General features: G+C 61.4%; 48 protein-coding genes and 1 tRNA gene (2 of these 49 cut by a window edge). 19 read left to right on the top strand and 30 right to left on the bottom strand.

The genetic code is table 11. The features are described 5' to 3' along the window. From BW995_RS08560 to BW995_RS08550, 3 genes are all read right to left on the bottom strand, one after another. On the bottom strand, positions 1 to 1,940 hold the 5' portion of the coding sequence (locus BW995_RS08560) for a DUF2075 domain-containing protein (protein WP_076399790.1). It extends 22 nt beyond the left edge of the window; only the first 1,940 of its 1,962 coding nucleotides appear in the window; the start codon lies at positions 1,938 to 1,940; its stop codon lies off the left edge, out of view. A 170-nt stretch (positions 1,941 to 2,110) separates the two neighbouring features. Then, positions 2,111 to 3,598: a M48 family metalloprotease gene (locus tag BW995_RS08555; RefSeq protein ID WP_084194693.1), complete on the bottom strand. Its 1,488-nt coding sequence runs from the start codon at positions 3,596 to 3,598 to the stop codon at positions 2,111 to 2,113. Between the two features lie 112 nt (positions 3,599 to 3,710). After that, positions 3,711 to 3,992, bottom strand: coding sequence for a hypothetical protein (locus BW995_RS08550; RefSeq protein ID WP_076399789.1), 282 nt, complete (start codon positions 3,990 to 3,992; stop codon positions 3,711 to 3,713). A 291-nt stretch (positions 3,993 to 4,283) separates the two neighbouring features. Here BW995_RS08550 and BW995_RS08545 point away from each other — a divergent pair, with 291 nt between their 5' ends. Further along, positions 4,284 to 6,014 (top strand): SulP family inorganic anion transporter, encoded by a 1,731-nt coding sequence (locus BW995_RS08545; RefSeq protein ID WP_076399788.1) that lies wholly within the window; start codon positions 4,284 to 4,286, stop codon positions 6,012 to 6,014. Between the two features lie 108 nt (positions 6,015 to 6,122). After that, on the top strand, positions 6,123 to 7,367 hold the full coding sequence (locus tag BW995_RS08540; RefSeq protein WP_076399787.1) for a GAF domain-containing sensor histidine kinase: 1,245 nt from the start codon (positions 6,123 to 6,125) through the stop codon (positions 7,365 to 7,367). Here the strand turns inward: BW995_RS08540 and BW995_RS08535 are convergent. The 4 genes from BW995_RS08535 to BW995_RS08520 all read right to left on the bottom strand — a co-directional run bounded on the left by BW995_RS08535 (position 7,327) and on the right by BW995_RS08520 (position 9,798). Continuing rightward, a complete protein-coding gene (locus tag BW995_RS08535; protein WP_076399786.1) occupies positions 7,327 to 7,965 on the bottom strand; it encodes a TetR/AcrR family transcriptional regulator in 639 nt (212 codons plus the stop codon). The two genes, BW995_RS08540 and BW995_RS08535, sit on opposite strands and share 41 nt — an antisense overlap. A gap of 7 nt (positions 7,966 to 7,972) precedes the next feature. Beyond that, positions 7,973 to 8,284, bottom strand: coding sequence for a hypothetical protein (locus BW995_RS08530; protein WP_076399785.1), 312 nt, complete (start codon positions 8,282 to 8,284; stop codon positions 7,973 to 7,975). A 119-nt stretch (positions 8,285 to 8,403) separates the two neighbouring features. Further along, complete coding sequence (locus BW995_RS08525; protein ID WP_076399784.1) at positions 8,404 to 8,691, bottom strand: hypothetical protein; 288 nt, start codon at positions 8,689 to 8,691, stop codon at positions 8,404 to 8,406. Positions 8,692 to 8,712: 21 nt separating this feature from the next. Beyond that, the gene (locus BW995_RS08520) at positions 8,713 to 9,798 is read right to left on the bottom strand and encodes a M23 family metallopeptidase (protein ID WP_084194691.1); all 1,086 of its coding nucleotides are present in this window, start codon (positions 9,796 to 9,798) and stop codon (positions 8,713 to 8,715) included. Between the two features lie 224 nt (positions 9,799 to 10,022). On the opposite strand from BW995_RS08520, the gene BW995_RS08515 reads away from it, so the two are divergent. The 7 genes from BW995_RS08515 to BW995_RS08485 all read left to right on the top strand — a co-directional run bounded on the left by BW995_RS08515 (position 10,023) and on the right by BW995_RS08485 (position 17,403). Further along, complete coding sequence (locus tag BW995_RS08515) at positions 10,023 to 10,601, top strand: YqaA family protein (protein WP_076399783.1); 579 nt, start codon at positions 10,023 to 10,025, stop codon at positions 10,599 to 10,601. A 143-nt stretch (positions 10,602 to 10,744) separates the two neighbouring features. Beyond that, complete coding sequence (locus BW995_RS08510) at positions 10,745 to 11,173, top strand: MaoC family dehydratase (RefSeq protein WP_076399782.1); 429 nt, start codon at positions 10,745 to 10,747, stop codon at positions 11,171 to 11,173. Between the two features lie 433 nt (positions 11,174 to 11,606). Then, entirely contained in the window at positions 11,607 to 12,545 is a 939-nt protein-coding gene (locus tag BW995_RS08505; RefSeq protein ID WP_084194690.1) for a LysR family transcriptional regulator, read from the top strand. Between the two features lie 113 nt (positions 12,546 to 12,658). After that, entirely contained in the window at positions 12,659 to 14,797 is a 2,139-nt protein-coding gene (locus BW995_RS08500; RefSeq protein WP_217696063.1) for an FUSC family protein, read from the top strand. Then, entirely contained in the window at positions 14,748 to 14,981 is a 234-nt protein-coding gene (locus BW995_RS21350) for a DUF1656 domain-containing protein (protein ID WP_407656306.1), read from the top strand. Before BW995_RS08500 ends, BW995_RS21350 begins: the two co-directional genes overlap by 50 nt. Then, positions 14,974 to 15,903 carry an efflux RND transporter periplasmic adaptor subunit gene (locus BW995_RS08490; protein ID WP_076399780.1) on the top strand — a complete coding sequence of 310 codons (930 nt, stop codon included), beginning with the start codon at positions 14,974 to 14,976 and terminating at the stop codon, positions 15,901 to 15,903. The genes BW995_RS21350 and BW995_RS08490 overlap by 8 nt, the downstream gene beginning before the upstream one ends. Positions 15,904 to 15,963: 60 nt before the next feature. Then, a complete protein-coding gene (locus BW995_RS08485) occupies positions 15,964 to 17,403 on the top strand; it encodes an efflux transporter outer membrane subunit (protein ID WP_217696062.1) in 1,440 nt (479 codons plus the stop codon). 121 nt (positions 17,404 to 17,524) lie between these two features. Here BW995_RS08485 and BW995_RS08480 read toward each other — a convergent pair whose 3' ends face one another. The 11 genes from BW995_RS08480 to BW995_RS08430 all read right to left on the bottom strand — a co-directional run bounded on the left by BW995_RS08480 (position 17,525) and on the right by BW995_RS08430 (position 29,448). Next, a complete protein-coding gene (locus tag BW995_RS08480; protein WP_076399778.1) occupies positions 17,525 to 18,919 on the bottom strand; it encodes a sensor histidine kinase in 1,395 nt (464 codons plus the stop codon). Next, entirely contained in the window at positions 18,906 to 19,574 is a 669-nt protein-coding gene (locus BW995_RS08475) for a response regulator transcription factor (RefSeq protein WP_076399777.1), read from the bottom strand. The genes BW995_RS08480 and BW995_RS08475 overlap by 14 nt, the downstream gene beginning before the upstream one ends. A 101-nt stretch (positions 19,575 to 19,675) precedes the next feature. Beyond that, positions 19,676 to 20,491 carry a heme ABC transporter ATP-binding protein gene (locus BW995_RS08470; RefSeq protein ID WP_076399776.1) on the bottom strand — a complete coding sequence of 272 codons (816 nt, stop codon included), beginning with the start codon at positions 20,489 to 20,491 and terminating at the stop codon, positions 19,676 to 19,678. Beyond that, positions 20,455 to 21,501, bottom strand: coding sequence for a FecCD family ABC transporter permease (locus BW995_RS08465; RefSeq protein WP_076399775.1), 1,047 nt, complete (start codon positions 21,499 to 21,501; stop codon positions 20,455 to 20,457). The genes BW995_RS08470 and BW995_RS08465 overlap by 37 nt, the downstream gene beginning before the upstream one ends. A gap of 30 nt (positions 21,502 to 21,531) precedes the next feature. Further along, on the bottom strand, positions 21,532 to 22,401 hold the full coding sequence (locus BW995_RS08460; protein ID WP_084194687.1) for a heme/hemin ABC transporter substrate-binding protein: 870 nt from the start codon (positions 22,399 to 22,401) through the stop codon (positions 21,532 to 21,534). 35 nt (positions 22,402 to 22,436) lie between these two features. Beyond that, positions 22,437 to 23,492: a hemin-degrading factor gene (locus BW995_RS08455; RefSeq protein WP_076399774.1), complete on the bottom strand. Its 1,056-nt coding sequence runs from the start codon at positions 23,490 to 23,492 to the stop codon at positions 22,437 to 22,439. A 122-nt stretch (positions 23,493 to 23,614) separates the two neighbouring features. Continuing rightward, positions 23,615 to 24,280 (bottom strand): response regulator transcription factor, encoded by a 666-nt coding sequence (locus BW995_RS08450; protein WP_076399773.1) that lies wholly within the window; start codon positions 24,278 to 24,280, stop codon positions 23,615 to 23,617. After that, entirely contained in the window at positions 24,277 to 25,695 is a 1,419-nt protein-coding gene (locus tag BW995_RS08445; protein WP_076399772.1) for a sensor histidine kinase, read from the bottom strand. The genes BW995_RS08450 and BW995_RS08445 overlap by 4 nt, the downstream gene beginning before the upstream one ends. A gap of 86 nt (positions 25,696 to 25,781) precedes the next feature. After that, the gene (locus tag BW995_RS08440; RefSeq protein ID WP_076399771.1) at positions 25,782 to 26,360 is read right to left on the bottom strand and encodes a pentapeptide repeat-containing protein; all 579 of its coding nucleotides are present in this window, start codon (positions 26,358 to 26,360) and stop codon (positions 25,782 to 25,784) included. A gap of 91 nt (positions 26,361 to 26,451) precedes the next feature. Beyond that, the gene (locus BW995_RS08435) at positions 26,452 to 28,311 is read right to left on the bottom strand and encodes a methanol/ethanol family PQQ-dependent dehydrogenase (RefSeq protein WP_076399770.1); all 1,860 of its coding nucleotides are present in this window, start codon (positions 28,309 to 28,311) and stop codon (positions 26,452 to 26,454) included. Between the two features lie 132 nt (positions 28,312 to 28,443). Then, a complete protein-coding gene (locus tag BW995_RS08430) occupies positions 28,444 to 29,448 on the bottom strand; it encodes a hypothetical protein (RefSeq protein ID WP_076399769.1) in 1,005 nt (334 codons plus the stop codon). 632 nt (positions 29,449 to 30,080) lie between these two features. On the opposite strand from BW995_RS08430, the gene BW995_RS08425 reads away from it, so the two are divergent. Continuing rightward, positions 30,081 to 30,959, top strand: a complete 879-nt coding sequence (locus BW995_RS08425) for a cell wall hydrolase (RefSeq protein ID WP_076399768.1) — start codon at positions 30,081 to 30,083, stop codon at positions 30,957 to 30,959. Between the two features lie 159 nt (positions 30,960 to 31,118). Here the strand turns inward: BW995_RS08425 and modC are convergent, their stop codons facing one another. From modC to modA, 3 genes are all read right to left on the bottom strand, one after another. Then, on the bottom strand, positions 31,119 to 32,213 hold the full coding sequence (gene modC, locus BW995_RS08420; RefSeq protein WP_076399767.1) for a molybdenum ABC transporter ATP-binding protein: 1,095 nt from the start codon (positions 32,211 to 32,213) through the stop codon (positions 31,119 to 31,121). An 11-nt stretch (positions 32,214 to 32,224) separates the two neighbouring features. Then, positions 32,225 to 32,911, bottom strand: coding sequence for a molybdate ABC transporter permease subunit (modB, locus tag BW995_RS08415; protein ID WP_076400398.1), 687 nt, complete (start codon positions 32,909 to 32,911; stop codon positions 32,225 to 32,227). Positions 32,912 to 33,037: 126 nt separating this feature from the next. Further along, positions 33,038 to 33,811: a molybdate ABC transporter substrate-binding protein gene (gene modA, locus BW995_RS08410; protein WP_076400397.1), complete on the bottom strand. Its 774-nt coding sequence runs from the start codon at positions 33,809 to 33,811 to the stop codon at positions 33,038 to 33,040. Between the two features lie 511 nt (positions 33,812 to 34,322). On the opposite strand from modA, the gene BW995_RS08405 reads away from it, so the two are divergent. Then, the gene (locus BW995_RS08405; protein ID WP_245821357.1) at positions 34,323 to 34,916 is read left to right on the top strand and encodes a LysE family translocator; all 594 of its coding nucleotides are present in this window, start codon (positions 34,323 to 34,325) and stop codon (positions 34,914 to 34,916) included. A gap of 590 nt (positions 34,917 to 35,506) precedes the next feature. Here BW995_RS08405 and BW995_RS08400 read toward each other — a convergent pair. The 5 genes from BW995_RS08400 to BW995_RS08380 form a co-directional block, all read right to left on the bottom strand. Continuing rightward, the gene (locus BW995_RS08400; RefSeq protein WP_076399765.1) at positions 35,507 to 36,529 is read right to left on the bottom strand and encodes an aspartate-semialdehyde dehydrogenase; all 1,023 of its coding nucleotides are present in this window, start codon (positions 36,527 to 36,529) and stop codon (positions 35,507 to 35,509) included. A gap of 346 nt (positions 36,530 to 36,875) precedes the next feature. After that, complete coding sequence (locus BW995_RS08395; RefSeq protein WP_076399764.1) at positions 36,876 to 37,580, bottom strand: response regulator transcription factor; 705 nt, start codon at positions 37,578 to 37,580, stop codon at positions 36,876 to 36,878. Positions 37,581 to 37,715: 135 nt separating this feature from the next. Continuing rightward, positions 37,716 to 38,792 carry an HD-GYP domain-containing protein gene (locus tag BW995_RS08390; RefSeq protein WP_076399763.1) on the bottom strand — a complete coding sequence of 359 codons (1,077 nt, stop codon included), beginning with the start codon at positions 38,790 to 38,792 and terminating at the stop codon, positions 37,716 to 37,718. A 512-nt stretch (positions 38,793 to 39,304) separates the two neighbouring features. Beyond that, positions 39,305 to 39,604 carry a hypothetical protein gene (locus BW995_RS08385; protein ID WP_076399762.1) on the bottom strand — a complete coding sequence of 100 codons (300 nt, stop codon included), beginning with the start codon at positions 39,602 to 39,604 and terminating at the stop codon, positions 39,305 to 39,307. Between the two features lie 286 nt (positions 39,605 to 39,890). Beyond that, positions 39,891 to 42,779: a sensor domain-containing protein gene (locus tag BW995_RS08380; RefSeq protein ID WP_076399761.1), complete on the bottom strand. Its 2,889-nt coding sequence runs from the start codon at positions 42,777 to 42,779 to the stop codon at positions 39,891 to 39,893. Positions 42,780 to 43,470: 691 nt separating this feature from the next. Here BW995_RS08380 and leuA point away from each other — a divergent pair. Beyond that, positions 43,471 to 45,177: a 2-isopropylmalate synthase gene (leuA, locus tag BW995_RS08375; RefSeq protein ID WP_076399760.1), complete on the top strand. Its 1,707-nt coding sequence runs from the start codon at positions 43,471 to 43,473 to the stop codon at positions 45,175 to 45,177. A 94-nt stretch (positions 45,178 to 45,271) separates the two neighbouring features. Here leuA and BW995_RS20770 read toward each other — a convergent pair whose 3' ends face one another. Beyond that, a complete protein-coding gene (locus BW995_RS20770) occupies positions 45,272 to 46,057 on the bottom strand; it encodes an alpha/beta hydrolase (RefSeq protein ID WP_175617027.1) in 786 nt (261 codons plus the stop codon). 478 nt (positions 46,058 to 46,535) lie between these two features. Between BW995_RS20770 and BW995_RS08365 the strand changes: the two genes are divergently transcribed. The 4 genes from BW995_RS08365 to BW995_RS08350 all read left to right on the top strand — a co-directional run bounded on the left by BW995_RS08365 (position 46,536) and on the right by BW995_RS08350 (position 49,184). Beyond that, positions 46,536 to 47,918, top strand: a complete 1,383-nt coding sequence (locus BW995_RS08365; RefSeq protein WP_076399758.1) for a hypothetical protein — start codon at positions 46,536 to 46,538, stop codon at positions 47,916 to 47,918. A gap of 75 nt (positions 47,919 to 47,993) precedes the next feature. Then, positions 47,994 to 48,070, top strand: a tRNA-Arg gene (locus BW995_RS08360). 364 nt (positions 48,071 to 48,434) lie between these two features. Beyond that, complete coding sequence (gene rcsF, locus BW995_RS08355; RefSeq protein WP_076399757.1) at positions 48,435 to 48,815, top strand: Rcs stress response system protein RcsF; 381 nt, start codon at positions 48,435 to 48,437, stop codon at positions 48,813 to 48,815. A gap of 186 nt (positions 48,816 to 49,001) precedes the next feature. Further along, positions 49,002 to 49,184 carry a hypothetical protein gene (locus tag BW995_RS08350; RefSeq protein WP_076399756.1) on the top strand — a complete coding sequence of 61 codons (183 nt, stop codon included), beginning with the start codon at positions 49,002 to 49,004 and terminating at the stop codon, positions 49,182 to 49,184. 269 nt (positions 49,185 to 49,453) lie between these two features. Here the strand turns inward: BW995_RS08350 and BW995_RS08345 are convergent, their stop codons facing one another. The 3 genes from BW995_RS08345 to BW995_RS08335 all read right to left on the bottom strand — a co-directional run bounded on the left by BW995_RS08345 (position 49,454) and on the right by BW995_RS08335 (position 53,880). Beyond that, positions 49,454 to 51,553: a cache domain-containing protein gene (locus tag BW995_RS08345; protein ID WP_076399755.1), complete on the bottom strand. Its 2,100-nt coding sequence runs from the start codon at positions 51,551 to 51,553 to the stop codon at positions 49,454 to 49,456. After that, the gene (locus tag BW995_RS08340; protein WP_076400396.1) at positions 51,553 to 52,899 is read right to left on the bottom strand and encodes a sigma-54-dependent transcriptional regulator; all 1,347 of its coding nucleotides are present in this window, start codon (positions 52,897 to 52,899) and stop codon (positions 51,553 to 51,555) included. Before BW995_RS08340 ends, BW995_RS08345 begins: the two co-directional genes overlap by 1 nt. A 78-nt stretch (positions 52,900 to 52,977) precedes the next feature. Next, positions 52,978 to 53,880 carry a LysR family transcriptional regulator ArgP gene (locus BW995_RS08335; protein WP_076399754.1) on the bottom strand — a complete coding sequence of 301 codons (903 nt, stop codon included), beginning with the start codon at positions 53,878 to 53,880 and terminating at the stop codon, positions 52,978 to 52,980. Between the two features lie 102 nt (positions 53,881 to 53,982). On the opposite strand from BW995_RS08335, the gene BW995_RS08330 reads away from it, so the two are divergent. The 3 genes from BW995_RS08330 to BW995_RS08320 all read left to right on the top strand — a co-directional run. After that, positions 53,983 to 54,594, top strand: coding sequence for a LysE/ArgO family amino acid transporter (locus BW995_RS08330; protein ID WP_245821355.1), 612 nt, complete (start codon positions 53,983 to 53,985; stop codon positions 54,592 to 54,594). A gap of 154 nt (positions 54,595 to 54,748) precedes the next feature. After that, a complete protein-coding gene (locus BW995_RS08325) occupies positions 54,749 to 57,202 on the top strand; it encodes a TonB-dependent receptor (protein WP_076399752.1) in 2,454 nt (817 codons plus the stop codon). A 127-nt stretch (positions 57,203 to 57,329) separates the two neighbouring features. Then, a protein-coding gene (locus tag BW995_RS08320; protein WP_076399751.1) for a DMT family transporter crosses the window boundary here: on the top strand, positions 57,330 to 57,671 show its start. The gene runs 546 nt beyond the window's last position; only the first 342 of its 888 coding nucleotides appear in the window; the start codon lies at positions 57,330 to 57,332; its stop codon lies beyond the right edge, outside the window.

The raw sequence follows: 57,671 nt of genomic DNA, 5'->3' as shown, positions 1-57,671 counted from the left end.
CCTGCCTCCAATAGCCGTTCATAAGTACCATCATAGGAGCAAGGTAAACGTGTCGGATCACGCTCATCCCCTTGCGGGACAAAAATCACCATACCCTGCCGTGCCCTGGTCAACAGCACACGATAGGCATTCAACAGATAACGGCGCCGATCTTCGGCTTGCACGTTCTGCCACTTTGTCCCAGAAAATTTGAACATCCCCCATTCGTCAGGCCGTGCACGTAAATCAGCATCCCAGGCCACACAGGCCCAATCCAACTCCAAACCTTGCACGTCAAATTCGCTCCCTACCTCTTCCAGGTAAAAGGAAGAGCGAACATCCGAACGGTCATTCAAAAACCAATACTCTGGAGTAATCGGTGTTTTAACGTGAATACCTTCCGGCCGCAGTCGAGCCGCACCGGATGATGCCAAAAGGCCATACCGCTCACTTCCACGCGCCTGAGCGCGCAGCCATTCTCGCGCCTGTTGCAGATCCCGCGTCACGTACAATGGATAGCGAGGTCGCAAAGCGCTATATGCCTCTTGTGCCTGCGAAAGTTGGACATTTAAAAGAGCACTCACGAAGCCATTCAAAGCCTCAGCCCGGAAAGATCGCATTGAGACTGATAAGTGTAGCTCTCCATGCTTACTTACGGCCGGATCTTCAAGCATGTCGCGAGCCTGGGCGTCTACAGTATAGTCTCGTTCGTTCAGCAGTGATGATGCATGAACGTCCCAATGGGGGAAATGGTCTCGAAGAGCCACCAACCACTCTCCCAGCCCAGCCTCACCGGTATTGATTTCTTGCCCACCCCCTATCAAGCATACAATCACGCACCAATCTTGATGGCGATCCATAACACTGATCAAAAATTCGGGCTCTGACTGATCAAAACCTGCAATACCTCGCTTTTGCTGCATAAACTTGGATGCCTGCTCGCGGGTCCATGCTCGTTGTGCTTCGTCGAAGACCACAACTTTTTCATGAGGCACTGATAAATCGCGTGCATAAGCGTCTCGGAAGTGGTGAATATTCTGAATAAAGGCATTTACCTGGCGAGCAGCATCTGATTTTTTCAATCCCTCTCGTGCTACTTGGTCGCGGACCAAAGCCTCTCGCAGCACGCTCACCAACGGGCCGTTCCCCGACAGGAAAACCGCATGCTCATCGGAATGCTCTGTTGCCCGGCGGGTAGCAATATTGAGTCCGGCCAGCGTCTTCCCGGCTCCCGGAACGCCAGTGATAAAACAAATTGCCTTTCGCCCACGTCGTTTGGCATCTGCAATAATGCCTGCAATACACGCATCCGTCAGGGCTAGGTTCTGTGCACCAGAGTCAGAGCGAGCAATATCGGTGACATTATGAGATTGATACAGAGCCTGAGCCGCTTCGATGATTGTTGGCGTTGGTAAATAGCCACTTCCAGCCCATCCTTCGCAGTCCAAAACTTGCAGCGGCAAAAGCGCGACACTCTCCTCAATAACGGAACGAAAGCCAGCCAACCCAACACAGACCGGACAGGCAACCGAGTCTGCCGCGAAATGGATCTCCCCCGATGATCTGTCGGTCCGAGTGGCAATCAAAATGGGGACAATGGCCGCCTGATGACTGCCTCTATGAAAATTCTTCAAATCCAGTGCGTAATCGTGGACCTGCTCGATTCCATAGCCACCAAAGGAATCTGCCCCAACCTTGAATTCTATAACAAAGATAATATTCTGGTACAAAATAACGCAATCTACACGTTTCCCCATTCGGGGAATAACGAACTCAAAATAAATTTCTCCATCGGAAAAATCCTGCATGGCCTCTTTAAGAAATTTTATCTGAAAATACCATGCATCACGCTGATTTTGTTCAAGAGAAAATGCATGAGCTTTGGTGAGAGCTCCAACAATTTCATCATCTGACTGCCGGCAAAATTTTACAAGAGAAGCTCGATAATATGAGGTTGCCATAAGAGATCCACATCAAATTTTCAGCATCATCGGTCATTTCTACCACACATGCACACCACATAGATGAGGAGAAGTGCCCCACAACAGGCTGTATATTCTGAATAGCCAGCCTTTAAATAATCAACACTACATAGAAAGCCTTATCGAAATGAATGAGAAGGCCAGCCCCCTCACCCCCGCGCCCCCTCCCGCGCCATAATCATTTTGACCACCTGCCCGGCCTTCACCGGATCGTTTTCCTGCAACTGGTTCAGCAAGCGGAACCAGTCGCGGTTCCAGCGGTCAAAGGGAAAGCTGCGGGCCAGACTGTCAACGGTTTCGCCGGGTCGGACATAGGTCACCACCAGCCGCAACGGCTGGATGGCGGCGGCTTCGGCGGTACTCAGGCGGCGGAAGCTGTAGGTGGTGCGGCGGAACGGCTCGGACAGGCGGGCGGTCAGCGCGGGCGGGGTCAGGAAGACCAGCCGGAACACCTCATTCTCATCCTTGCGGATCGCCAGCAAACGCACATCAACCACGGTATTCCCGGCCTTACCCCGGGTGGTGGCAGTGGCGGCTTCCTGGCCGTTGATGGTCAGGGCTTCGACCCCGGACAGGCCAGCATTGGCGGCCCACTCGCGCCCGAGATAGCTGGTCATCGAGGCCGCCCGTGTCTGGGCCATGTCAAAGACGATCACCGCCCCGTCGGGGTTTTGCGCCCGCACCGAGCGTTCTCCGTTCGTAATGCGGAATCCGTCCGGCACGGTGAATTCAAAGCGCAGCTCAGGATGGGTAAAGCGGGTGCCAACGACCATTCCCTGTTTCGGATCATCGCCGAACAACAGGTCATTGATCGCGTTCAGATAGGGTTCCCGGTTGACCAGCGGATCAACCTGCCGCACGCCGGATGCCAGCCGGGCGGCATCGCGCACCCGGTCCACCGTGCGCGGATGGGTGGCCATCATGTTGAAGTCATCGACCTTGCCATCGGGCAGCCCGGCCATCCGGCCATCGACCACACTGTAGCTGTGCAGCGAGTCGAGGAAAGTCACCATCTTGTCCACGTCATAGCCGGTGCGCTCCATATAACGGGCGCCCAGCGCATCGGCTTCGCTTTCCTGATCGCGTGAATAGCTTTGCAGCATGGTCTGCGCCCCTTGCGAGGCCATGCTGGCCAGTTCGTTGGAGCCGGTGGCAATCGCCAGCGCTGCCACTCCCAACTGGGCCAGCATTCCCTGCCCCTGCCGCTCGGCGGTGTGGCGGGCGGTGACGTGGCCGATTTCATGCCCCAGCACCCCGGCCAGCTCGGCCTCGGAGTTGCATAGCGCCAACAGTCCGCGCGTCACGGTGACCGGCCCGCCCGGCAAGGCAAAGGCGTTCACAATGGGAGAGTTGGCGATGGTAAAGCTGTAGGGCAGCGTGGGCATTTCCGAATGGGCTGCCAGCTTGCGCCCGATGCTGTCGACATAGGATTGCAGCTTGCGGTCTTCGTACACGCCGCCAAAGGATTTCACCAGTTTGGCGTGTTCCTGCTGCCCCAGCTTGATGTCATCGTTGATGTCGCCGCCCATACCGGCAAAAAACGACCGCCCGGTTGCCGGGCTTTGCGCGCAGCCACACAGGGCACCGGTGCAGGCCGCCGCACCGGCGGCCATGAAATGTCTGCGGGACAGGGCCATGGTCTTCTCCGTCTTTTCACCTGAGCCTCAGGGTGTTCTCACCCGTCGCGGTCAGGATAAGGCGGGATCGTGGCAGAAAAAAGCCGCCCGATGAGCCGGTGCGGGAGCAGCCTTACTGACAGCTGTAATAGGCCCGGTCCGGGGTGGCCATGGTGCATTGCCAGCGGGTTACCCCCAGAAAGCGGGCGTGGCGTTTGGTTTTGGCGCATTCCTGCTCGGCCATCGCCTGCAACTGGGCCGCCGAGGTCACATCGGGGTCATAGCAGATCACCGGCCGGTCAGGCCGGGATTCCCCCCACGTGGTCTGGGTTCCAGCTTCGCGGCGGCTGTCCACCCACGGAGCCCCGCCACATCCAGCCAGCAGGATCGCCTGCCCCAGCACGACAGCCAGCATCACCCGCCGCCCCCACCGGCCTGAACGGTCAGGGCGGCCAGAGGCAGAATGTTCGCAGGAAGAAAGATGCAGACCGGACACAGGCAGCCCCTTGGCGACAGAACAGCACAAAGACGCCCCCCTTTTACCCCCGCTGGCCGCCGATGGAAACAGCCAGCTTGCCACACGCCCGAGAAATACACGGCCATACCAATACCCCATCTCTGGGCACTGGCGTTCTGCCCCCCTGCTGGGTATGATCAATTACCGCCGATTCCGCTAAATCATATCTTCAGAACCGGATTGTTGCCCATGGACAAAACGTCTCCCAGCACAATCGACCAGAGTTCTCCCTCTGATCCCTTGGCACCACCCCCCTTTCGTCCTGCCCCCCTGCCATGGTGGGGCCTGTTCATTCCCAAACTGTTCACCGTCCTGCGCGAAGGCTATGGCGCAACGATGTTCCGCGGCGACCTGATCGCCGGGCTGACCGTTGCCGTGGTGGCCCTGCCGCTGTCGATGGCACTGGCCATCGCCTCGGGGACCACCCCCGACCGTGGGCTGATCACCGCCGTGATTGCCGGTTTCCTGATTTCGGCCCTTGGCGGCTCGCGGTTCCAGATTGGCGGACCGACCGGCGCCTTTGTGGTGATCGTCTACGATATCATCCACCGCCACGGATACGACGGACTGGTGATTGCCACCCTGATTGCCGGGGTGATGCTGATAGCATTCGGGCTGGCCCGGCTGGGAACTTATATCAAGTACATTCCCTATCCGGTGATCACCGGCTTTACCTCGGGGATTGCCCTGATCATCTTTTCCAGCCAGATCAATGACCTGTTCGGTCTGAAGATCAAGGATGCCCCGCCGGAATTCATCGACAAATGGCATGTGCTGTTGCAGGCCCTGCCCAACCTTGACCTGCCAACCACCGGCGTTGCCGCCTGTACCCTGGGCCTGATCCTGCTGGCCCGCCGCCTGCGTCCGACCTGGCCTGCCTTCCTGATCGGGGTGACCGGGGGGGCTGTTGCGGTGTGGGCCTTTCAGTTGCCGGTCGAAACCATTGGCAGCCGCTTTGGTGGCATCCCGCAGACCCTGCCCGCGCCCCATCTGCCTGCGGTATCGCTGGAAAAAATCCGCGCCCTGCTCCCCGAAGCCCTGACCATTGCCTTGCTGGCGGGCATCGAAAGCCTGCTGTCGGCGGTGGTGGCCGATGGCATGACCGGCCGCAAGCACCGCTCCAACTGCGAGCTGGTTGGTCAGGGCATTGCCAACGTCGCCGCCGGAATGATGGGCGGCTTTTGCGCCACCGGGGCCATCGCCCGCACCGCCACCAACATCCGCTCGGGGGCCCACTCGCCGGTGGCCGGGATGATCCATGCGCTGGCGCTGCTGGCCTTCATTCTGGTGGCGGCTCCGCTGGCGTCATACCTGCCGCTGGCCAGTCTGGCGGCAACGCTGGTGGTGGTGGCGTGGAACATGAGCGAATACCAGCATTTCCGCCACCTGTTGCACTCCCCGCCCGGCGATCGGCTGATGCTGCTGACCACCTTTGGCCTGACCGTTCTGGTCGATCTGACAGTGGCGATTCAGGTTGGGGTGGTGATGGCCGCCATTCTGTTCATGCACCGCATGGCCCATGCCGTCGAAGCCGAAAGCGGCATCAAGCTGATTGCCGAAGACGTCAACGAGTTCGCCGACACCGAGCGCACCGCCTATGAGCCAAGCGCCCCGACCACCGGGCGCAATCAAGCCGCAACGGTGGTTTACACCATCAACGGGCCGTTCTTTTTCGGCGTTGCCTCCAAGGTTGGCGACGTGCTGGAGCAGATCGGCAAACCGCCCAAGGTGTTCATCATCGACATGCACAACGTGCCGGTGATTGACGCCACCGCCACCCACGCCCTGCAAGCCGCCATTGCCACCTGCCACCAGCATGGCACCATTGTCCAGTTGCGCGGCGTCCGCCCCATGCCACGGACTGTTTTGCAGGACATGGGACTGGTTGACGGAACAGACGTGCAATTTGTCGATGCCTGATCTTTGCCCGGATGTCAGGCTTTCCCTTGCCGGAGCAGGCCACCGGCGCTAGATGAAGGCGACGGCTTTGGTTCGCCGCCTTTCCTCTCTTCCGAGGTATCAGTGTACATGCCCGCAGCCCCTCTTCCGCTCAACGAAGCCGCCCGCCTTGCCGCCCTGCGCCGCTATGGCATCCTCGACAGCGAAAGCAGTCCGGCCTTTGACGCCCTGACCCGACTGGCTGCCCGCCTGTTTGATGTCCCGGTCGCCGTGGTCTCGCTGGTCGATGAAGACCGCCAGTGGTTCAAGGCGCGGGTCGGCATGGATGCCTGCCAGACTCCGCGCGATCATGCCTTTTGTGCCTGGGCGCTGCTGGAACCGGATATTCTGGAAGTCCTCGACCCGCTCGGCGATCCGCGCTTTGCCGACAACCCGCTGGTCACCGGTGACATGCGGGTGCGCTATTATGCCGGTGCGCCGCTGATCAATCCCGACGGGTTGGTGATGGGAACCCTGTGCCTGTTTGATACCAGACGGCGCCCGGCCCTGAGCGAACAACAGCGGGAAACCCTGCGGACGCTGGCCGATGCGGTGATGGGGGAACTGAATCAGCATGCCGCCCGCCTGCAAAGCGACCTCGCCCTGTCGGCGGCGCGCGATCTCAATACGCTGGCGCGCGAACGCCTGAGCGGGCTGGCCGAGTCCTTCAACACCCCGCTGACCGCCCTGCTCGGCTATGGACAACTGCTGTACAGTGCCACCCATACCGGCAGCAGCGACCCCAAACTGGAAACGCTTGGCCGCTATGCCGATGCCATCCAGAGCGCCGGAAAGTCGCTGCTGGAACTGGTCAACACCACCCTCGAAGCCATGCGTGCCCACCATGGGTCGATTGACCAGAACAACGCTGGCTCGGTCGCCAACCTGCACAGCCTGCTCGATGAGGTCCACACCCTGACCGCTCCGCTGGCCGAACAGCGCGGCATGACGATGCGCCTCAGCCTGACCTCGCCGCTGTGGGTCAAGGGCGACCCCATCCGCCTGAAACAGATGGTGCTGGCGCTGGTCGCCAATGCCCTGAAACACGCCGGACGCGGGGTGATCGACCTCAATGCCCATCCGTCCGACGACGGGCGCACCATCACCCTGACCGTCAGCGATCAGGGACCGGGTCTGCCGCCTGCGATGGCCAGTCTGCTCGACCCGGCACCGTTGACTGACCCGGCCTTGCTGGCACATCGGGGCGGGCTGACGGTGGTGCGCACCATGGCGGCCATGCAGGGCTTTGGACTGGCCGTCACCTCGACACCCGGCATTGGCTGCATGGTCCAGATCAACGCCCGTCGCCACCAGCCGGAGCTGGTGAGCGCCTGACGGCATCGAGGGCGGCCATCAGGCTGCCCTCGATGTGGCGATATGCCCGTGCACAAAACGCGGCATGGCCGTCCCCCAGTCGCAAAAAATCGGCGATCAGCACGTCGGTCAGGCCATGGAGCTGGGTCCAGACCATCAGGGCCAGAAAGCCAACCTGCCCTTCATCGTCGATCCCCTGCGCGCGGGCCCGCTGCCTCACCTCGGCCAGCAGGGGGGCAAAAGCCTCTGCCGAAATCGCATACAGAACGGCATTGGCCGGATTGCGGGCGGCACTGGACTGATGGATCAGCCGGAACAGGTTCGGGTGATCCAGAGCAAAGCCGGTATAGGCCGCACACAGCCCCTCCAGACCACGGCCCGCCTGCCCGGCAGCCAGACAGCGATCGCGCAGCAGGGCATAGCCTTCGGCCATCACCGCCAGTTCCAGCGCCTGCCGGTCAGCGAAGTGGTGATAGGGCGCAGCCTCGGAAATGCCCAGAGAGCGCGCCAGCTTGCGGATACTGAGGTCCGCAGGCGGGTGATCGGCCAGAAATTCCACTGCGGCTGCAATCAGCGCCTGCCGCAGGTCTCCGTGATGATATTTGCCCTTGCCGCTCATCCGTCCCTCACCCGAATGCCGGAACAGGACGACGGAGATCGGGGTCATTGTGCAAGAAGCTGATCGTCAGCCGCGCGGCGACATCCTCGCTCCCCTGCCCGTGCAGCTCTGGCGGATCATGGATCACGATCCCGGCCTGGTGCAGCGCCTCGATCAGCGCGGGCAGATTCTGCGCAGGGACTTCAAAGGCAATCATCGCCAGCATGTTGGAGTAAAGCTGATGGTTGCTGATCCAGCCTCCGGCGTCACTGATGGCGCTGGTAACGTCAAACAGGGCCAGCGTGTGCTGGCGGCGGGTGACTCCGTCCAGACGAATCATGGCAAGGCTTCCTTTGGTCACGCATCACGGAAGGCACAGGCCCGTTGCTGACAGCCTGCTCCTCCGTGGTATCTTATCAGTGATAAGATTGCAACCCCCACCAGCCTTCTGCCAATGCGTTAACGGATGGGGAAATATCCCCGGCCCCGCATGCAGGCGTCCACAATGGCCTTGTTGCGGCTGGCGGTCTGGCGGCGGTCATATTCGGCAAGACCGGACGACGAGCCGCTGCGGCTGTCATCCCAACGAACGCCGGTCTGCTGGTCAGCCAGACGGCGGCATTCGTTCCAGTCCTTTTCAATTTCGGCATCCGAAGCGCCTTTGCGGGTCCAGTCGGGTTTGGCCGCACAGGCACCAAGGCCAACCAGCACGGCGAGGGACAGAACCGACAGTTTCAGGCTGTTCATGGGCAGGAATCCAGAGTTGCGTTACGGTTTGGCTGGCGCGATCACCAGCGGAACATCAAGGGTTTGCACCGTACCATCTTTTGCCTGCGTCAGGGATACGGCAGCGCGATAGGAACCGCTGGGCCAGTGATCTCCGGCCGGGCGGGCCCCGGCAAAGCCAAACCACTGGGCCTGATCTTTTTCCAGCGTCACATACTGGTCCAGCACGGTAGCGCCATCCGGCGCGGTGATCCCGAAATGGACCTGATCGTCCTTGCGGGGGGCGAGAATTTCCGCCCACAGCACCAAAGCCGGAGCATCTGCTGTCGGCATCTGACGATAGTCACCGTCACGGGCGGCGGTCAGGTCCGGGCGACTGCTGGCGATCCCGGCATGATAAAATCCGCTCGGCTGATAGGGCAGAGCCGCCAGTGCCTCGGCATTCCACAGCGGGGCCGCGGTGGTGCTGCAAGCGGTCTGGCCGTCGGTCCCACTGAATGGATCCATCGAGCGGCCCTGATAGCGCACAACGAAATGCAGGTGGGGAAATTCCGACTCGCCCGACATGCCAACCAGCCCCAGCGGTTGCCCGGCTTTGACCTTTTCGCCAGTGCGGACACGCAGGCTGTCCTGACGCAGGTGGCAATATTGCGTTTCCCAGCCATTGCCATGATCAATCACCACCCCATTGCCACAGTCCTGCCCCTGGAGGGCTTCGACAGGCTGGCGGCGGGTTCCCAGATCATTCATGCCGTCGCGGGTTGCCTTGACGGTGCCTGCCGCCGCCGCCAGAACGGCAGTGCGGGCGGCAACGCTCATGTCGCGCACGGCGATGTCGGTTCCGTCATGGTCATTGCTGGCCCGCGGGCCACAACGATAATCCTGATCAACAGCGGGCGCCGGATCATGATCGGTGGTTCGTGCCAGCACACACCCGCCTTCGGCCAGCACGCAGGCCAGCGGCAGGCGCAGGACAGGGGCCTTGGGCTGAGAGGTGCTGGTGAACGCCACAGGATACAGCTGCGCAGAAGACACCGCAGGATCAGCGGCATCAACCGGCGAAACCGCGCTGGCGACCAGAACCATCAACAGCGCGTACCGCCAGTGATATCGGGTGAGACGGAACATGATCTGCGATCCCTTTGCAAGGATGATGCGGCCCCTTTTCTGTCACAAGTATAAACCCGCCACGGACCCCCAGCATCTTTTTCCTGGCAATGCTGACCGCTCTTTTTGTGCGCTTGCACATTGCCGTTCCGGTTGCTGACTGTTACATCGGAGGTCATTTTACAGTGCCCCCGCACAGACCGTGGTGATGGTGCGGGCACCGTTCCAGACACAACAGGGCCCCCATGCTGCGCAAAACCTATGACTGGATGATGGAAAAAGCCGCTCACCGGCATGCAATCTGGTGGCTGGCCTTTATTTCCTTTATTGAAAGCTCGTTTTTTCCCATTCCCCCCGACGTGATGCTGATCCCGCTGATTCTGGCCGCGCCAACGCGCTGGTTCCGGATTGCGATGATCTGCACCCTGTCATCGGTGATCGGCGGCTTTCTGGGCTATGCCATCGGGTACTACCTGATGGACAGCGTGGGAATGGCGATTCTGGGGATGCTGCACCTTGAAAGCAAATTCGAGGCCCTGCGTCCGCTGGTCGATGAATACGGGGTGTGGGTGATCATCGTCAAGGGAGCCACCCCGATCCCCTACAAGCTGATCACCATCACCGCCGGGGCGTTCCATTTCGACCTGCTGAAGTTCTCGTTTGCCAGCGTCATCGCACGCGGGATGCGCTTCATGCTGATTGCGGTCCTGCTGTGGAAGTTCGGCCCGCCGATCCGGGTGTTCGTCGAAACCCGCCTGAAACTGGTGATGACGGGGCTTGTCGTTCTGGGGATTGCCGGGGTGGCGGTGCTGAAGTTCCTGTAAGGCAACCATCTTCATAACCCTGTCTCTTGCAGGGGCTCCCCGCTCGCCCCTATACTGCAGCGCGAAACCAGCCGCTCACCCCCGGTGGTGCCGTCTGGTCCTGTCAGCCCTTTGGGATCTTTGGGAGCCTTTGCATGAGCCAGATGGAAAACCCGGTGGTGAATTTCTACGAAGACATCGCCGTTGGTCAGACCGCCACCTTTGGCAAGACCGTCACCGAAGCAGACATCCTGATGTTTTCCGGCGTGTCGGGGGACACCAACCCGGTGCATCTGAATCAGGAATACGCTGAAACCACCATGTTCAAGGGCCGTATCGCCCATGGCATGCTGTCGGCTGGTCTGATTTCGGCGGTGTTTGGCACCAAGTTGCCGGGGCCCGGCTGCATTTATGTCGGCCAGTCGCTGAAGTTCAAGGCGCCGGTGCGCATTGGCGACACCGTGATTGCCAAGGTCGAATGCACCGCCAAGGTGGACGAAAAGAAGTTCATCACCTTCCGCACCACCTGCTATGTCGGTGACAAGGCGGTGGTCGATGGCGAAGCCACCCTGATGGTGCCGTCGAAGGGCTGAGAACGGCAGCGGAACAGTGGTTCCGGTTTTGCGCAAAACCACTGGGACTAAAGCATTTTCAAGTTGACTGTCTACGGTCAACGGCTCGGAAAATGCGGCCCTAAAAGGGGAGAGCGTTTTCGCTCGGTGTGAAAACGCTCTAAACAAAAGCCCTTGCTGTTAACGCGGTAACACGACAATTGGGGAACAAGGGCGTGGAGCGCAGCTCCACACCTCGCTGGGGCCTTAAGGCCCCAGACCCCATTTCTTTGATTATAAAAGAAAAAAACCGGTTCCCACTTTTCGCACAATGCTCTAGGTGATTCAGGCGGCAGCCTGCACGCCTTGCATAACTGTCCTGTACTATGAGGGACAGCATATTTGCCTGTTAATGCTTTATGAAACAATTCACCTGAAATACGATTGCGTTTTGGTTAATGATTTGAGGAGCAGCATGGTGCGCCCCGATCTCAACTTGTTACTGGCACTGGATGCGTTGCTGGATGAAGGGAGCGTTATTGGCGCTGCGCGTCGGATGAATCTCAGTCCCCCAGCGATGAGCCGTACCTTGAGTCGCATCCGGGACGCGCTTGGTGATCCGGTGTTTGTCCAGGTTGGCCGCAAGCTCATGCCTACCCCCAAGGCACTTGCACTGCGCGAGCAGGTGCGCATGGTAGTCGAGCGTGCGACACAGGTTTTTGAAACCGGTACCCCAATCGACCTGACGTCGCTGGACAGACGTTTTAATGTCCGGGCCACCGATGAATTCGTGAGCATCCATTTGGGGCATCTGTTGGCAGCCATGGCCACAGAAATGCCACGCGCCATGTTGCGTTTCTCGCCAGAGGAAGATGACGTTGACGAGGAGGCGCTGCGCAATGGCCGCATTGACCTGTTTATCAGCGCGTCACGTAAGCTTGGGCCGGAAATTCGCGTGCAATCTCTGTTCACCACAACGTTCGTGGGTGTTGCCCGGGCGCATCACCCTGTTTTTGATGATGAGATCACACCTGAACGCCTCACTCGCTGGGAGCACATCAACGTGTCGCGGCGCGGAAAGGCGGTCGGGCCGATCGATGCTGCCCTGGAGGCGCACGGGCTGCGCCGGCATGTCGCCCTGGTAGTGCCCAATCCCTATACGGCCTTGTTTGCGTTACAGGACTCAGACTTGCTGTTGCCGTTGCCCAGGCATCTTGCCAGAAGTGCCCTTGCTGCGGGTTTGGGCATTCGTCTGTTTGAGCTTCCGACTCCTCTTGAAACAGTGCTCCTGACGCAGGCCTGGCACCCGCGTCTGGATGGCGATCCGGCTCATCAATGGTTGCGCAATACGATCCATGCTCTCTGCAGCACGGATGAGGCACAGATACTCAGAGCCACAAACACCATGAAATAGCGCATGTCAATACGTGCGTCTGACGCACTTATTGAAGTGCAACAAATTCACTTTTTGGAATGATTGGATGTGCCTACAGTGATGCCTGTCAATCACTGCAGGAGGGGGCTATCGTGCGTTCTACGAACGTGCCTGCAACATCCCCAGGGGTCTTTTCCTACCGCTTTTCCCAATACCGGGGATGGTTTGCGCATGGACTGTCATATCTCGACCTGACAACACCACGCATGACCCATGTCGTGCGGTCCATTCTTGCGGCCTGGCTAGCGCTTGCTGTTGCTTATGCACTGGACCTGCACGCACCGTATTCGGCAGCCTCCAGCGTGCTGCTGGTCATCAGTCCGGTACAGGGTGCCGTAATCGGCAAAGGAATCTGGCGGGTACTGGGAACCCTGACCGGCATGTTGGCGGCTTTTGTTTTGATGAGTGCTTTTGGGCAGATGCCCTGGCTGTTTCTGCTGGGATTTGGCTTGTGGCTGGGTATCTGTGTGGCGGGGATGACGCTCTTGCGCCATTTCAGGGCCTATGGCGCAACTCTTGCCGGATACACTGTGGGATTGGCCGCCTATGGTGCCATGCAACATCCAGAACGCACGTTCGATCAAGTTATGGGACGCGGTGCCTCCGTGCTGGTCGGGGTGGTGTGTCTGGCGGTGGTGTCGGCTCTCTTCAGCACTCGCAGTGTCCATAGCCGTCTGACGATGCAGCTTAACCGACTGGCAGCGACAACCGCAGGCATTCTCTCGACACACCACCAGGCTATTCACGGCGATTCGGTGGCTGGCGGCAAACCTCTTGATATCGACAGGCGCAACCTCATTACCGAAGTGTATGGGCTGGACGATTTGTTGGCGGCAGGGAAAGCCGAGTCCGCTGACATCGCCCGACGTGCCGGTGCCGTACGGCAGACGATGGTGTCGTTGTTTTCCGCATTGGTTGGCGGGACGCCTGTCATGGGGGAGAACAGGGCAAGCCTCCGTGTACTGAAGTCTCTGCAGCCAGCCTGGGAACAGGCGTTACAGGAAGCCAGTCTGGCATTGGCCAAAGGATCGGATCACGATGCATTGGCGCAGGCTGTTCAGGCAGTATCCGGTTTGCGCGTCCGGCTGATGGAGATGCTTTCTGCGACATCGCCTGACGATGCTCTGGAGCACTCTGCAGTGATGATTGCGGGTGACCGCCTGATTGAACAGCTTGACGATTACATGGAAGCGTTAAAGGGCATCGAACGCTTTCATCATCCCCGACCGGGAGGACCGCAAGTTTCCGTACCGTTTCATCGTGATGCGTCCGCCGCAGTTCAGAACGGGCTGCGAGCGTCCATGACCGTCGTCTTTGGCGGCGCGTTCTGGATGGCAACCGGATGGTCGTATGGGGCCATGATGCTGGCCGGCCTGGCCGCTGCCTCTGCGCTGTTGTCTACCGCCCCCAATCCTGTGCTCGGCGCCGTTGAATTCATCAAGGGAACGGTCATTGCCGTTATCATGGCCTTTCTCTGTTCTTTTGTTGTGCTGCCACATGTCTCTGGACTGCCATTGCTGTTGCTGGTCCTCGGTCTGTTCTGGTTGCCGGCAATTTACGCCACGACGATGCCTCGGTATGCCCTGGCCAGTGTTGCCTATCTCGTTGCATTCACCTCATTGGCCGCCCCGGACAATCCGATGCGCTACGATTTTGTGTCCTTCTCCAACAGTTCGGCGGCCTGGATACTGGCGACGTTTTTCACGCTGCTCGGGTTCAAAATTATCCTGCCGCGCAACGTGTCACGTGACGTGGCACGGTTGAGCCAGACGATCCGGGACGAGGCTCTTGCTACCTTCAGGAAAGCACCGATGAGGGCAAGCGTGTGGCGATGGCGCCAACAGCATCGTACAGCGCAGCTTGGCGCCTTGCTCAAGACTCAACCTCAAGCGATGGATCAGGCCATATCCAGCGCGTTGGCCAGTATTCATCTGGGCCGGGAAGTCCTGCGCGTGCACACATGGTTGCGGCGGACTCCCGCAGACTCTGACGTGCATCGTGTTCTTGCTGAGGCTTTCCGCAAAATGAGTCTGCGCGCAAACCAACCTCGTCTGGCTGCAAGGCATGCTCGCCGTGCTGCACAGTATTTGTCGCAAACTCCCACCAGAAATGGGGCCACGACGGCGGATAAAGAACACTTAATGACTGTATTTCTTGATATTGCCGGGCTTTTGGAAAGCAATGCTGATTACTTCTCGAAACGATCTGGAGGCCACACAAATGATCAGTGAATTCTCGTTGGTCGGCATCTATCTGCCACCATTACTTGTATATGCGTGTTTCACTCTGCCGATTTACGCAGGCATTCGCTTCATGATCGCGCATAGCGGCGTATTACGGTGGGTTTGGCACCCCGGCCTGTTCGAATTCGCCATTTCTATCTGTCTCGTCTCGATGTTGGTCCTCCATGCCTAAAATTTCACTCTCGATAAAACCCGTCCTTCGGGTGGGGCTGACACTCATTGTCGTGAGTGCCGCCGGATCGCTTGCAAGTGCGCTGTGGCATGCCTATGTCCTGGCCCCCTGGACGCGTGATGGCCGCGTGAGCGCGCAGATTGTCCGTATGGCACCAGAGGTGTCCGGCAGCGTGGTCGACGTGGCGGTATCAGACGGTCAGTACGTGACGCAGGGTGAGATCCTCTATCGCATCGATCCTGCCAGCTTCACCCTGGCATTGGCCCAGGCTGAAGCACGACTGGCAGCAGCCTCGGCTTCGTTGTCCCAGAAAGTCGAGGATGCAAAGCGACGTCAGGGCATGGAAAATCTGGTGCCTGCCGAAGAAATTCACCGCGCGAACCGGGCAGTAGCGACGGCACAGGCTGAACAGCGCAGTGCGCAGCTTGATGTGGACAAGGCCAAACTTGACCTGACCCGTACCGTATTGCGCGCCCCTGTGTCTGGCTATGTCACCCGCCTGCGATTGAGCAAAGGAGATTATGCCGCAATTGGGCAGCCCAATGTCGCCCTGGTTGACGCAAACAGTTTCTGGATTACTGGTTATTTCGAGGAAACAAAATTGCATGGCATCCAGTCTGGTGCAGCTGCACAGATCCGCTTGATGGCGTTTGACAAGATCATTCCTGGCCGGGTCGTCAACATCGGGCGGGGTATCGCCGATGCCAACCAGCAGACCGATTCCCAAGGCTTGCCAAGTGTGGAGCCGAGCTTTGCCTGGGTTCGGCTGGCGCAGCGTATTCCGGTGCGTGTGGCGTTCGAGCAGCTTCCGCATGACATCGTGCTGGTGGCAGGCATGACGGGCAGTATCACGGTGACGACACCGGGAGATGAGCCACGGCCACAGGGCTGGCTCCTCTCACTACTGCAGCGCTGGATATAAGGGAGGAGAGACATGCACGCATTGCCGAATCATACCCGGCCGCGGTATGGCCGCGTCCTCATGATGGTCTCACTCCTGGTCGGATTGCCGGGCTGTACGACAGCAGGGCCCGACTATCAACGACCAGAGGTGCAGGTTCCTGCACACTGGATTGAGGGCGAAGAAAGCATCAGCAACGGAGACCAGGACGGTCTTCGTACATGGTGGCAATCATTCCATGACCCAATGCTTGATCGCCTGGTCGAGCAGACCTTGATGCAAAATCAGGATCTTGAGATCGCTCTGGCGCGGTTGCGACAGGCACGTGCGGAGCGCGTGCAAACCGCTTCTTCTTCCGGCCCCATGATTTCAGCAGATGGTACAGGGGAAACTCTGCACAGCAGCAAGGCACTAACGTCCCAATCCGGTGGGAAGTCCCACACCTGGCATCTGGGGTTTGATGCCAGTTGGGAACTGGATCTGTTTGGCGGTACGCGTCGGGCACTTGAAGCCGACGACGCGGGTATGGAGGCGCTTGCCGAGGATCATCGGGCGTTGCAAGTGAGCCTGATTGCCGAGCTGGTTTCCAGCTATGCCGAGCTGCGTGCTGCTCAGACCCGTCTGGGTATCGCACACGACAACATTCGCGTGCTCGGTGATGCAGAACGACTGAGCGAACAGACACACAGGAGCGGTTTGGGTTCCCTGGCTGATGTTTTGCAGGCACGTGCCGAACGTGAAGCGGCTGAAGCGAAACCGTTGGTGATGGAAGCGGATATTGCCCGTCTCAGCCATACCATTGGCGTTCTGGCAGGTGGCTTCCCGGGAGATTGGCACGATGCCTTGGGCAAGGTATCGCCGATGGTGCCGATGCGTGGAGACTTGCCGCTTTCCATGCCTTCTGACGTGATTCGCCAACGCCCGGATCTGCGGGCGGACGAACGACGCCTTGCCGCAGCCAGCGCCCGGATCGGTGTTGCTGAAGCGGAACGCTTTCCCAGGTTTCGTATCCCGTTGGGCATAGGTACCACGGCCAATGCCATTCAGCACCTCTTTTCCGCTGCCAGCCTGGCATGGTCGGCTGCTATGCAGGGCGGTCAATCGCTCTATGATGGAGGACGTGTAGATGCGCAAGTCGCTGCGGCACAGGCTAACGCTGATGCAGCAAGACTGGTATACGAACGAGATGTGCGGCTCGCCCTTCGTGATGTGGAGGACGCCTTGACGGTATGGACGCGTGAACGCCAACGCCAGATTTCACTGAACAGGGCGGTGATCACCAGTCAACAAGCTCTGGAGCATTCGACCAGGCTCTATGAACGGGGATTATCTGCATACTTGCCAGTGCTCCTCGCCCAACGCACGCTCAATCAGGCGCGTGATGAGCTTGCTCTTAGTCGATTGGAAGAAACTCGCGGTCTCATTGCCCTTTACAAGTCCCTTGGCGCGGGCTGGCAGGATGCTCCTCAGAATCAGGAGGGCGATCAATCCGGCGACTTCCAGATGTCAGCGTCTCAATGATTGCATGTCCGTAAAAAAGGGGCATCGTTGCGGAGGAGACACCGGCAGCCTGCTCTTGTTCCTCAATTGGTGCGTCCCGTGGTGTGGCATGGGATTGCGCACAAAAACGGACCCGTGTTCTCTATGCCGCCCCGCGCAGCCGCAACAGCACGGTCAGACCGGCGACAGGCTCGCTGTCAGGGAGGGTAAACACCAGCCCCCCCCGATGCAGTTCAGCCACCGCCTTGACCAGCGGCAACCCCAGCCCGTCGCCGGGGCGGTCGTGAGCATTGTTCAGGCGACGGAAGCGTTGCAGGGCCACCGCCCGCTCGGTCGGGGCAATGCCGGGACCATGGTCGCGCACGCCGATCAGGGTGTTGCCGCCATCGCGGCGGGCCACCAGCTCGATGGGCTGGCCGGGGGCATATTTCAGCGCATTGTCCAGCAGGTTGGACAGGGCCTGAAACAGCAGAGCCTGATCGCCGTACAGCAGACAGGACGCGGGGGCATCGACCCGCAACACGCACTGTTGCTGTTCGGCCAGTGGCTGGTAATAGTCGGCGACCTCCTGCAACAACCGACCGGCATCCAGCGCGGTGGCATGATGCTGGCAGCGGCCGGTTTCGATTTCTCCCAGCCGCAGGATGGCGCGGGATAGCTGGTAAATGCGCCCGACCTCCTCGACCGCCGACAGCAGTTCGTCATGGACGCCACCCGTGGTTTGGTCAGCCAGCGAGACCAGCCGGGTTTGCAGACGGGTCAGGGGCGTGCGCAGCTCGTGGGCGATGTGGCCCGAGGTGCTGCGGACCTCCTCCACCAGCCGGTCGATGCGGTCAAGGGCGTGATTGACCTCGCTGCCCAGCCGGGCGAATTCGTCGTGCTGCGGTCCGGTCGGAACACGGGCATCGCGGCAGCCGCCGGAATAGCGGGCCAGCGCGCGGTTGATGGCATCGACCCGCCGCAAGGTCAGACTGCTGAAGCGCAGGCCAATCAGCAAGGCGGCCAGCAGAACAGCAAACAGGGCCGACCCGGCGGCCAGCGGGATCATCCGCACCTTGTCCAGCATCGGGCGGATGTCATAGGCACTGATGTACTGCCCACCATCCTGCAATCGCACCCGCATTCCCAGCAGATCAGCAGTGTTGGTGTGCAGCGACAGCGGCGGCGATGGACAATCGCTGGCAGAGCACGGTGGCAGTTGCGGTTTCAGGGCAGAATAAAGCTGTTCATCCCCGACCAGCAGCAGGCCGCTGGCATCAACCAGAAAGGATTCCCGTTCCTTGCGCGGGTCAAAATGCTCGCGGTGGCGCAACAACTGCAACACCTTGTCGACACGCTCCAGATTGGTCGTCTGCACCTTGGTCTTGATGTCGCTGAGGATGATTTCGGTAACGTGGGCCCGCAACAGATGTTCGATCAGATAGCGACTGAGCAGCACCGAAGCCAGCGCCACCAGCAGGAAAGCCAGCACGATCAGCCCGGTCTGACGAAAGCTGCTGGTGCCCAGCAGGGCGCGAACCGTATTACCCAAGGGCATAGCCCACCGCCCGGATGGTGCGCAGCAGCGGGCGATCATAGTCCTTGTCGATCTTGGTGCGCAGCTTCGACATGTGGACGTCGATCAGGTTGGTTTGCGGATCAAAGGTATAGCCCCAGATTTTTTCCAACAACATGCTGCGGGTGACGGTCTGGCCCTTGTGCTGCAACAACAGATGCAGCAAACGGTATTCCTTGTCGGTCAGGTCAATCTGCTGTCCGGCACGGGTGACGGAGCGGGTGCGGGGGTCAAGGCACAGGTCTGCCACACACAGCAGACTGTCGGCCGGGCTGGCGCGCCGGTTGCGCTTGGCGAGGATTTCCAGCCGCACCAGCAGTTCCGAAAAATGGAACGGCTTGCCGAGGTAGTCTTCGGCCCCGGCGCGCAAACCGTCCACCCGCTCTTCCGGGCCATCGACGGCAGACAGGATCATCACCGGCGGATGCGGCTTGCCATGCAACTGGTTCAGAACGTCAAGGCCACTCATCTGCGGCAGCATCCGGTCGAGAACCACCACGTCAAAGGCTTCGTCTTCAATGGTCTGCAAGGCGCACTCGCCGGTTTCTACCAGGCGACAGGCATGCCCGCAGGCGCGCAATTTGCAGCCAAGCCAATGGCGGACCCGTTCATCGTCTTCGACCACCAGCACCCGCATGTTTACTGTCCTTTCGTATGACGTCCGGCTGTCAGAGACTCCCGTTCTGGGAAGCGTTGATGATAGTGATTATCAATATCATTAATTTGTCGCAAGGCCGATCAGGTCGCCGGACAGGGCAAAAACGACGATCTGGCAGAATGAGGGGAGGGAAAGCGGTGGAAAAAAATCCCGTATGCATCCTTAAGAAGTGAGGTCGGTATCCCGTCCAGTGACTCCTGCCAGGCGACTCCGTTTTGATGCAGCAAAATGGCGCGGTCGCAATACCACGAGGCCAGATTGATATCGTGCAGGACAGCGATGGTGATCGCCTGATGCTGGCGGGTCCAGTCGCGGGCGGCATTCAACAAAAGATGCTGATGACCGGGATCAAGGCTGGCGGTCGGCTCGTCCAGCAGCAGGATCGGGGCTTCCGGGCCATGATGAGGGGCCAGTTGCGCCAGCGCACGGGCAAACTGGACCCGCTGCTTCTCGCCACCGGACAGGGTTGGATACAGGCGACCACGCAGGGCAGCGGCATCGGCCTGTTCCAGACAGCGGGCGATGTCTGCCGGGCGCGGGTGCGGCAGGTGGCTCTGGCCGAGACCAACCACTTCCTCGACAGTAAAGGCAAAACCGAGCGGGGAGTGTTGCAGCATCACCGCCCGCCGACGGGCCAGCGCGGCGGGTCGCCAGTGCGACAGCGGTTGCCCGTCCAGCAGAACCTGCCCGCTGGCCGGGGGCTTTTCCCCCGACAGAACCGCCAGCAGGGTCGATTTGCCAGCACCGTTGGGGCCGAGGATGGCGGTCATTTCGCCGGGACGGAAGGTCAGCGAGGCATCGCGCAGGATGTCCCGCTGACCAATGCGCAGGACAAGCGAGGTGGTGGTCAGCATGGCCCTTACACTCCACTGGTTGGGGTGCGGCGTAACAGCCACAAGAAGAACGGCGCACCGATCAGGCTGAGCAACAGGCCAATCGGCACTTCGGCAGGCAGGGCAATGGTGCGGGCCAGACTGTCGGCCACCACCAGCACGATGGCCCCCAGCACCATGCTGGCGGTCATCACCCGCTGATGCGACGGCCCCAGAACCATGCGGACGATATGCGGCACCACCAGCCCCAGAAAGCCGATCAAGCCAGAGACAGCCACCGCCGCCCCCACCGCCAGCGCACACAGCACGATCACCCGGATACTGAGGGCGGTGGGTGAAATGCCCAGCGCAAAGGCATCGCGTTCCCCCAGCACAAACACGTCCAGCTTGCGGGCCTGCGACAGCAGGGCGACACAGGCAATGACCATCAGCCCGCCCGCAGGCAGCACGGTCTCCCAACTGGCACTGCCCAGACTGCCGAGGGTCCAGAAGGTCAGTTGCCGCAGCTGCAGGTCGTTCCCCAGATAGCTGAACAGGCCAATCCCGGCCCCGGCGAGAGCGTTGATGGCAATCCCGGCCAGCAACATGGTGCCGACCGACAAAATGCCCTGACGGCGGGACAGCAGGAACACGCACACCGTCGCCAGCAAGCCCCCGGCAAAGGCGGCCAGCGGCAAGGCAATCGACAGGCGCAACAGGTCACCGGCCAGCACGATCACCGCCGCCGCCGCCAGTGCAGCCCCGCTGGACACCCCGATCAATCCCGGATCGGCCAGCGGATTTCTGAACAGCCCCTGCAAGGCGGTTCCGGCCAGAGCCAGCGAGGACCCGACCAGCACCGCCAGCGCAATGCGCGGCAGGCGCAGGCTCCACAGGATAAAGCGATCCCGCTCGGGTAACGGTTCACCGATGCCGAACAGCCAGTCGCCCAGCTGCGACAGAATTCCGGCGGGAGCAATGGTGACCGCGCCACTGGCGGTGGCCAGCAGCGCGGTCAGGCACAACACCACCATCCCCGCCCCCAGACAGGACGATAACGGCAGGCGGCGGGTCAGCAACGTCTCATGCGCCATGGCGCGGTCCTTTGCAGGCAAAGCGACAGGTCAGGCGGTGGCGATCATCTGCACCGCTTGCGGCGTCCGTGGCCCCAGCCCGAGCAACAGCGAGCCTTCGACCACCGCCACCCGCCGTTGTTGTGCCGCAGGGGTCCGGGCGATCTGCGGCAGGGCCAGCAGGGCCTCAAGCCCCCCGGCCTGCTGCACGGACGAGGCACTGACCACCAGCACTGCCGGAGCCATCGCCAGGGCGGCTTCGGCGGACAGGGCGCGGTAATCCTGCACGTCGCGCAGGGCATTGATACCGCCTGCCAGATGGATCAGGGTATCGGCCACCGTCCCGCCGCCAGCGGCCATCGGCCCGCCCTGTCCGGCATGGACCAGACACAGAACCGATTGCCCGCGCAGGCCGTGGGAGGTGCTGGCCTGCTGTTCCAGCGGGGTCAGTTGCTGACGCAACTGCTCGCCAAGCCGCTGACCGGCGTCCTGCAAGCCGAGAGAGCGGGCAATGAGTTGCACCTTGTCGAGCAACCCCGGCAGGGTGGGCACTTCGGGGACCAGTGTCACCGTCACCCCGGCGGCGGCCATCTGGTCCAGAACGGTGGCCGGGCCGCTGCCGTCCTGCGCCAGAATCAGGTCAGGCGACAATGACAGCAGCCCTTCTGCTGCCAGCGTCCGCATATAGCCCACATGCGGCAGGCCATCGACCTGTTGCGGATAGCGGCTGGTGGTATCAACCGCCACCACCTGCGCCCCGCCACCGAGGGCATAAACGATTTCGGTGACAGGGGCACCAATGCTGATCACCCGCCGGGGGTGGGCCGCCGCCTGCCCCCGACGGGGCAGCGTGAACAGGGAAGCCGCACCGGTCAGGGTCAGGGACAGCAGGGTGCGGCGGGTCATCGGGACAAAGGTCATGCGACGGACTCGTTATTTTTATCTGGGCCGGGAGATCAGGCGGCAGCAGCCGTTTTTGGGGACGGCAGGCTGGAGGCCAGCGCCGTCCATTCCGGTCGTTCCGACGCGCTGGGGTCGCGCTGGGCGCACAGGATGGCACAGTTCTCACCCTGACGGTCGTACAGCTCGACAGTGGTGATGGTGGTGCCATGCATCGGCTTGCGGACCACCCAGGCGCTGGTGATGTCCGACCGCTTGGCGTGCAGGGTGAACGACGGGTCCATGATGTTGATCCAGCCCTTGTGATCGACAATCTTGCTGACCGGGCCGGTGTGAATCTGGATGCAACCGGGGTTGCCGACAAAAATCATGATCGGCAGGGCGCTGTCAGCGGCCTGCGGCAACAGCAGGTCAAGGGCATCGCTGGTGACTTCGCGCGCCCACGGCTCGCCGACCAGCCGCATCGCCTGAATGCGGCTGACACCGCTGTCTTTCAGCATGTCGTGGAAGTGATGCACATCCTTCAGCGCCGCCCAGCGGGCACGCAGGCCATCGACATCAACATCGGCATCAGCGCGCAGCAGCGGAGCCTGTGCCGGGGCCAGCACAGCCAGTTCGGGGCTTTGATCGGCGGCGGTGAAGTCACGGATAAAGGCGTCCCACGCGTCGCCGTTGGTGTTGGCGGTGCGATAGATCTTGTGGACGGCGTTGCCGTACAGGTCAAAAATCTGGATGCCGGTGCGCGGGCCGCGGCTGCTGGTGGTGGTGACCACAAAGGTGTGCTGCCAGTGGGCAAAGAAGATGCGCAGATCGACCATGCCGTTCAGCACCAGGCCGGTGCTTTGCATGATGCTCATCTTGCCGAACGAGCCGACCTTTTCATGGACGATGGCATCGTTGCGGGTGATGATTTTCACTTCACCCAGATCTTCGAGGCGCGGCAGGGCGCTGATCCAGTCGATATCGAGGCGGGTTGCGCCGTTGCCGATGCCGGCGGCAACCAGTTGCGCTTCGGTGGCCCCGGCGTCGGCGGCCAGATCACGGGCATAACCCTGAGCGGTACCGGCGGCGATGTCGGCCCACAGGGGGGCGAGCGACGAAGAAAGAGACATGCTGGCTCCTTGAATACAGGGATAAGGGGGGAGACGTCTGGTGATGATAGTAAGAGTCGATTGCAACTAGTCTCAAGGCAGCCTCCATTAAGATTGCTTCAGAGTATCTCCGGCGGGCCGGGTTACGACAGACGGTGTTCCAGACGGAATCCCACGCCCCGGATGGTTTCGATCCGCGGGGCATTCGGGCCAGTCAGTTTGCGCCGCAGATAACCGACATAGACATCAACGGTGTTTTCCGTCACCTCGGCATTCAGGCCCCAGACCTCATTCAGAACAGCGGTACGACTGACCGCCCGGTTCTGCTGGCGAACCAGAAAGGCCAGCAGGGCGAATTCACGGGCACTGAGCGCCAGCGGAACCCCCTGCAAGGCGGCCTGATGGGCGGCCAGATCAAGGCTGAGCGCCCCACAGCACAGCGAGTCTCCGCCGCCGCGCCGGTGCAGGGCGCGCAGGCGGGCCAGCAGTTCCTGAAAGTGAAAGGGCTTGGTCAGGTAATCGTCACCGCCCGCATCCAGCCCGTCCACCCGTTGCTGGGGCGTATCGCGGGCCGACAGGATCAGGATCGGCACGCCGCTGCCCTGCTGGCGCATCAGGCGGCAAACATCCAGCCCGTCCACATCGGGCAGGCCCAGATCAAGGATCAGGGTGTCATAGCTGCGATGGGCCATCTGTTCGAGGGCATCGCCGCCTCGGGCCACCCAGTCAACCTGATGCCCGGCGGCACTCAGGCCGCGTTGCAGAAAGCGGGCAATGCCGGTGTCGTCTTCGATCAGCAACAGGTTCATGCGATGGCCTCCGGTGCCGGGACGGGGAGGAAAAAGGTAACGGTGGTGCCAGCCTGCGGGGCGCTGGTGATGGCAATCGAGCCGCCGTGCTGTTCGACAATCCAGCGGGCTACCGCCAGACCCAGCCCGCTGCCGCCGCGCTGGCGTCCGGCAGGAGCCTGGAAAAAGCGGTCGAACAGGCGGGGTAAGTCAGCCTGGGCAATGCCTTCGCCGTGGTCGGTGATGGCGACGCTCACCCGCTCGCCCTGCGGCACAACCGACAGGATCACGTCCTGTCCGGGGCGCGAGAACTTCACCGCGTTGTCGATCAGGGTCAGCAGCGCCTGTTTCAGCCAACTGGCATCGCCCATCACCCACACCGGACGCGGCGGCAGGGTGCTGGTCAGACGGACATCATTGGCGCGCGCCAGCCCGTTGACGTCCGACAGCGCGGTGCTGGTCAGGCTGCACAGGTCCAGCGGCTGGCATTCAAGGGCGATCTGGCCATCGCCTGATCGCGCCACCGCCAGCAGATCGTCAATGCGGCGGTGCAGGCTGCCGGCGTTGGCCTGAATGGCCGCCAGAGCGGCACGATAGCCGCTGTCTTCCACGCCGCCGATGGTCAGCATCACTTCGGCTTCGCCCTGAATGGTGGTCAGCGGGGTGCGCAATTCGTGGCTGACGTCGGCAAAGAACCGCTTGCGGCAATCATCCACCCGTTGCAGTTCATCGTTGGCCTGTTGCAGCGAGGCAGTGCGGCGGGCCACTTCGGCTTCCAGATGCTCGCGGCGGCGGATCACCAGTCGGGCGACGGCGGTGGCCGCCACCGTATGGGCCAGCACGCCGCCGATCCCCAGCAGCACCAGATGGTGGCGGGTGGTGTCCATCTGGCGGTGAACCTCGTCAATTTCCCCGTGCTCGTCATCAGCCGCCTGTTGTAAACGGGTGGCGAGACTGTCGGCATAGGGGTGACGGGCCTGTTGCTCGAACTCCTGCAAGGCGGCCTGCGGTGAAGAGGCCGGTGAGGAACTGGCCGCCAGCGCAAGGGCGCGAATATCCTCGCGCCAGCGGGCGATTTCGGCCAGCTCGTCCCGCTCGCTGTTTTCTTCGTCGCGATTGTCGGCCACCAGCGCCACCTCGGCGGAGGTGACGGCGGTCAGGGCGTCAAGCTGCTGTTCCAGATCCCGCTGCCAGTCGGCAACGTTCGAGGGATGCTCAAGGGCCAGGGCGCGGATGTGGTCGGCCACCGCCCGGTTCAGACGCGAAGCCAGATGGCCGAACAGCTCCAGTTGGCGCTGGGAATAGCTGGCCCGTTGCAGCAGATAGGCGGCGTGATCCAGTGCGGCCCAACTGGCAAGCCCCACCGCAGCGGTAAAGGCCACCAGCCCGATCACGGCGCTGGCAGCCTGAAACCGTCGGATGATGTCTCGCCTCATGACCTGACTCCTGTCGGGGAGGGTGCAGTGCGACAGGATAGGCAGGCAGAAGGAAAGACCCTATACGACTTTGGGTGTAAAGGGGTTTACCAGTCGGTCGGGCAGCCGATGCAACCGTCCATCACCGCGTCCTGAAAGATGGCGTAACGGATCACCGTGCCTTCGAACAGCGCGTTGGACAGGTTGGTCTGCGACAGCTTGGCTTCCTGCAGGTCGGTGCTGATAAAGGTGGCACCGGTAAAGTTGCTCTTGTCGGCGCGCACCATTTCCATGTTGCTGGCGTTCAGGTTGGCGTTGCGCAGGTCGGCGCCGCTGATGCGGGCGAATTCCAGATCGGCCCCGCGCAGGTCGGCACCCACCATCGATACCCCTTGCAGAAAAGCCTTTTGCAGTCGGGCTGCCTGCAAGTCGGCGCCGTCGAGATTGGCTCCGCGCAGGTTGACCAGTCGCAGATCGGCGCGCGCCAGTTTCGCCCCGCGCAAGTCCATGCCGCTGAGGTCCCGGCCCGACAGGTCGGCATGGCGCAGATCAACACCGGGGCAGGACGATTTGGGCGCCAGCACACAGCCGTTGATCTCGCGCGGCGGATCCTCTTCGGCCTGCGCCGCATGGGAGGCCGCAGCAAGCCCCAGCAGCAACAGGGCTGTTGTAAAAAGACGGGTCATGAAAGGGGCTCCTGTAACGGGAAAACGCTCACCCAGCCGCAGCGGATCAGGCTGCGGCTGGGGCCTGGGGAGGGAGAAGCGCCGGGGTCGATCAGTCTTCCATCAACCGGAAGACCCAGAACGAGCCGCCTTGTGTGACACGACGGGTCAATTCCGCCATGTCGCCACCCCACAGAGGCACCGCGCCGCCATAGCCCGAGGCGATGCCCACATACTGCTTGCCGTCCATTTCCCAGGTGATCGGCTGGGACACCACGCCGGACCCGGTCTGGAACGACCATTCTTCCTTGCCGCTTTTGGCGTTAAAGGCCTTCACAAAACCGTCGCTGGTGCCGGTGAACACCAGATTCCCGGCGGTGGCCAGCGTCCCGGCCCACAGCGGCATGGTTTCCTTGTGCTCCCACACCACTTTCCCGGTCGCCGGGTCCATGGCGCGCAGGATGCCCACATGGTCATCAAACAGCCGCTTGATGCCAAAGCCCATCCCCAGATAGGCCGCGCCCTTTTTGTAGACCGGGCGTTCGGACCAGTAATCTTCCGCCCAGTGGTTGGCCGGGATGTAGAACAGGCCGGTTTCCGGGCTGTAGGACATCGGGTTCCAGTTCTTGCCGCCAAGGAACGGCGGCGACACCCGGACAGCCGGGCCCTTGTCCTGACCTTCCGGCGGCGGCGGCGGACGCTGACCGGCGACTTCGATCGGGCGGCCGGTCTTCAGGTCAATGCCCTTGGCCCAGGTGATCCCATCGACAAACGGGAAGGCATTCAGCAGGGCGTTGGGCTTGTTGGGGTCCTTGCCGCGCTCGGCCAGTTTGGCGGTATCGGTGACATAGAAGAAGCCGTTGCGGTCGGCGTGTGCCCCGGCCTTGACCGTCTTGCCGCTGGCGTCCTTGTAGTCGAACAGGATGATTTCGTTGTTGCCCGAAAAGTCCCAGGTGTCGTTCGGGGTGTGCTGATAGAACCCGACCAGTTCACCGGTGGTCGGATCAACATAGGCCTGACCGGAGGTAAACAGGCTGTCGCCCGGCGTGCGGGCCCAGCCGTTCCACGGTGCCGGGTTGCCTGCCCCGATGACGATGGTGTTGCTGGCGACATCGAACGACGAGCTTTGCCACGGAGCACCACCGCCGTGATTCCACGCTTCGACCAGTTGCCCGTCCGGGGTGCGCGGCCACGACGGGGCCTTGGCATCACCGGTGATGGTGCTGTCCTTGCCGTTCAGGCGGCCCATGTGGCCTTCGACCATCGGGCGCATCCAGATTTCTTCGCCGGTGTCCGGGTCGCGGGCATACAGCTTGCCCACCACCCCGAACTCGTCGCCCGAAGTGCCGTGGATCAGCATCATCCGGCCGGTCTTCTGATCCTTGATGATCGTCGGCGCACCGGTCATGGTATAGCCCGACTTGTGATCGTCGAACTTGACCTTCCATTCGACCTTGCCGGTATCCTTGTTCAGCGCCACGATCGACGCATCCAGCAGGCCGAAATAGACCTTGTTGCCATAAATCGCCGGGCCACGGTTGACCACGTCACAGCAGGGGCGAATGTCTTCGGGCAGGCGGGCCTGATAGTCCCACAGCCGCTTGCCGGTACGGGCATCAAGGGCAAACATGCGCGAGTACGAGGCGGTGACGTAAATCACCCCGTCATGGATCAACGCCTGCGTTTCCTGCCCGCGCTGACGTTCATCCCCGAACGAGAACGACCACGCCGGAACCAGTTTTTTCACCGTCTTGTCGCTGATCTGGGTCAGCGGGCTGAACCGCTGGGCCTTGACCCCCATCCCGTACATCAGAACGTTTTCCGGCGTCTGGTCGTCTTTGACAATGTCGTCCCAGGTCACGTCCTTCGCCAGCGCCGTGGCCGAGCAGGCCGCCGTCAGGGCAAGGGTGGCAACCGCGGCGGCAAGCCGGGTCCTGAGGGGGCGAAACGCAGGATTGAGCAGTGTTTTCATCGACGTTTCCTTGGGCATGTGGCCGGTTGTTGTTGTGGGCCGACTATGCGGGGCAACGTCTGAGAAAATCCTGAGACCTCTCTGATAGGTCTCTTAGAAACAGCTAGGACTTTAGTTGAATGGGGGGCTGCCCTAATACCCGCCCGGCTGGCGCGGTCGCAACATATGCACCGTCCCTGCTGAAGCCGGTTGGGGGGCTGGTTGAGCAGCAGCCGGGGCACCCGTTGTCTGGACCGCCACGCCGGGCGGCGGCGTCACCGGGCGAAAGCGTGGCGGTGGAGCCATGTGCGGAGCCTGTTGTGGTGGGTAACTGGGGGGCTCTTCGGCCTGCTGGCGGGTTTCTGCCGACGGGCTGCGCACGCCGGGTTCGGCGGCATCAATCGTTGCCGGACCTGACCCGTGGAAATATTCAACAAACAGGGCCTCGCCCAGAATGTCGCGCGCCTGCTGATCGGCTTCGGCCTCGCTTCCCAGCGCCTCCAGCGTGGCGGCGTGGGTCTCGACGGCGATTTCAGCAGTCAACAGCCGTTCACGGCTGGGGTCGTTCGACAGGCGGGTGCGCTCTTCCTTCAGCATGAACAGGTACAGGCGGAACAGGCGGAAGGCCTTTTCCCGCGCCAGCCGCAAACGGCGCTCGGCATCATCACCACGCAGACGCTCGGCCAGCACCTGCTGTTGCAGGCTGTCGTTTTCTGCCGACAGGCGTTCGCGCTCCTGCTCCAGCCCGGCCAACTGGTCAAAGACCACGTTAAACTGTTCGCGCAAGGATCGCAGCTCGGCCCGCAAGCCTTCGATGGCCCGCCGCGCCTGTTCGTCCTTCGGGTCTTCGCCACGGGAAATCTGATAGCGGCGATAGCTGATCACATAAGGCGCAATCGACTCATGCTGCATCGGATGGCCGGGTGAAATGCCACACGGCCCGGTCAACTGGGCGACATGGTCAGCCTGCCGCAGCAGGCCACGCAGCGTCTGGGGAATGATCGACAGCAAGGCGTTGTCGGGCAGGCCCTTGCAGATGGCAACCCAGCGCTGCAAAACATCGACATTGCGCGGGTCGTCAAGCCGATGCCCCATGCGGATGGAGGTCAGCAAGCGCTGAAGAAAGACTACCGAAGGATCCGTGCGGCTGTCTGTCATACCCTGACTGGTCCAATGCCCATCTGTTGCGGCGTCATTTGATCACGTCGTTCAAAGACCGTTGTACCTGAGTCCGCCGCCCCGGTACAGAGGCGATGAACAGGCAGCCTATGGGGGGCGACGCGGGCCACGATGCTGGATCGAATCGTTGCTCACAGGCGCAGAAACCCCATAAACGGGGATCAATACATGTCTTCAGATAGACGATTCACTATAGTGGGAAGAAAATAATTTATCATTACAAAGCATGCCGTTAAACCGTTTTCATCAGGTGGCAGGTGATTTTTCTGCCGGCCGGAAGCAACAAAGTACTTGCGCTTGGGCGCAGGATGCGCAAATCAAGGAGCAACGAAATGCGCTGCGCGAGCCTTGGTGTGTAAAGGCGACCGGATCGTAAGTGGTGGCGTGATGCGCCCCTTGCGATCCTCTCACAGACCGAAAGTGGCTGTGGGTTAAGGGCAGCACAAAGGGTGCGATCGAGGGAAATCCACCCTGTTCAGTCTCAAGGTCTGTTTCTGGTCCAGAGCCTCGTTTGTATACGGGGTGTGCGGTTATTGCCGATAGACGCTTGGGTTGGCTCATAGACGACGTTGATTACAACGACGAAACAAACGATGACAGGAGGCCGCCCGATGAGGACGCTCCATGCCGCCGCGCTGTTCGCCGCTGTCACCGCGACAAGTGCGGTTCCCGCCGCGTTCACCCCCGCCCATGCCGGAGCAGGCATCGAAGGTGCTACAGCCACGGCAGGCGCCGCCCGCGCAGCCACCGGCGGGGAACAGGCAACAGATCAGATCATCAAGGTCCGCTGGTCGCCGGATGGCACCGGGCACCTTGAGGCTCCTGCGCGCGAAAAGACCGAACCGGCTCCACAAAGCCTGAATAACGACGAAGACAGCGACGACGATAACGGCGACGACAGCCAGAAAACGCGCGCCAACCGGGAAAAGGCCGCGCCCTCTCCGCTGGCAGACAAGGGCCTGACCGCCGAGGTGACCATCCCCGACGACCTGTCCATGACGCTGGACGGCATCCCCGGTGGTCAAAAGGCCCTGCTGTGCCTTGCGATGAACGACTATTTTGAAGCCCGGGGCGAGACGCTGGAAGGCCGGATGGCCGTTGCCAAAGTGGTGATGAACCGGACCAGGGACAGCCGTTTCCCCCGCACCGTCTGCGGGGTGGTAACGGAGAAAAAGGCCGCCGTGGCTGGTGGCCCCAAATCCTGCCAGTTCTCGTGGCATTGTGATGGCCAGTCCGATGTTCCGGCCAACGATGACGCCTGGCGGGACTCCCTGCTGCTGGCCGCCGCAGTCCTGTTTGGCGGCGATGCGATCGACGACCCGACCCACGGGTCCCTGTGGTTCCACATGGCAAGCCTGAAACCGCAGTGGGATGGCACCATCGTCCGCACCCGCCAGATTGGCGGCCATGTCTTTTACCATGACGGTGAACATCTACAGATGGCCGCCGTCAGCCCGAAGCCGGACGTGACGGTTCCGAGCGGCGACTAGAGCATTGTGCGAAAAGTGGGTACCGGTTTTCGCAAAAAACAATGCGACAGAATAAAAGGTTAGAGCAGCGTGCCTGCGTCCGGTTTACCGCACGCTGCTCTAAATTATTACGCAAAAAGCGGGCCTCTCCGGCAAAGTCGGCGAGGCCCGCTTTTTGCCTTATGGCCGCTCGCCCACCGCACCGCGGGCAATCGAGACCCCCTTGACCATCGCATACACCGTCCGCCCCTGCTCGATGCCCAGTTCGGCAACGGCCCGGCGGGTCACCCGGCTCATCATCGGCGCCCCCTGACAGTCAAGGTGGACATCGACATAGGGGCCTTCGGCGTCCACCAGACTGCTGATGGTGCCGCGATAGACATTCTGGACCGACAACCCGATCGGACGTTCCGCCGCCAGCGACACGTCGCGCGCCAGAACGCGAACACGCACCGCCGTCCCTTCGGCCAGATCAAGGCGTGGCACCAGCAACGGCCCGGCTCTGGTCATCAGACGGCTGAGGGTATACCGCTCTTCGTGGGCCACCACCGTCCCCTGCAACACCGCACCGGGCTCATGGCGCCCGGTCAAGTGGCGCAGATCGGGGCGGTTCAGCAAGTCTTCGACCGTGCCCACCGCCGCCGAACGCCCTTGCTCCATCAGGACCAGCAGATCGGCCAGCCGCAGGATTTCGTCCATCGAGTGCGTCACATACAGGATGGGAATGTCAAACTCGCGCGGCAGACGGGCAATGAAGGGCAACACCTCGTCCTTGCGGTTGCTGTCCAGTGCCGCCAGCGGCTCGTCCATCAACAGCAGGTGTGGGCTGGTCAGCAACGCCCGCCCAATGGCCACCCGCTGCTTTTCCCCCCCGGACAGCTTTGCCGGGCGGCGATCCAGCAAATGACGGATTCCCAGCAGCTCAATCACCGCATCCAACGGGATGGAGCGTTCCGCCGCCGGTGTCAGCCCCATGCCATAGCGCAGGTTTCCCATCACCGTCAGGTGGGGGAACAGCCGCCCGTCCTGAAAGACATAGCCAATCCGGCGGCGTTCCATCGGCAGCACCACCCCGGCGGAGATATCCACCACCGGACGGCCATGGATCATGATCTTGCCGCCATCCGGCACCGTCAGACCGGCCACCATGTTGATGACACTGGTCTTGCCGGACCCGGATGGTCCAAACAGGGCGGTAATGCCCGCCGCAGCCGACGAAAAGGCGCATTCGATCTGAAAAGACCCCTGAGTGCGGGTCACATCGACAGTCAGCATGATGTGCTTCCTTATCCCGCCAGACGTTTCTGGATGCGCCGGGCCATCACTTCACTCGCCAGCAACGCCAGCATGGCCAGAATCACCGAAATGACGCACAGCCGGAACGCCTGATCGGCACCTCCCGGAATCTGGGTAAAGGTATAAAGGGCCAACGGCAGGGTCCGCGTTTCACCGGGAATGTTCGAGACAAAGGTGATGGTGGCTCCGAATTCGGACAACGAGCGGGCAAAGGCCAGAATCACCCCGGTCAGCACCCCCGGAGCCACCAGCGGCAGGGTGATGGTAAAGAACACCCGCAACGGCGATGCGCCCAGCGTCCGGGCCGCCTGTTCCAGTCCCCGGTCCACCTGCTCCATCGACAGCCGCATGGCGCGCACCATCAACGGAAACGACATCACCGCCGCCGCCAGCGCCGCCCCTTGCCAGGTAAAGGCAAAGGTAAAGCCGAACAGGTCATTGGTCAGCTTGCCAATCACCCCCCGACGGCCAAAGGCCACCAGCAGGCCATAGCCGACTACCACCGGCGGCAAGACCAGCGGCAGATGCAGCAGCCCATCCAGCACGGTTTTCCCCGGAAAATGGAACCGGGCCAGCAGCCATGCAAAGAACACCCCGAACGGCAGGCTGACGCCGACGGCAATGGACGACACCTTCAGGCTCAACACCAGTGCCGCCACTTCATAATCACTGAGCATCAGTCCATCCACTGCCTCAGCTCTCCCCTTTTTCTGGCATCCTCACGAACGACAAGGCACCGTGCGGTCACAAAGGGCCGCACGGTGCCTTGATCTCAGTCCCGGAGCACGTTCCCCCGAATCACCTTATTTCGTGCTGAAACCGTACTTGGCAAAAATTTCTTTTGCCACCGGCGAAGAGGTCATGAAGCTGTAAAACGCCTTGGCATCGGCATCGGCCCCTTTGACCAGCGCCGCCGGATAGACGATCTTTTCATAGCTTTCCTGCGGGAAGGTGGCGACGGTCTTCACCCCCTTGCTCACTGCCGCATCGGTGGAATAGACGATCCCCAACGGCGCTTCGCCACGCTCAACCAGCGCCAGAGCACCACGCACGTCACTGGCGCGCGCCAGCTTCGGCTCGGCCACCGCCCACAGCCCCAGCGAGGTCAGCGCGCCCTTGGCATACTGGCCGACCGGCACATGGTCCGGGTCGCCAACCGACAGACGGCCATCGCCCAGCAGGCCCGCCAGGTCCATGTCCTTGGAGATGGTCACCTTGGCCTTGGAATCGCTGGGGGCGATCATCACCAGTTCGTTGCCCAGCAGGTCAACCATGCTGCCCGGTTCCAGCAGCTTCTTGTCATCCAGATACTTGGCCCATTTGGTGTTGGCCGACAGGAACACCGACGCCGGAGCGCCCTGCTCAATCTGTTGGGCCAGCGTCGAAGACGAGGCATAGGAGGCGATAACCTCTTTGCCCGAAGCCGCCTTGTAGGCGGCCATGATGTCGTTCAGGGCGTCGGTGGCCGACGCCGCCGCAAAAACAGTGGTCGCCGCATGGGCCTGCGACAACGGCAGTGCCGCCACCGCCAGCAGGGCCACGGCACCGGACAGAGCCGCCCGACGGGTCACAGCCATCGCTGTACGCAGGGTTTCAGACGACCGAAGAACGGCAGGTGTGATCAGACGTGAAAAAAGATGACGCATTACAAACTCCCCCTCTGCATCATGACACGATCTTTCGGGCCCTCCCCTGGCCGCGTCAGCGCGGCGCACGGTCAGCCCGACCCCTTTGGATGGGATTTCCCCCTTGGGCATCCGGGTAGGCCATACGGATACACAAGGGGGAAAGCACGTCGTTATAGCCCAGTGAAAATGGTATTCATCTGGATATAACGAATGACACGGTAGCAGCCTGCCGCACCCTTGCAAACCCCAAAAAATAGTCATTCTCAAAAACTGCCCAATAAATAGACAAGCACCTTCTGCAAGCACCCGCCCCGCCCGAACCATCGCATTGCTTTTGCGAAAACCGGTTCCCACTTTTCATGCAATGCTTTAAACCATCGACGCCAAGGCGTGACACTGACGCGCCATCAGGACGCCAACAGCAGGAGCCGTTGCCATTCTGTATCTCCTTAAAGGGCTGGTGGTCGGCTTTCTCATTGCCGCCCCGGTTGGTCCGGTCGGCCTGCTGTGCATCCGCCGGGCGCTCGCCGATGGCCGGGGGGCGGCGTTCATCGCCGGACTGGGGGCTGCGGTTGCCGATACCTTTTATGGTGCGGTTGCCGGGCTTGGCCTGACGCTGATTTCCGATTTCCTGATGCGCTACCGCGACCCCCTCAGCATCATCGGGGCAGTCTTTCTGCTGGTGCTGGGCTGGCGGGCGTGGAAATCCCCGCCGCCAACCTTGCGCTGCGCCGAGGGAGCGGCCCATCTCGGGCTGCTGAAGGACTTTACCGTCACCCTGTCGATCACCCTGACCAACCCGGCAACAATTCTGGCCTTTATGGCGGTCTTTGCCTCACTGGGGGCCATTCATCCCGGCGATGATCCGCTGCACAGCACCTTGATGATCATCGGGGTGTTCATAGGCTCGGCCCTGTGGTGGCTCACCCTGTCAGCTTTGGCCAGTGCCGTTCGGCACCGCTTTACCGAACGCTGGCTATCCCATCTGAATCAGGCATCCGGCGGGCTGCTGGTGCTGTCCGCCGTTGGCATTCTGCTGAGTGTGTGGTGGTGAAAAATGGGCGTGGCCACCGGCTGGATAAGACAGGGGGGGGGGAAGCTATCCAGACCGATGGCCACGCAGGCCGCCCGAGGAGCGCTGGGTCAAGGTGGGACCGTCCCAGACAAACAGCAATTTGTCTGGGCACCTTGGCGTGGCAAACAGGGGGAAATCCACGCAACAGCAACACCCGGAGGCGGGACTTAAGGGGAGGCACCCTTACGCCAATACACTAAGCAGGTAGCGTGCCAGGTTTCCGGTTAAAATAAATATTGAATGAATTCATATGATTGCAAAAGACACCTCGATCTCACCCTTTCTGTATGGCCGGGCGAAACCGCGAAGCGCGTTGCAAAATGCAGGTCTAGCCGCAAAATGCGCAGACCGCCCTGCACACAAGGCAAAAGTGAGCATGGTTCCCGTCACAGGGCACGACAGTAAGGAAGCAAGGACGTGGAGCGCTGCTCCACACCTCGCTGGGGCCAGTCGGCCCCAGACCCCATTCCTTTGATCATAAAAGAGAAAATGGGGGTTCGGGCTACCGCCCGCTCTTTTTTTTTCAAACTGTCGTGTCCTGTGGCGTCACATTTAACGCCCCCCCTGCTCTAGTCGATATACTCATCGCGCAGGGTAAGAGCAATCTGCACCGCATTGAGGGCCGCGCCCTTGCGCAGGTTATCCCCGGCACACCAGAAGGCCAGACCGTTTTCAACCGTCGGGTCACGGCGAATGCGCGACACGAACACCGGGTCTTCGCCCGGAACTTCGGCCGGGGTGACGTAGCCCTCTTCCACCCGGTGATCAACCACCGACAGCCCCGGCGCCTGACGCAGCAGGTCACGGGCCTGCTTGTCACTCAGCGGGTTTTCCGTTTCGATGGTCACCGCCATGCCATAGCCGATGAACACCGGCACGGTGCAGCAGGTGGCCTGCACGGCGATATCCGGGCTGACGATTTTACGGATTTCAGCGGCCAGAGCCCATTCTTCCCGCGTCGAGCCGTCGTCCTGGAAATTGTCTATCTGCGGAATGACATTGAATGCCACCTGCTTGGGGTAGACTTCCTTGCTGTCGGCGGGCGATTCGTTGACATAGACGCCACGGGTCTGGCGGAACAGCTCGTCCATCCCGGCCTTGCCCTGCGCCGAAGCCGCCTGATAGGTCGCCACCACCACCCGCTTGATCACCGCCGCCTCGTGCAGCGGCTTCAGGCACAGCGCCAGCAGGATGCTGACTGCGCGCGGATTGGCAACGATGTGCTTTTTCTGGTAGTCGGCCAGGCTATCGCCGTTGACCTCTGGCACCACCAGCGGCACGCCGGGTTCCATGTGGAATTGACCGGACAGGTCAATCACCGTACATCCGGCAGCGGTTGCCTTGGGGGCATATTTGGCAGCGGTCTTGGCATCGGTGGCAAAGAACACCACGTCGGTACCTTTGAAATCAAAGGCTTCAAGGCCGTGGACTTTCAGCAGATCGTCTTCGCCATACGAGACTTCCATCCCCTTGGACGCCGACGAAGCCAGCGCCGTAACGTCGGAAAACGGCACCTCGTGCTCGCACAGCACGTTGAGGACCTCATGGCCAATGTGGCCAGAGGCCCCGGCAACAGCAATCCGAAATTCCATTGGAGGACAGCTCCTTGTGTCATAACCCATTACGGGACCATTGGTTGCCCGTTTTCGCACGATCCTTTAAAGCATCACGGAAAAAACGGGAACCGGTTATATCGTCGTCAGTGGCCGGAAAAGCAACAGCGCGCCCCAGAAGGATCTGCGGGCGCGCTGGTTGGTGGAAAGCCGCACAACAGCAGCCTAGAGCAGCGTGCGTTAAACCGGACGCAGGCACGCTGCCCTATCCTTCTGTTCTGTCGCATTGTTTTTGCGAAAACCGGTTTCCACTTTTCGCACAATGCTGGTTTTTCAATGCCGCATTGTTGTTGCGAAAACCGGTTCCCACTTTTCGCACAATGCTCTATTCAACGTCACACGAAAAACGGTACCCGTGGCCGTGGCAGGTTTCGATCATCCGCACACCACCTCGTGTATCGCCCAGCTTGCGACGCACACGCGAAATCAGGGTATCAATGGAGCGATCATTGACCGGACGCCCCGGCGCTCCGGTTGCTTCCAGCAACTGGTCACGGGTCAGCGGCTGCCCGGCGCGGGCCACCAGCACCGCCAACAGGTCGAATTCGGTGCCGGTCATCGACACCTGCTCGCCCTTGGGATCAATCAGGCGACGCCACAGCAAATCAAGCTGCCAGCCCTGAAAGCGGTACACCACCCCCGGCTGTTCTTCCTTGCGCACATCCAGACGCCCCAGCACATTGCGCACACGGGCCACCAGCTCACGCGGATGGAACGGCTTGGTGACGTAATCGTCGGCCCCCAGTTCCAGCCCGGTGATACGGTCGCGCGTTTCGGAACGGGCCGAAACAATGATGATCGGCGTCCGCGACTGCTTGCGCAGCCCATGGGCCAGTTGAATGCCATCGGCATCGGGCAGGTTCAGGTCCAGCAACACCAGATCGACCGAGGCTTTTGCCAGAATCGACCGCATTGCTTCGCCGGTTGCGGCGGCGCTGACCTTGTATCCAGCGTCATTGAGATATGCCCCCAGAAGAGCCTGGGTCGCCGGATCATCTTCGACCACCAGGACGTGCGGTTGATCACCCATTCTCTGATTGCTTCCCTGTTGCGCTGGCCCGAGCAGACACGGCAGTTACACCGCCAACTGTCCACCCGCTGTTTTACCGTAGAATATCAAGACCCAGCAAGATCATACTGAGGGGGTGCCGCCTGTCGCCCTTCCCTACAGCTCAAGCTGATCTCCCTGATCAAGCAGAATGTCCCGGAACAGACGCAACAGATAAGGGTCGAGGGCCTGCCCCATATTGACCATGATGGTCAAAGCCTTTTCGGCCGGCATCGGTGCCTTGTAAGCCCGGCGGTCGGTCAGAGCCCCAAAAACATCACAAATCGCGGCCATCCGCGCCAGATTGTTGATCTGGGTGCCTTTCAGGCCGTTGGGATACCCCGTTCCGTCCAGCTTTTCATGATGCTGTTCAGCCACCACCAGAGCCCCGTTGGGAACACCGATGCACGAGCGCAGAACATCGGCGGTGCGCGTCACATGGCTGCGCATGATGTGCCATTCGCCATCATCCAGCCGTCCGGGCTTGTTCAGAATGCGGTGGGGAATGCCGATCTTGCCGACATCGTGCATCAGCCCGCCCGAGGTCAGCACCATCAGGTCATTGTCCCGCAGCCCGATTCCATGGCCAAAAACAGCCAGAAAGGTTGCCACCCGCAAGGAGTGGGCATAGGTGTAGTTGTCATAATCGCGCACCCCCGACAGCACGTCGCGGAAGTGGGCATTGGTCACCGCCTCGACCAGCGAGGCACATCCGGCCTTGACCTGCCGGAACGGTAATTCCGCGGTCCCTGACAGGGTATCGGCGATGCCGTTAAAGACCGACAGGGTATTGCGCAGGGCGTCCCGCTGGACCGGTTCCAGCTCTTCCCAACTGTCTTCGATGCGGCGATTGAGCGTCGAGGACACCGCCTGCAAGAACACTCCCACCCGGAACGGCTTGCGCAGAACCTGCCGGGCCCCCAGCCGCAAGGCTTCGGTGGCAAAGCCGGTATCCACCACAGCAGTAGTACAGATAAAGGGAATTTCCCGCAGCAGCGGATCACGCACCAGGCTGTGGATAACCTGTAATCCGCCATCCGGGCCGACATTTTCGTCAATCAGGATCAGGTCTGGCCGCAGGGTATAGGCCCGATCCAGCGCCAACCGACCGTCCAGATAATCTTCGACGTCATAGCAGGCATGGAGGGCCACCACCATCTCGTGGCGATGTTCGCGTTCGCCATCCAGAATCATCACTCTGGCCACCCGCCCGGGACGCAGCGAGCGCACATCTCCACTGTCCGAGACCAACGGATCATTGCGCAGGCGACCTGCCGCCCGGTCGGCAGAGCGCAGCCGGGCCGTGACATCATCCCGCAGAATTCCAAGGTCAGCCGTCAGGGGAGCCTCCTCTTACACCGTCGTTTCTTCCCGCCTGAAAGGCTGTCGCCGGTCATGACAAAACAGGGAAGAAGTGCGGCCACTCTACCCGCAAACGAGCAAAGATGCACTACATCACCGAGATAGACAAAAGATATATCGCCCATAGATAGAGTATAAACCGCACATAAACATCAGTTCATCACAACAGAACAACCATCTGACAATAAACGGTTTTCATCAAATAAACCCTGCGCAATCGCCATAAAAACACCCCCCGGATGAGCATCCGGGGGGCTTACAGTCACTCTGAAAAGCCGTCTATCGTCTTGTTCTGTCACATGATCAAGCCGAAAGACCAGCGTTTCCCTTTCAGGGATACTTTTTCAGTGATGGTGGCTTTGATGCGGCACACTGCGCCGGTCAACTCCACCCGGATGGGCCACGAACGTCCTGTTCAGCAGCGCCAGCGCCTTGGCGGCCTCGCTGCAATCACCACGCTCGACACACACATGCACCTCGTCAAGGATCATCTGGCGGATCGCCGGGGCTCCCCACGATTCCTTCAGCAAGGCATGAGCTTTTTCAATGGCAACGATATCGGGCAGGTGTTCGTGATGGGCGATGGCAAGGACTTCATCGATGTCCAGTTCGCACAGGTCGAGACAATCCTGAATGGTCAACATGGCGGCCTCCTGACGAAAGGCCCTGGACGCCGAAGCACAGCACGACGAAGGGAAGAGGGCCTGAGAAAACGGATGACAGCAAGATCACATCAACCCGCTCAGTATATCGCAGAAACCTGATATTTTCTATGGTGAAGTCATTTTTATTCCATAAAATCAAAGGCATGTACTGCATCCGCACACAGACGACCGCACCTGCTCACCAAAGGCGAAAACCCGTTGTTTCTGGTCAGCTTTTCACCTCCGCATCGCACAGGAGGCGGGGCAAAAACCCCCCTTGTGCCCGTCACAAACCCGCTGGCAGGACCGGTGCTCCACGCGCTTCCAGCACATCCTCGAAATCAGCCCCGGACAAGGTATCCGGCAACACCACACCCTCGAACCAGTCGCCATAGGTGGTCAGCAACGCGCCAACCCCCTGAAAACGGCTCGGAATGCGTGCCGTGACCGCCAGCCCCATCTTGTGGGCCATCGCAATCACCGCTTCGGCAATCATGCCCCCGTCGTGGTCTTCGGCAATGCTGCGCACCACCGAGTCGCTCAGCTCAACTCCGGCAAACGGGAATCGCCGGAGCTGATGCAAACCGGCATAGCCCGATCCAAAGCCCTGCACGATCACCCGTATCCCCCGCGCGGCCAGCGCCATCAAGGCCGCTTCGCTGACCGGGGTCAGCTTTAACAACACCTCTTCGGGGATCGCCAGTGACAGGGCCGACGCCTCCAGCCCCGATCGCTCCAGCGCCAGATCGACCGCTTCCATGAACGGCGATGACGACAGTTGCCGCGATGAAACAGGCACAATCACCCCAAGGAACGGATAGCCGCTGTCCCGCCAGACAGCCGCCTGCACACAGGCCCGCCGCAGCATCAGGTCTCCCAGTTCGGCCACCACCCCGATCTCTTCGGCCACCGCCCAGAACGAGTCCGCCGGTAGAATCCCCTGCACCGGATGCGCCCACTGGACCGTCACCGCCGCCGCCTGCAACGACCGCTGATGGTGATTGAACACCGGTCGGAAATGGACGGCAAATTCGCCCCCCTGCACCGCACGCCGCAGGTCGTTTTCCAGCTGGATGCGGGCTTCCACCACCCGGTTCATCTCGGCGGTAAAAAACTGGTAGCAGTTCCGCCCCCCATCCTTGGAGCGATACATCGCATGGTCAGCGCTGCGGATCAGGGCGTGCGGGTCGGTGCCGTCTTCGGGATAGAGCGCAATCCCCACCGAGCCGCCGATGTAGGCCTCCTTGTCGCCATCGACCAGAAACGGCTGTCGCAGGGCATCCAGAATCCGTTCGGCGACAATGGTCACATCCTTTTCATCGCCCGGAGACGGCAGGATCACCATGAATTCATCCCCGGCCAGACGGGCCACGGTGTCGCTGTCGCGCACGGACTCTTCCAGACGCCGGGCCACCCCGCGCAGGACGGCATCACCCGCTTCGTGGCCGAGGGTGTCATTGACCGCCTTGAAGTGATCAAGGTCGATGAACATCACCGCCACCGGTTCGCCATTCCGCTGGGCACGGGTCAGCGATTGCGACAGCCGGTCCATGAACAGCACCCGGTTGGGCAGGCCGGTCACCGCGTCAAAGTTGGCCCGCCGCCATGTGCGCAGCTCGGCTTCCTTGCGGGCGGTGATGTCTTCCTTGACCGCCACGAAGTGGGTGACCTCACCGCTTTCATTGCGGATCGGGGCCACCGAGGTGTAATCCCAGAACAGCGACCCATCCTTGCGCCGGTTGCGGAACTCACCGCTCCACGGTTCGCCGTTCGACAGGCTGCGCCACAGCCCCTGATGCACGTCACTGGCCGTTTCTTCTGACTTCAGGATCGATGGCAAACAGCCCAGAACTTCTTCGCTTTGATAGCCGGTGACGGCGGTGAACTGCGGATTGACGTATTCAATTCGCCCCGACCGGTCGGTGATCATCACGCTGGCCGGGCTGTGTTCAACCGCCCACGACAGCTTGCGCACCTCGGCCTGAATGCGGCGGCGTTCGGTCACATCGCGCACGGTGGCAATCAGCAGGCCCCCCGGCTGGTCGCTGGCTTGCGCCAGACCGCCGTTGATCAGCGCCACCACCTGCCGACCATCCTGCCCGACAAAGGTCAGTTCGGCTTCCCCTTGCGGCAAGCCGTGGAGATAGTCTGTCTGTTCGAGCAAAAAGCGCCGGACCGGCACCCCGATCAAATCGCCCGGCGCATAGCCCAGCATGGTGGCAAACGGCGGATTGACGTAATGAAACCGCTGATCGCGGATCATCACCAGCCCGTCCTGCAACGCCTCGACCAGCGTCCGGTTGCGCTGTTCGCTGTCGCGCAGGGCCTGCAAAGCCTGATTGCGTTCCCGCACATCCAGCACGATCGCCATCATCCCCAGCAGCGCCCCGCTGTCATCGGTCAGCGGCGTTGACAGGACCTGCGCCGGAATGCCTTCGCCATCCTTGCGGCACAAGGTGACCTCATAGGATCGTGCTCCGGCCTGCGGTTCCAGCAGCGCCCGTTGCATCCGCCCCCGGCTGGCCTCGTCCAGCACAAAGAAGATCTGTTTGCCAACCAGATCTTCGCGCCCGTAGCCCAGCATCCGGCACAGCGGCTGGTTCAGGTCCACCACCGTTCCGTCCGGGGTCGTTTCAATGAAGCCTTCGCTGAGCGCGTTGAAAATGGTGCGGAACCGGCGGTCACTGGCCAGCAGCACCCGTTCGACCTGCTTGCTGTCGGTGATGTCGCGGGCCTGCACGATCACGCCCGCCGTCTGCCCCTGGGCATCGCGCATCACCGCCACCGACAGCCCCAGCCACAAAGGTCGCCCCATGCGGCCAACGGTCTGGCAATCGCGGCTGAAGGTCCGCTGGGCCCCTGTTTGCAACAGCGACAGGCGGGCTTTCAGGGCTTCGGCGGCGCGGGGTTCCAGCAGCTCGAACAGCGATTTCCCCAGAACATCCGGCTCGCTCAGCCCCAGCATCGAACACAGGCTGCGGTTGGCGGTCAGCAACACACCGTCCAGCGATGCAAAGGCCATGCCGTCGGGGGCATGCTCAAACGCCGTGTGGAGAAGCAGCGTCAACGAAGACGCCTCGACCTCTTGCGCCGTGGCATCGGTCATCGACGCCCGGCGGGTCCAGGTGGGCAAACACAGGGGAAAACCGGCAGAATCTCCAACAGAGCGTCCCATAACCGCACTCCCGAACGAGCCTGTTCCAAACCATCAAAGCTCTTATAACGTGCAAGCTCTCTCTATTTTGTTAATCCAATGTGTGAACAAAAGCCCCCGGATGCAAAGGGAGCTTTCGTATAATCGGATCACGAACATGCCGAATGCGTCCAATAAGGGCATAGCCATAATTTATCCCGCACAATCCCCAACCGGCTTTCTCTGGCAACAGACGTGAAAGGCGGTTGATTCTCGCACAAAGCTCTGTCATGGTGTCGGGCATGAACATGAACAGCCACATCCGGCCATTCCTCCTTCTGGGCCTTATCAGCCCGGTGTCCTGATCAGGACGCCGGGAAAAAGCTCGCCCGTATCCCGATAGGCTCGGGATACCCCCAAGGATCGCCGACGGTCTGTATCTCCGCCCACAGGGCACTCCCCGCACCGCCGGCCTGCTTGTACCGAGACACGCCGTGTTCTGTTCGTCTTTCTCGTTCCTGTTCCCGTCCACGTCGGCTTCGTCCCCTTCACCGGGGGGCATCTGTCCGTCCGCGACCTGTTCCATGACGCCCGGCCACCGGGCCCGCGCTGACGCCCTGCGACGACTTACCAGCAGTCGCCGGGGTCAGCGGTGCCCCGGCGACTGTTGCAGCCAGCCGCCCGCCGCTTTGCTTCCGTCATGATGACCCGTCTTTTCAGATCGAGTGAACCGATGAACACTGTTGATTGCACCACCAAGTACCGCCCGTTCGCCCCCGTCGCCCTGCCGGACCGCCAATGGCCGTCGCGCACCATCACCACCGCTCCGCGCTGGTGCAGCGTTGACCTGCGCGACGGCAATCAGGCTCTGGTCGAGCCGATGGGCTGGGAACGCAAGCTGCGCCTGTGGGATACCCTGATCGCCATGGGCTTCAAGGAAATCGAAGTCGGTTTCCCCGCCGCCTCGCAGACCGATTTCGACTTTGTGCGGATGCTGATCGAAGAAAACCGCATCCCGCAGGACGTCACCATTCAGGTGCTGACCCAAAGCCGTGAATCGCTGATTGCCCGCACTTTCGAGGCCGTCCGGGGTGCGCCGCACGCCATCATCCACCTGTACAACTCGACCTCGACCCTGCAGCGGCGGGTGGTGTTCGGGCTGGAAGAAGACGGCATCATCGACATCGCCCTGAAGGGTGCCCGCCTGATCCGCGAGCTGGCCGCCGACATGGCCGGGATCACCAAAATAAGCTATGAATACAGCCCGGAAAGCTTCACCGGCACCGAGCTGCCATTCGCCGTCCGCATCACCGAAGCGGTGATGGAAGCCCTGGGCGTCACCCCCGACAATCCGCTGATCATCAATCTGCCGGCCACCGTCGAAATGTCGACGCCCAACATCTATGCCGACCAGATCGAATGGTTCGCCCGCACCGTCAAGAACCGGGATGCGCTGGTGATCTCGGTTCACCCGCACAACGACCGTGGTACGGCAGTCGCCGCCGCCGAGCTGGCGCTGATGGCCGGAGCCGACCGCGTTGAAGGCACCCTGTTCGGCAACGGCGAGCGCACCGGCAACGTCGATGTGGTGACGCTGGCGCTGAACATGTTCACCCAAGGGGTGGACCCGAAGCTGGACGTGGCCAACATCGCCTCGCTGGTCGAGGTATCGGAATATTGCACCCGCCTGCCGGTCCACCCGCGCCATCCCTATGCTGGCGAACTGGTGTATACCGCCTTCTCCGGCTCGCATCAGGATGCCATTTCCAAGGGTCTGGCCGCCCTGCGCAAGTCGAATCAGGCGGAATGGGAAGTCCCCTACCTGCCGATCGACCCGGCCGACGTGGGCCGTGGCTATGAAGCGGTGATCCGCATCAACAGCCAGTCCGGCAAGGGTGGCGTTGCCTATATTCTGGAACGTGACCACGGCCTGCAAACCCCGCGCAAGCTGCGGATCGAGTTCTCGGAAACCATCCAGCGCATCACCGACACCGAAGAGCGCGAACTGAACCCGGGCGAAATCTGGGACGCCTTTGAAACGGATTACCTGACCAGCGGCACCGAAGAGTCTCCGTGGCGTCTGGTCGAATACACCACCGTCCCGGTCACCGGCAGCGAAGGCAGCGACGGCAAGCGGACCCTGGTCGCCACCGTTGAAAAGGGCGGCGAGTCGGTCAAGGTCGAAGGCACTGGCAACGGCCCGATTGACGCCTTTGTCAACGCACTGAAGGCCGCGTTCGGCATTCAGATTCAGGTGCTGGACTACCACGAGCATTCGGTTGGCTCGGGGGCTGACGCCCACGCCATCTGCTATCTGGAAACCATCGTCGATGACAAGGGCCCGCTGTTCGGCGTTGGCCGCCACACCAACATCGTCAAGGCCAGCCTGCATGCCGTCCTGAGCGCCGCCAACCGCTCGCTGCGAGCCCGTTACAAATAACGACCTGCCGCCCATTCGACACAAAAAAAACGCCCCGGATGACCGTCCGGGGCGTTTTGCGTTCTGGGTTGACGCTGTCAGGGCGGGTGGCGGCTTATTCCTGCGGGCACAATCCCTGTTCGGCCAGCCAGCCTGCCAACACCCCGGCGGCATCGGGCCACTTGTGGCTCAGCATCATCGCATGGCCTTCGCGGGGAAGAATGTGGCACGGCGCGGTGTAATGGCGGGCGGTGGTCTGCGCCATCCACGCCGGGACAAAGTTGTCTTCTTCCGCCCCGATCACCAGTGTCGGGATCGCCTTGCCATTGGTCGAGACTGGCGACGGTGCGGTGCTGAGGTCGAACTGCACCCGCATGGACTCTTCCTGCAGGCGGCTCAGATAGGCAGCGGTCAGTTCAACCGGCGCATCGCCGGTAAACATCGCCCGATGCACGCCGTCCACGGTGGCCGCTCCGGCCCCGAATGCCTGAATCGCCCCCATCTGCCAGAACAGCCACGGGTCCTTCAGCATCATGTGCCAACTGGTCCCCAGCAGACCGCCCGGCGGCACCGACGACATCAGCACCATGGCGGCGGCCCGTTTGTGCTGCATCAGCTCGCGGGTGTCATAGGCTTCGATCACCCGCTGGACCACCATGCCGCCCATGCTGTGGCCGACCAGCACCGGCGCGCGCCCGTGCTCCTGCTCCAGCTCGGCAGCGGTCGAACGGACGTCTTCGATGTAATCGGCCAGCGAGGCATCGCGCAGGGTCGCATAGCCTTCGCTGGTGCCATGTCCGCGCAGGGAAACGGCATAGGCCGGGCAGCCGCGTTCGGCAAAAAACGGCAGGAAGTGTTCCTGCCACACCCAGGCACCACAAAAAGCACCATGAACAAACAATATCGGAGCCCCACCCGCAGCAGATGCAGCAGGAACGGCAGAGAGAACTTCCAGACGAGGCATAGAGGACACACACACCGTTAAGAGAGAAGCCCGTGAATTGCCGACCGCGGGCGAGGCCGTCATCATACCCCGGATATCATCCAAAAGGGCTGCAAGATTTGCATGATTCTTTTGTGGCCTGTGATGATCATCGCTGAGCCCCCCCCTCCCCCTGGTCTGAAATGTCCGGATCGCCAGCCTGCCACCCATCATCGGAAAGATCGTTTTCACGCAAAACAGGCAATCTTGCCCATCAGACACAAAATCAATAGTATGGGGACGCCTGCTCACCCGGATCATGATGAGCACACAGAACGACCGGTTTCTCGCGCAATCAGCGCGGAGCAATGGTATACACACAGCAATCATGGTTAGACCACGGAGAGCCAGCATCAGCCTCGCTCTTCGGTAAAAATGACAAAGAGGTATTGGACGGATGGGGCTTTGGGATAGCCTGCTGCGGTTATGGTCGACTCCGGCGACTACAGCCAAGAACCAGGCCAGAAACCCGGATGGGCAACGAGCCGTAAACGCCGATGCCCCCAAAACGTCGGCCTTTGCCATTCTGGTTGCGCCGTTTTACAACGACACCACCCTGTCGCTGACCCAAAGCGTTGCCGAAGCCATTGGTGGACGCAGCGGCCTGATCGTGCAGATGGCCAGTTCTCCGATCGGCCCGGTTGATGACAGCGAGGAAGTGCCAGTGTCGCTGGCCGCCGCCGTCAACAAGGGGCGCTCTCTGCTGGAGTCCAGCGACTGTCAGGTGCTGGTGTGGGGGGAAGTCATCGATGGCCGCGCCCTGCGGTTGCGCTTCTTGCCACGCCAGATGGAAGGCGAATTTGCCTCTGGCGAGCTGCTGGCAGGTGACTCCCTCGACCTGCCGGTGCCGCCGGGAACCACCGTCGATCTGGCGCTGGGCGGGGCGTTGGCCGCCCTGCAACTCAGCACGGACCACGACCGCAAACACCGCCTCGACCGCCTGCGCACCGCCATCAATGCCGTCGATCTGGTGTTGCAGGATGGCGGCATCGCCTGGCCCGTCGGCGGCAAGGTCCGTGCCGCCATCCTCTATGCCACCATGATGTCGGAAATGGCCTATCGCACCGGCCACCGCCCAACCCTGCTGCGTGCCTCGGAAATCCTGCGCACCTGCCTTGCTCCCGGCAGCATCGAAAGCCTGTCACCCGCCAACCGCGCCGCCGCCAGCCTGCATTACGGCGATATCCTCAGCGAACTGTCGCACGGCGATACCGACGAAACCACTCTGACCAATGCCGTCCAGTCCCTGCGTCAGGCCGCCCGGTTTTACCAGCACAAGCAATTGCCGGAAGAAAGTGCGCAGGTATCCGTCCAGTTGGGCCGCGCCCTGCAACGGCTGTCCAAGCGCAGCAACAACACCTCGCACATGAAGGAAGGGGCGCAGGCGTTCATCATGGCTGCGCAGGTCTGGACCTCGGTCACCCGCCCCGACCGCTGGGCCGACCTGCAAACCGGCATCGGCAGCCTGCTGGGGCAGGTCGCCGAATTTTCCGGCAACGCCGAAATCGCCGAACGGGCGGTGATGTTCTTCACCGCCGCCACCCGCATCTGGTCCCGCGACAAAGATCCCCGCCGCTGGGCCAACGTGATGAACAACATCGGTGCCGTCCGCTTTGCGCAGGGCAAGCGCAGTGGCGACGTCAGCCAGTTGCGCGAAGCCACCGAATGCTTTTCCAAGGCGCTGGAAATTTACACCATGGTTGGCATGACCCGGAACATCCACGTCATCCAGAAAAACATCGCCCGCGTCGAGCGCCTGATTGCCAGCCAGTCCAGCTAGGCCGCAGCCATCTGCGGCACCGCCACAGAAAGTCTTTTCAACCCGCCGCTGTTGTTGCTATAAGGCGGGGAGGTTGTCTCCGTAGCTCAGCCGGATAGAGCACAGGATTCCTAATCCTGGGGCCGTGGGTTCGAATCCCGCCGGGGACACCACTCTTTCATGAGAGCATTTCTCGGTCTCCAAGGATCACGATAAATGCTCTAATGACTTGTTACATAAGCAAATACGTCGCCGCAGATGTGTCCATCTGCTCGGGATTTGCTTTAGGGAATGGCAGGCTATCGCCCGCACCCATTCGAGGGCCAATGCCCCCGAGCCCCATTTTTTCTTTGAAGATTTAGAGCCATGGTGTCCGGTGCCTGCAGGCCACGGCGAGGGGCAGGGCCGTGTTTTATGATGGACGAACCTGTTCGAACAGAGAGTGATGCATACCAACTGATGTCCTGGATCAAACTTGCCAATCCAGAGTCGCGCTGGCACCATACCATCCACCTATGGATTTCCGAGACCGGGTGAATGATCAAGCGTTTGATTTTCTCTGTATTGCTGGTGGGCCTTGGCGCTTGCACTCCCTATGTGAACATTCTGGATGTGAAAACGGTCCATCCGGCAGAGCGGGCTGATGCACGGAAGGTTGAGCTTATTCCTGTAGACGCTGACAAATCCGGCAAGATGGCCTTTATCGCCCCCGTGGAGGCCAGCTCCTGCAAGCGCCTGCTACTGGATCCACCGCCGTCCCGCGCGGATGCCACCGAGCAGTTGCAGATCATGACCATGCGCTTGGGCGGTAATGCCATACTTGACTATTCCTGCGATGACACAGGGCCAAATAATAATGGCCGTCTTTGTTGGAGTACCGTGACCTGCAAAGGGGCGGCGGTAAAAGTTCGAAGGTAAATATATAGCAGGTCAATGGCAGGCTATCGCCCGCACCCATTCGGGGGAAAATGCCCCCGAACCCCCGTTTTCTCTTTGAATATCAAATTACTGGGTTGCGGTGTCGGCGGTGGAGCAGTGCTTTATGATGGACAGAGCTGTGCGAACAGGGAGTGTCAGCACGCGCACCGTGCAGGATTGGGTGAAATGAAAACCATCATCTTTGCCGACTATGCCGCGGCCTTGAGTCAACGCAAAGCCGCGCTGGGGATCGAAGCTCCGGCGAACGATGGTGCGCGCCGGACTCCTGAAAAGCGTACCTTGCTGCAAGAACTGGACGACCGGCAACGAGCCATTGGGCAACAGCCGGTGTTTCAGGCGCGTTATTAACCGGTTCGCCTAATTGATTCCGAAAGTTCCCCGCTCAAGCCAAGGATTTACCTTGGTCGCACTGTCCTTTGGAAAGATGGGGGAGAGGTTCCGGCTTCAATCTGAACGCACTGCGCACGGTAATTGAGGATAAATAGCAAACCACCACTCGCACCATCCGGGGACCGATCCCCCCATTTCCCCAACCTCAACAAAACGGGGTCCGGGGCCTCAAGGCCCCGGCGAGGTGTGGAGCAGCGCTCCACATCCCCTTTGCTCCCAGCACCCCCCTACTCCCCCTCGAACCGGGCGGCAAACAGTGGTGCGCTGGGGCTGTCGCTGTACTCGGCCTGACGGCGCAGCCACAGGGTGAAGGTGGTCTGCTCGCCGGGGATGCTGTCAACGGTGATCCGCCCGCCATAGCGTTGCAGGATGGCGTAGCTGATCGACAGCCCCAGCCCGGTTCCGGCCTGCTTTTTGGTGGTAAAGAACGGGTCGAATATCCGGTCGAGGTCGGCGGGGGCGATGCCTGATCCGGTGTCGCGTACCCGGATCACCGCGCCATCAAAGCTGTCCGGGTCGGCGGGGTCGTGCTGGAGGTCGGCGGTTTCCAGCGTCAACACCCCACCCTCGGCCATCGCGTGCAGGGCGTTGACCAGCAGGTTGATCACCACCTGCAACACTTCACCGCGATTGATCTCGACGCAGCCGGTGGCCTCCAGCCGGGTTTCCACCCGCACCTGCGCGCGGTTCAGGTTGTGGCGGGTCAGCACCAGACAGTCGGTGATGACGCTGTTGACCGTCACGTCTTCGGCATGGCCGGCATAGTCGCCGGGGCGGGCAAAGCGCAACAGCTTGGTGACGATGGCGTGGATGCGCTGGGTTTGCTGGTCGATCAGGCGCAGCTCTTCCTGCACCGGCTCGGCATCGGGGCCGAGCACGTCGCGCAGCAGGTCGAGATTGCCCTGAATCACCGCCACCGGGTTGTTGATCTCGTGGGCGACACCGGCGGTCAGTTCACCGATGGCGGTCAGCTTTTCGGTCATCACCAGATGCTGTTGTGCCCGTTTCAGGGTGGCGTTGGCCTGCTCCAGTTCGGTGGTTCGTTCAGCAACCTTTTGATCCAGCGCTTGATTCCACCGCTGCAACTCTGCCTGCCGGGCCGCCAGATCGTCCAGCAGATGGTCAAAGGCGCGTGACAGGTGGCCCAGTTCGTCCTGCCGGGCAGTTGGTCCCAGACGGGCGCTGTCATCGCCGGAGGCCACGCGGGCAATGATGGCATCCATCTTTTCGAGAGGCCGGAAGATGGCCCGCGCCCAGCGCAAATCGGCCAGCGTTCCCAGCACCGACACCAGCACAAAAGCCAGAAACAGCCACGCCAGCCCCCAGTACAACGACGCCTGCAACGGGGCTTCGAGAAAGCCGACATACAGCATCCCGACCCGCTGGCCCGAGGTATCGGTCAATGGCTCATAGCCGGAAATATAGCTGCTGTTGACCACGAACGCCGACCCCAGCCAGGTTCCACCATGGCCCAGCACCTTGTCAGAGACCACCTGTGACGCCCGCGTGCCCAGCGCCCGCCGGTCGCCGAGCAAGCGCACATTGGTGGCAATCCGCACGTCATCAAGGAACAGGGTCGCTGTTCCCTGACTGCCGGTTGGCAAGGATGCCGCCTGATAGACCACCGCATTCAGATGGTCAACGATATCAAGGTTGCGGTTGAGCAGAATGCCGCCCTCGACCACCCCCAGCAGTTCCCCTTGCGCCCCCAGAATCGGCGCCGCCACCTGAATCATCAGGCCGCGATCTTCGGCGGTGCGCTCATCGGGACGGGCGTTGCGGGTGGGCAGCAGGTCAATGCGGGCGCGGTCCGGCAGCATCGGGTTCAACGCCGCCAACTGGGCGGCGCTAAACACCTCCAGCCCGTACATCGGACGACCGCGCAGGGCTTCACGCACGGTTTTCCATGCCGCCCGATCATGGCGGAGCGGAATGCCGGTGCCGGTGCGCACCTGTCCCTGAGTATCGAGCAGCAACAGGTAATCCAGCCCCTCGCGCTCGGCGGCATCAGACAGCGCCTCGCGGATCAGCTCGGTATTTTCCTGCTCCATCGAACGCACCAGCCGGTGCGACGAAGCAAAGCCTTCGACCACCCGCAGGATATCGTTCTGCACGCGGTCGAAATACTGGCGAGCGGTCCCGAGGTCCGAGCCGACCTTGCTGATCAGCATCTGGTCATAGCCATGGCTGCCCCACAGCCAAACGATCAGCAGCAGGACCGGCACCCCCAGCAACAGCGGCGCCAGCACCAGCGTCAGCAGCTTGAAACGCACCGAGCGGGCAAAGGCCAGCCGCAGGGATGGCCACAACCCCAACGGCGGCGGCATCACACCCCCCATTCGGTGCATTTGCGGTCGAGGGTCTTGCGCGATACTCCCAACAGCTCGGCGGCCCAGGTCTTGTTGCCACCGCACTGGCGCAGCACCATCAGGATGTGGCGCTTTTCGACCTCGCTCAACAACAGGCTGTCGCTGCCGGCCTCGCGGGCGCCGCAGCGCAGGTCTTCCAGCGGGAATTCTCCGAACAGCAACGACCGTTCGACAAAATTGCGCAGCTCGCGCACGTTCCCCGGCCAGCTATGGCGCATCAACACCTGTGTGGTCTCGGCGGTCAGCGGTAACGGCGGTGTGCGCAATTGCTCGGAAACGGTCTTCATGAACAGGGCCGCCAGATCGGGCACGTCCTCGACCCGCTCACGCAGGGGCGGCACGGTCAGGGTCATCACTTCCAGACGGTAAAACAGGTCCTGCCGGAACTGGCCCGCCGCCACTTCGGCTTTCAGGTCGCGGTTGGTGGCGGCGATCACCCGCACATCAACCGGAACTTCCTGTTCACTGCCGACCGGGCGGATGCGCCGTTCTTCCAGCACCCGCAACAGCTTGGACTGCAACGGTGCCGGAAGCTCGCCGATTTCGTCGAGAAACAGCGTCCCGCCGTGGGCGTAGTAAAACAGCCCCTTGCGCGCCTCCCGCGCTCCGGTGAACGCGCCTTTGACGTGGCCGAACAGCTCGGCTTCGATGATGTCGGCGGAGATGGCGGCGCAATTCACCGCCACGAAGGGCAAGGCCGCACGCGGCGACAACTGGTGCAGCGCCCGCGCCACCAGTTCCTTGCCCACCCCGGATTCGCCCTGAATCAGCACCGTCGATGGCGTCGGCGCCACCCGCTGCACCAGCGCCCGCAGCCGGGCCATCGCCGGAGACGGGCCGACGATCTCGTCCAGCCGGGAGTCCGGGGTCTCCAGTTGTCCCAACTGACGGCGCAGGACAAAGTTTTCCCGTGCCAACCGGGCACGTTCCATGCAGCGGTCCACCGCATTGACGATCTGTTCGACCCGGAACGGCTTCAGCACGAAGTCCGATGCGCCAGCGCGCAGGGCATCAATGGCGGTGTTCATGTCGGCAAAAGCGGTGATCAGGATCACTTCCCCGGCAAATCCGGCGTCTTCCAGCTCGCGCAGCCATTCCAGACCTGACTTACCGGGTAGGGCGATATCAAGGATGATCAGGTCAAAGGCGGTGGCATCCAGCAGCTTTGCACCGTCTTCGGCGCTGCCCGCCGTTTCCACCGCCCAGCCGCGCCGGATCAGGCTGCGCGACAGGAAACTGCGCACGCCTTCTTCGTCGTCCACCACCAGAACCGACGCGTCTGCAACCGGGGAAACCGACACCATCACCACCAATAAACCATGCCAAAGAGTAGGGAAGCATAAAGAGATTCCACCGGTAACAACAGGTTCTAAAACAGGGAGTCAGACAGGCAGCAACGCCCGCCGCGCCGCCCGCTGAACCGCCTGCGTCAATCCGGCCAGCCCGTCGGCAGCCAGACGGCTGATTTGCCAGTACAGGGGAATATCCAGCGGCGTATCGGGGATCAACGGCAGCAGACGACCGCTGGCCAGATGCTCGGCGGCCAGTTGCGCCGGGTTCATCCCCCACCCCATCCCCATCACGCTGGCATCGACAAACGCCTGTGTCGAAGGCAGCCAGTGGGTGCGATAGGGGACCACCTGCCCCATCGCCTGCCTCATCCACTGTTCCTGTAAACGGTCTTTCTGGTTAAAGGTCAGCACCGGAGCCTGTGCCAGAGCCTCGACCGTCACCCCATCGGGAAAATAACGGGAGATGAAGGCCGGACTGGCCGAGGCGTAATAGCGCAACACCCCCAGCGATGACAAACGGCAGCCGGTTATCGGCGTTGCCAGACTGGTGACGGCGGCCAGCACTTCGCCCCGCCGCAGCCAGTCGGCGGTATGGTCCTGATCATCGACCGCCACCCGGAACAACAGCCCGCTGCGCTCGCTGGCTTCAGCCAGTGCGGGCAGGAACCATGATCCCAGACTGTCGGCATTGGTCGCCACCGGCACCGTCACCTGTGGCAGAGGCGTCTGCAAATGCGCCAGCGCTGGCAGGTTCTGAAACAGGTCATGTTCCAGCAGGTCGATCTGATCCATATGGCGACACAGCCAGGCCCCGGTTTCGGTGGCCGTACACGGCGTGCCGCGCACAATCAGCGGCACACCCAGACGTTCTTCCAGATGTTTGACCCGCTGGGAAATCGCCGACGAGGTGACGTTCAGGCTGTGGGCGGCCTTGTCAAAGCTGCCGGTGGTGATCACCGCCGCCATTGCCCGCAGTGCGGCATAGTCGAGCATCTCTTAAGCCATCCTTAAGACAGGTAAGGATCTTTAAGTATCCTGAATGGGATGCTGTGGATAGGGTCGGCAGGCAACATTCGTTTGATACTGGAGTCTCCCGTGCTCTCGCCCTCTCTCGCCGTGGCTGTTACCGGCCTGTCCACCTCGCTCAGCCTGATTGTCGCCATCGGCGCACAGAACGCTTTTGTGCTGCGGCAGGGACTGCGCAACGAACATGTGTTCATCATCTGCCTGACCTGCGCCCTGTCCGATGCCATCCTGATCACGCTGGGGGTGACCAGTTTCCAGCAAGTGGCGGCGCTGCTGCCATGGCTGGACCCGGTGATGCGCTATGGCGGGGCGGCTTTTCTGCTGTGGTATGCCCTGAAAAGCCTGTATTCGGCACTGACCTCGTCGGATGCCCTGCTGATCGAACAGGGCAGTGCGGTTCCTTTGAAACAAGCGTTGATCACCTGTCTGGCGCTGACCTGGCTGAACCCGCATGTCTACCTTGATACGGTGATGCTGCTGGGGACCATCTCCACCCGCTATCCCGGCCATGAATTTTCCTTTGCCGCCGGGGCGTCGCTGGCCTCGCTGCTGTTCTTTTTTGCCCTTGGTTATGGCGCAACCCGCCTGCGGCCGGTGTTTGCCCGCCCGCTGTCGTGGCGACTGCTGGAAGGCGGTATCGCGGCGGTGATGGCGGCGATTGCCCTGCAACTGGTGCTGTAGGAGCCGATGCTTAAGCGATCTTAATGAAGTCCGCCTTGCCGTGTTGTTGCAAGTAATTCTTATTAGCGTGAGTTTTTGCCGCTGGAACGGTATTCCGACGGCCCACAAGACAGCGCGCACTCGCCGCCGCTGCACAGACACGCTGAGGGATTCCATGCTTGCACGACATCTCGGGTTCCGGCCAGGCCGCCGCCTGACCGGCTTGTTGCAGACGACAGCCATCGGTGTAATCCTTGCCCATCCGCTGGGAATGACCCTGGCATGGGCAGCCCCGGCGGCAACCAGCCAGAGCAGCGAATACACGTTCTCGGTTCCGGCGCAGGGGTTGACGCAAGCCCTGCACAGCATCGTCAAACAGGCCGGAGTGCCCTTGTCGCTCAACGAAGCGCTGACCAACGGCAAGACCGCCCCGTCGGTGCAGGGCAAGATGACCTTGACTCAGGCGCTGCAGACCGCCCTGCAAGGCAGTGGCCTGAGTGCCAGCGTGACCGATAGTGGCGTCCAGATCACCAGCGCCAGCACGCGCGCGGACGTGATGCTCGACAAGATCGCAGTGATCGGCAACCGTTCGGAACAGTCGCTGGAAAACAGCGCCGCCGTGGTGTCGGTAATCGACAGCACCGACTGGGAAGACAAAGGCATCCACCGGATGCAGGAACTCGGCAAGATGGAGCCGGGGGTCACGGTGACCAATGACTCCAAACGCAGCGGCGCTGGCGGCTACAACATCCGTGGCATTCAGGACAACCGCATCCTGATGATGGTCGATGGCGTCAAATTGCCCGACCTGCCGGGCGGTGTACTGCTGCGCGGGGGTGGCTATACCCCCTATACCCGCGACATGGTTGATCTCGATTCGCTGAAAAAGGTCGAAATCCTGCGCGGCCCCGGATCGGCTCTCTATGGTTCGGACGCCATCGGCGGGGTGGTGGCCTACACCACCAAAGACCCCGATGATTACCTGCACGACGGCAAGGATACCTATGCCTCGGCCAAGGTCGGCTTTGACAGTCTGGATGAAAGCTGGTCGGAAACCGGTACCGCCGCCGCCCGGGCGGGCGACTTCTCGGCGCTGGCCTCCTACACCCGCCGCGATGGCGAAGACGTCAAAACCGATTTCAAGGGCCGCAGCCCGCAGGACTACAACGGCAACAACATGCTCGGCAAACTGGTCTATGACCATGGTGCCGACCGCATCGGCCTGACCGGCGAAGTCTTTCAGCGCAAATACGACAGCGACATCTACGGCGAGCGCACCACCACCTACAGCGACGTTGATGCCACCGACGAAACCAGACGCTCGCGGATTTCGTTGCAGCATACCCACGATGAACCGCTGGGCATCTTCGACAAGATCGACTGGAAAGCCTATTACACCCACCTGCGGCGCACCGAAGACCGCATCCGCGTCCGCTCGGCTGGTGGCTATGAACAGTACATCCAGACCAGCGAGCAGGACATTTTCGGCGGGGATTTACAATTCAACACCAAAACCGACTGGGGCGGCGTTGACAACCTGCTGACCTATGGCCTGAGTGCCGATTTCACCATGACCGACCGCCTGCGCGAATACAGCCGCTGGAACGCCAGTGGTGCGCTGATCAGCAACACCACCCCAGAGGGCAATCCAACTCCCAGCCGGTTTTTCCCCAACACCAACACCCTGCAGGGCGGTGTCTTTGGGCAGGATGAAATCTCGCTGGGGGCGCTGACCCTGACGCCCGGCCTGCGCTATGACTATTACCGCCTGAAGCCCGATCAGGACCTGTACTATTCCTATAACGCCACTACCAATCAGGCCAAGGACGTCGAAGAATCCGCCCTGTCGCCCAAACTGGGAGCGGTTTACAAGATCACGCCGACCTATTCGGTGTTCGGTCAGTATGCCCACGGCTTCCGCGCTCCGCCCTATGACGATGCCAACAGCGGTTTCCGCAATTCGGTGGCCGGCGGCATGATCCAGTACGAATTCCTGCCCAACCCGGACCTGAAGGCCGAAACCAGCAAGGGCGTAGAAGGCGGTTTCCGTGGCAAGTTCGACGACGGATCGAGCTTTCAGGTGTCGAGCTTTTATAACCGCTATCACAATTTCATCGACATGAAGACCATCGCCGCCCCCGCCATCGGTACAGTCGGGCAATATCAGGCGATCAACGTCGACAAGGTGGTCATCTATGGCGCCGAAGGCACCGGTGAATGGGCCTTTGCCCCGGAATGGCGTCTGTCCGGCTCGCTGGCCTATGCCGAGGGTGAAAACAAGGAAACCGGCGCGGCCATTGACTCGGTGGCACCACTGACCGTGCAGGTCGGGCTGAACTATGATGCCTCGAATGCCCTGTGGGGGGCTGGCATTCTCGCCAAACACGCCTTTGCCCACGATCAGGTCAGTGACCCCGATTATTACACCACCAAAGCCTACACCACCGTTGACCTGAACGCCTATTACAGCCCGGTTGAATGGGTGACCCTGCGCGCCTCGGTCAGCAACCTGCTTGATGAACGCGTCATCAGCTTCAGCGATGTGGAAAAGGTCAGCACCGCCAACATGACCGACGCCTATGTCTCGGCGGGTCGCAGCTTTACCCTCAACGCCACCGTCGAGTGGTAAGCTGTCCTCCTGCGACACCGCCCGCGCCCCCCGGTTCGCCCCCCGAACCGGGGGGCTGACGTTTGCCGCCCGATCTGACAGAAAGGAACCTCAGCAACACAGTCACACAGCCACAGGAGCCCACACCATGACCAGCCCCCTGAACGGACCCTTCAGCCGCTGGGGGGCCGAAGGCATGTTGTTGCTGGTCGCCATGGTATGGGGGGCCAGCTATGGGCTGGCCAAGACCGCGGTACTGATTTATCCGGTGCTCGGCTTTCTGGCGGTGCGCTTTTGTTGTACCGCCCTGCTGTTGCTCCCCTCGTGGCGGGGCCTGTCGGCAGAGCGGGCCTGGCAAACACTGCGGGCGGGCGTCCCCCTCGGGCTGATCCTGCTCGCCATCTTTGTCTGCGAAACCTATGGCGTCGCCTTGACCCGGGCCTCCAGCGCTGCCTTTTTGATCAGCCTGTGCGTGGTCTTTACCCCCTTT

Source organism: Insolitispirillum peregrinum (genome assembly GCF_900156605.1).
Taxonomy (GTDB): domain Bacteria; phylum Pseudomonadota; class Alphaproteobacteria; order Rhodospirillales; family Rhodospirillaceae; genus Insolitispirillum; species Insolitispirillum peregrinum.
This window is presented reverse-complemented; position numbering and strand designations above follow the sequence as displayed.

What these genes read in the sequence shown, in the direction of transcription:
- BW995_RS08515 (WP_076399783.1), top strand. Translation starts at nt 10,023, where the DNA reads ATGCTGCGCAAAACCTATGACTGGATGATGGAAAAAGCCGCTCACCGG.
- rcsF (WP_076399757.1), top strand. Translation starts at nt 48,435, where the DNA reads ATGATCAAGCGTTTGATTTTCTCTGTATTGCTGGTGGGCCTTGGCGCT.
- BW995_RS08340 (WP_076400396.1), bottom strand. Translation starts at nt 52,899, where the DNA reads ATGGTGTCGGTTTCCCCGGTTGCAGACGCGTCGGTTCTGGTGGTGGAC.
- BW995_RS08325 (WP_076399752.1), top strand. Translation starts at nt 54,749, where the DNA reads ATGCTTGCACGACATCTCGGGTTCCGGCCAGGCCGCCGCCTGACCGGC.
- BW995_RS08485 (WP_217696062.1), top strand. Translation starts at nt 15,964, where the DNA reads ATGATGGTCTCACTCCTGGTCGGATTGCCGGGCTGTACGACAGCAGGG.
- BW995_RS08505 (WP_084194690.1), top strand. Translation starts at nt 11,607, where the DNA reads ATGGTGCGCCCCGATCTCAACTTGTTACTGGCACTGGATGCGTTGCTG.
- BW995_RS08380 (WP_076399761.1), bottom strand. Translation starts at nt 42,779, where the DNA reads ATGGGACGCTCTGTTGGAGATTCTGCCGGTTTTCCCCTGTGTTTGCCC.
- leuA (WP_076399760.1), top strand. Translation starts at nt 43,471, where the DNA reads ATGAACACTGTTGATTGCACCACCAAGTACCGCCCGTTCGCCCCCGTC.
- modB (WP_076400398.1), bottom strand. Translation starts at nt 32,911, where the DNA reads ATGCTCAGTGATTATGAAGTGGCGGCACTGGTGTTGAGCCTGAAGGTG.
- BW995_RS08490 (WP_076399780.1), top strand. Translation starts at nt 14,974, where the DNA reads ATGCCTAAAATTTCACTCTCGATAAAACCCGTCCTTCGGGTGGGGCTG.
- BW995_RS08345 (WP_076399755.1), bottom strand. Translation starts at nt 51,553, where the DNA reads ATGCCGCCGCCGTTGGGGTTGTGGCCATCCCTGCGGCTGGCCTTTGCC.
- BW995_RS08390 (WP_076399763.1), bottom strand. Translation starts at nt 38,792, where the DNA reads ATGATTCTGGATGGCGAACGCGAACATCGCCACGAGATGGTGGTGGCC.
- BW995_RS08525 (WP_076399784.1), bottom strand. Translation starts at nt 8,691, where the DNA reads ATGAACAGCCTGAAACTGTCGGTTCTGTCCCTCGCCGTGCTGGTTGGC.
- BW995_RS08435 (WP_076399770.1), bottom strand. Translation starts at nt 28,311, where the DNA reads ATGAAAACACTGCTCAATCCTGCGTTTCGCCCCCTCAGGACCCGGCTT.
- BW995_RS08465 (WP_076399775.1), bottom strand. Translation starts at nt 21,501, where the DNA reads ATGGCGCATGAGACGTTGCTGACCCGCCGCCTGCCGTTATCGTCCTGT.
- BW995_RS08335 (WP_076399754.1), bottom strand. Translation starts at nt 53,880, where the DNA reads ATGCTCGACTATGCCGCACTGCGGGCAATGGCGGCGGTGATCACCACC.
- BW995_RS08550 (WP_076399789.1), bottom strand. Translation starts at nt 3,992, where the DNA reads ATGCTGGCTGTCGTGCTGGGGCAGGCGATCCTGCTGGCTGGATGTGGC.
- modA (WP_076400397.1), bottom strand. Translation starts at nt 33,811, where the DNA reads ATGGCTGTGACCCGTCGGGCGGCTCTGTCCGGTGCCGTGGCCCTGCTG.
- BW995_RS08480 (WP_076399778.1), bottom strand. Translation starts at nt 18,919, where the DNA reads ATGCCCTTGGGTAATACGGTTCGCGCCCTGCTGGGCACCAGCAGCTTT.
- BW995_RS08425 (WP_076399768.1), top strand. Translation starts at nt 30,081, where the DNA reads ATGAGGACGCTCCATGCCGCCGCGCTGTTCGCCGCTGTCACCGCGACA.
- BW995_RS08350 (WP_076399756.1), top strand. Translation starts at nt 49,002, where the DNA reads ATGAAAACCATCATCTTTGCCGACTATGCCGCGGCCTTGAGTCAACGC.
- BW995_RS08385 (WP_076399762.1), bottom strand. Translation starts at nt 39,604, where the DNA reads ATGTTGACCATTCAGGATTGTCTCGACCTGTGCGAACTGGACATCGAT.
- BW995_RS08450 (WP_076399773.1), bottom strand. Translation starts at nt 24,280, where the DNA reads ATGAACCTGTTGCTGATCGAAGACGACACCGGCATTGCCCGCTTTCTG.
- modC (WP_076399767.1), bottom strand. Translation starts at nt 32,213, where the DNA reads ATGCTGACTGTCGATGTGACCCGCACTCAGGGGTCTTTTCAGATCGAA.
- BW995_RS08365 (WP_076399758.1), top strand. Translation starts at nt 46,536, where the DNA reads ATGGGGCTTTGGGATAGCCTGCTGCGGTTATGGTCGACTCCGGCGACT.
- BW995_RS08455 (WP_076399774.1), bottom strand. Translation starts at nt 23,492, where the DNA reads ATGTCTCTTTCTTCGTCGCTCGCCCCCCTGTGGGCCGACATCGCCGCC.
- BW995_RS08530 (WP_076399785.1), bottom strand. Translation starts at nt 8,284, where the DNA reads ATGATTCGTCTGGACGGAGTCACCCGCCGCCAGCACACGCTGGCCCTG.
- BW995_RS08395 (WP_076399764.1), bottom strand. Translation starts at nt 37,580, where the DNA reads ATGGGTGATCAACCGCACGTCCTGGTGGTCGAAGATGATCCGGCGACC.
- BW995_RS08400 (WP_076399765.1), bottom strand. Translation starts at nt 36,529, where the DNA reads ATGGAATTTCGGATTGCTGTTGCCGGGGCCTCTGGCCACATTGGCCAT.
- BW995_RS08440 (WP_076399771.1), bottom strand. Translation starts at nt 26,360, where the DNA reads ATGACCCGTCTTTTTACAACAGCCCTGTTGCTGCTGGGGCTTGCTGCG.
- BW995_RS08540 (WP_076399787.1), top strand. Translation starts at nt 6,123, where the DNA reads ATGCCCGCAGCCCCTCTTCCGCTCAACGAAGCCGCCCGCCTTGCCGCC.
- BW995_RS08475 (WP_076399777.1), bottom strand. Translation starts at nt 19,574, where the DNA reads ATGCGGGTGCTGGTGGTCGAAGACGATGAACGGGTCCGCCATTGGCTT.
- BW995_RS08510 (WP_076399782.1), top strand. Translation starts at nt 10,745, where the DNA reads ATGGAAAACCCGGTGGTGAATTTCTACGAAGACATCGCCGTTGGTCAG.
- BW995_RS08430 (WP_076399769.1), bottom strand. Translation starts at nt 29,448, where the DNA reads ATGACAGACAGCCGCACGGATCCTTCGGTAGTCTTTCTTCAGCGCTTG.
- BW995_RS08545 (WP_076399788.1), top strand. Translation starts at nt 4,284, where the DNA reads ATGGACAAAACGTCTCCCAGCACAATCGACCAGAGTTCTCCCTCTGAT.
- BW995_RS08535 (WP_076399786.1), bottom strand. Translation starts at nt 7,965, where the DNA reads ATGAGCGGCAAGGGCAAATATCATCACGGAGACCTGCGGCAGGCGCTG.
- BW995_RS08520 (WP_084194691.1), bottom strand. Translation starts at nt 9,798, where the DNA reads ATGTTCCGTCTCACCCGATATCACTGGCGGTACGCGCTGTTGATGGTT.
- BW995_RS08460 (WP_084194687.1), bottom strand. Translation starts at nt 22,401, where the DNA reads ATGACCTTTGTCCCGATGACCCGCCGCACCCTGCTGTCCCTGACCCTG.
- BW995_RS08555 (WP_084194693.1), bottom strand. Translation starts at nt 3,598, where the DNA reads ATGGCCCTGTCCCGCAGACATTTCATGGCCGCCGGTGCGGCGGCCTGC.
- BW995_RS21350 (WP_407656306.1), top strand. Translation starts at nt 14,748, where the DNA reads ATGCTGATTACTTCTCGAAACGATCTGGAGGCCACACAAATGATCAGT.
- BW995_RS08445 (WP_076399772.1), bottom strand. Translation starts at nt 25,695, where the DNA reads ATGAGGCGAGACATCATCCGACGGTTTCAGGCTGCCAGCGCCGTGATC.